Origin of the sequence: uncultured Bacteroides sp., from assembly GCF_949298305.1 — a bacterium.
Classification (GTDB): Bacteria; Bacteroidota; Bacteroidia; order Bacteroidales; family Bacteroidaceae; genus Bacteroides.
Genome location: NZ_CASFWU010000009.1, coordinates 1 through 46264, shown reverse-complemented (window position 1 = coordinate 46264; position 46264 = coordinate 1). Strand labels below are relative to the sequence as shown.

The following is a 46264-nucleotide window of genomic DNA, read 5'->3' as shown; positions in this document are numbered from 1 at the left end:
GTTTACTTTCTCTTTTGCCATAATCATTTTTGTTAAAGGTTACGGCGCAAAGATATGTCGGCTAACAACTTATGTCAAGGCGGAAAATAGAATGGTTACAATTTAGGGGCATGAACTGAATATCCTTATTGAAAAGATGCAAGAGCGCTGACTAATACATTAAGCCATGTATATGATTCTGTTAGATAATATTATGATGTCCTCAGAATATCATTGTTTACATCTTGAATAATTCTTATGCATAAAAAAGCGCGGAGACAGACCTCCGCGCTTTTTCTGTTACTTGCACTTCTTTAGAACGACTGCGGTACGGGCGGGTATGTATAGCTTAAGCCACTCTTTCTTCTCCTTCTTGTAGAGAGGATCGGGAAGGGTAAAGTGCTTGACGGTGTCATCTGTGAATCCGTAGCCTCCGTAAGCTGGATTGTCAGTGTTGAGGATGACCTCGTAGGAGCCCTTTGGTACGAGAAAACCATAGTCGGTGAAGGATTGGCTGGGATTGAAGTTGAAAACAAAAACGAGATCCTTGCGCATATATGCCAGTATCTGGTCACCGTCATTGTGCCAGATTTCCTGTACGGGTGTATCCTGGAAGTTACGTACTGACTTGATAACCTGTAGCATGGCTGCGTCGAAGTCGCCCAAATAATGGTATGTCAGGTTGGGGTTGTCCACGAGGTCCCACTGGCGGCGTGCGTACTTGCAGGACCATCCATTGCCCTCACGTGGGAAGTCTATCCACTCGGGGTGTCCGAACTCGTTACCCATGAAGTTGAGATATCCGCCATTAATGGTGGTGGAGGTGAGCAGACGTATCATCTTGTGGAGGGCGATACCGCGGTGCACAGTATAGTTCTCGTCACCTTTCTGCATGTGCCAGTACATGTCAGCGTCGATGAGACGGAAGATGATGGTTTTATCTCCCACAAGTGCCTGGTCGTGGCTTTCGGCGTAGGAGATGGTTTTTTCGTCGGCGCGTCGATTGGTTACTTCCCAGAACATACTGGATGGTTTCCAATCTTCGTCAATCTTCTCCTTGATGGTCTTAATCCAATAGTCGGGTATGTTCATGGCCATGCGATAGTCGAAACCATATCCTCCGTCTTCAAACTTGGCAGCAAGTCCGGGCATTCCAGAGACTTCTTCGGCAATGGTGATGGCATGTGGGTTGACTTGATGTATAAGTCTGTTGGCCAGTGTAAGGTAGCAGATAGCGTTGTCGTCCTGATGTCCGTTGAAGTAGTCGCCGTAGTTACAGAAGGCTTCGCCTAATCCATGGCTGTAGTAAAGCATGGAGGTTACGCCGTCAAAGCGGAATCCATCAAAGCGGTATTCTTCCATCCAGAACTTGCAGTTGGAGAGAAGAAAGTGAATGACTTCGTTCTTGCCGTAGTCGAAGCAGAGTGAATCCCATGCGGGATGTTCGTGTCGATCGCCGGGATAAAAGTACTGGTTGGGGTCGCCAGCAAAGTTACCCAGCCCCTCGACTTCGTTCTTAACGGCGTGTGAGTGTACAATGTCCATGATGACGGCAATGCCCATAGTGTGAGCGGTGTCAATGAGCTCTTTGAGTTCGTCGGGTGTGCCGAAGCGTGAAGAGGCTGCAAAGAAACTGGATACATGGTATCCGAAACTGCCGTAGTAGGGGTGCTCCTGGATAGCCATAATCTGGATGCAGTTATATCCGTCCTTGGCGATGCGGGGGAGCACTTTCTCCTGGAACTCGCGATAGGTGCCCACCTTCTCCTCGTTCTGCGCCATGCCGATGTGGCATTCGTAGATGAGCAGGGGGCTGATGTTTGGCTTGAAAGCTCGCTTCTTCATTTTGTAGGGTTTGGCGGGGTCCCATACCTGTGCGCTGAAGATTTTTGTCTGGTCATCCTGTACGACTCGTGTTGCCCAAGCGGGTATTCGTTCTCCGCATCCGCCTTCCCAGTACACCATGAGCTTATAGAGGTCTCCGTGCTTCATGGCCGTAGAGGGGAGCTTGATTTCCCAGTTACCGTTAGCTTTGCGCTTGAGGGCGTACTTTTTCTCCTGCTTCCATCCGTTGAAGGTTCCAATAAGGAAGATTTGTGAGGCGTTGGGAGCCCATTCGCGGAATACCCATCCGTCTGCCGTGCGGTGAAGTCCGAAGTAAAGGTAGCCGGAAGCGAAATCCTTAAGGGTTTGTTTACCGTTGTTGGTCAATTCAGCCTCCTTGTCCATGGCGTGTTGGTGACGCCCGGTGATGGCGTCTGCATAGGGTTCGAGCCAAGGGTCGTTTTTGATTAGGTTCAATGTTTCCATACGGGTGAATTTATACGTGTTGTTATATTCAGGCTTTGACTTTAACGATGATTTTCTTCACACCTTCGGGTGAAATGCCCGGTGCGTGTGCGTCCTGTGGAAAGAAAATCGCAAACATGCCGGGCTTGACAGAAAGGTAATTTTCGGCTGCTCCTTCGTAAAAAGATATGTCCTTGTCTTTGTCGTAAGGTGCGTTGGTGGGAAGACAGTCTGTGGCGGGTGTATAGCCCATCACTTCTGTGCCCGATAGAGGAATTTGGATGTCGATAAAGTCTCTGTGTGTTTCGAGCCGAGCTTCTTCACGTGTCTTGGGCTGGGTCTCTGTGACATTGACAAATAAGTCTTTTCCCAGTTCTGTTTTGCCTGTTTGCAGCCCGTTCAGGTCGCGTGATGAAAGAAATTCAATGGCTTGTGCGAACAGGGGGGACAGTGATGCGTATTTCCCAATGTTCTCCAATCTGTCTATTATCATAGCTTTAAATGTTTAAATTGATTATATTATGTCCTGATTATTTATTCAAAATCATCAATTGTATAGTTGATGAAGTCTGAGAAGCGTTTCATCTGCCTGAATACGGCTTCAGCCTGGTCTACGAAGGAAGGGGTGAGAAAGAAATCGTCAGGACGACGGCATGCTACTGTGTAGTCCTTGCATTGCAGGTATTTCAGATAAGGGTAGTTGCGCTTGAAGCCTTTGGGGGCTGTCTTCAGAAAGTCTTCACCCACAATGGGGAAGTATTGGCTGAAGGCGGGGTCTTCGACAATGCTTCTATATTCGTCCATGTTGTCGTAAACGGCCTGCCGGATAGCTTTCAGCAGCGGAGATGGCAGGCAGTAACTTCCTCCGGCCAGCATGCAGTTTCCTGGCTCCAGATGGACATAATAGCCGCAATGGAAGGATTTCTTACCTTTGGCGTTGATGTAGCCTCCCATGTGAGTCTTGTAGGGGGTCTTGTCCTGGCTGAAGCGAGTATCGCGATAGATGCGGTAGGTGCAGTCGGTGGCCTGTAGGTGTCTTATGCTGTCGTCGAACGCCGAAATGCGGGTGATGAGGGCTGTGAGCAATTTTTCAAATTCTGCCCGTGCTGCTTCATATCGTTCACGATTGCTGTTGAACCAGTCGCGGTTATTGTTGGCTGCCAGTTCTTTTAGGAATTGTAATATGATAGATATGTTCATAGGTATGCACATTTATCTTATTGTCTGACAAACTTACAAATAATATTTCTAACAAGCTAAAAAGGAACGAAAAAAAAGCATCGGTTTTGGTAAACCAATGCTTTTTACACATTTATCAATCTTACAGACGCTTCTGTGTGTTGGACATACTTACTTGTCTCAAGCGGGTACATCCCCTTTAATTAATCTTATATCTAATACTATGAAAAACACAAATAGATAACAAACCGGGGGTGGAAATTGTTCGGGAAGGGGGAGGATTTTTTTTATGTGCCTGGGGATGTGTGAATGGTGCTGTGCTGAACGTCGTACGCGCAAATGACGCAGATACAACAGATATCCGGGGAAAAGGGAGGGATAATCTGGGTACCTGCGTCTTCTGCAATTGATGAATATATTATGAAACACGGTGCATTGGCACATCATACCTATCAGTATTTCACTTTCAGTATCTTTACGCCGTATTCGGCTACGAAGGTTTCCGTGGCCTTGTAAGGCAACAGGGAAATCATCTCCTCTTCTCCATTCAACAGGTTAATGGACCTGCATTGTTCAATCTGCGGCAACTCCAGGTAGCTGAAGGCATGGGAGGGGATGTTGATGGCAAGGTCTGCCGGGATGTGGTCAAAGTTGGCTACAATGAGCAGCAGCTCGCGGCCGTGTTTGCGGAAGAAGGCGTACTGTTTGTGCTCGTTGAAGCGCCATCCGTTGAGGTTGGCATACATCAGGTCGAAGAACAGGCCTTGGGAGATGGCCTTCTCCTGGTTGCAGAGGTTGAGTATGCGGCGATAGAGGTCGTACAGTTCCTTCTGGCTTTCGCTGAGGAGGGCACCGTCGAACTTGCCACCGTTGCGCCAGCGCCGGATGGTGTCCACGCTCCAGTAGTCGAAGATGGTGGTGCGCCCGTCTCGTCCGCTGAATCCTTCGCTGTCCATGCCCGGTTCGCCGAACTCCTGCCCGAAGTAAATCATCATGGGGTTGGTGTTCATACAGGCGGATACTGCCAAAGCGGGGATGGCCTTACGGGGATTTCCGGCAAAGAAGTCTGAGGTAATGCGCTGTTCGTCATGGTTCTCCAGGAAGTTCAGCATACGCTTTTCGATGCCGCCCAGACTTTGCCAGGCACGGCTGATGGCAGTGGCCGACTCGTTGTGGCATACGACAGCGCGCAGGGTATCATACAGGCCTACCTTGTCGTAGAGGTAGTCGAACTTGCCGCGGAAGAGGTAGTTCTTGTACTCGGCAGGATTGTAGACTTCGGCGATGAAGAGGATGTCCGGATAGCGCTCTTTTACCTGTGGAACCGCCCACTCCCAGAATTCGACGGGCACCATCTCCGCCATGTCGCAGCGGAAACCGTCGATGTGCTTGGAGGCCCAAAAGAGCAGGATGTCCAGCATCTTGTACCACGTGTCGGGGATGGGCGAGAAGTGGCGTCCTCCTCCGTTCTGGTAGTCCACGCCATAGTTCAGTTTGACGGTTTCGTACCAGTCGTTTGGGCTTGGATAGGCATCGAAACGGTTGTTGCCCGTGGCCTTGGCGGGATATTCGCGGTAGGGTTCGGAAGCCGTTCCCTTCATGTCAAACTGGCCTTGCAGCTCGGCGCGGGGAATGTAATAGAAGTTGTTGTAAGGGCTGAAGGCCTGTTCGGGGTCATCGTTGCCCCCCAGTTGTGAGGTACCGTCAGGCTGTGCGTCGGAGTGGTACTGACGTGCCACGTGGTTGGGGACGAAGTCAATGATAACTTTCAGACCGTTACGATGCGTACGTTGTACCAGGTTCTCGAATTCCTTCATGCGTTCGGGGATGTCCTTGGCTATGTCGGGGTCTACGTCGTAGTAGTCCTTGATAGCGTAGGGCGACCCTGCCTTGCCCTTGACGATGGCCGGATGGTCGGGGCGGATGTTGTATCGGCGGTAGTCTGTCTGTGTGGCGTGCTCGATGATGCCCGTGTACCAGATGTGTGTGGCTCCCAGTTTCTTGATTTCGCTCAGGGCTTTTGACGTGAAGTCGGACATCTTGCCGCATCCGTTCTCGGCGATGCTGCCGTTGGGTATGCAGTCGGTCTTGTTGTTGCCGAACAGGCGTGTAAAAACTTGATAGATGATCAGTTTGTTCTCTTCGCTCATAATTTGTGGTTCAATGGTTATGATGAATGTCCGCGCTATCTCTTATCTCTTGCCGAGGGCTTTCAGTACGGCATAACCGCCCAGCCATTGTATCAGCATACCCGGAACGCCCACGCGGAAGTCCTGGGCGGCCAGCATGAAGTCTTGGCACAGGAGCCATTCGAAGGCGGTGCCAACGACCTGATAGAAGAGGACGATACCCAGCAGGGCAACCAGTGTCACTCGGCGCACACGGTATGCGGCAAAGGCGGCGGCTGCGGCCAGCAGGCCCGACTTGACAAGGATGGCCGGCAGCACGGCGAGGGCCGGCATGCCGAACAGCAGGTGGTTGGCGGCGGGCGACAGCAGGGCCGTCAGCAGGCCCACGCGCAGGCCGTACTTGTAGGCCGCTATCAGGGTGAAGAAGTAGATGGGCAGGAATGCGGGGCCGCCGGAGGGTATCAGGTGGCAGAGTTGGGGCAGGGCGATGTTGCCCGCCACGAACAGCAGGGCGAACAGGTAGGTGCGCACGTTGCTGAAGGGGAGTGAATAGAGTCGGGTCGTTTCCATTGTCTTTATAGTTTAATCAGTTCATAATCCAGGGTTCCCAGGCCGATTTCCTCGGCGTGGCGCAGGCCCGCCAGCCAGTCGGTGTCGGGGTGCATGAGGTGGAACTTGTCGCATCCGCACAGGTCGTCGTGCCCGTGGTTGTGGGAGAGCACGTTGTCGTTGTGCAGGATGGGGGCCTGTATCACCAGGTCGGCGCACGCCTTGTCCAGCGCCACGGGGTCGGCCGAGGCCAGCATGCCCAGGTCGGGCACCACGGCGGCGTCGTTGTGGTTCCAGCAGTCGCACTCGGGCGAGACGTTCATGACGAAGCTGATGTGGAAGTGGGGCTTGTCCTTCACCACCGCCAGCGCGTACTCGGCTATCTTGTAGTTGAGCCGTTCGGACGTGTCCCAGTCGCTGACCACGGCGGCATCGTGCTGGCACAGGGCCACGCACTGCCCGCAGCCCACGCAGCGGGTGTAGTCTATCTCGGCCTTGCGGTCGGCGTTGAGGTGGATGGCGTCGTGGGCGCAGTGCTTCACGCAGATGTTGCAGCCGATGCAGTTCCCGGCCTCCACCTTGGGCTGCGACGAGGCGTGCAGCTCCAGCTTGCCGCCCACGCTGGCGCAGCCCATGCCCAGGTTCTTCAGCGCGCCGCCGAAGCCCGCCTGCTCGTGGCCCTTGAAGTGGTTCATGCTGATGACGGCGTCGGCGTCCGCAATGGCGGTGCCTATCTTCGGCGCGGGGCAGTATTCGCCTCCCAGGGGTATCTCCCGGTAGTCGGTGCCCTTCAGGCCGTCGGCTATGATGACCTGGCAGCGGGCCGAGATGGGGTTGAAGCCGTTCTCCATGGCGCTCTCCAGGTGGTCTACGGCGTTGGAGCGGCGGCCGCTGTACAGCGTGTTGCAGTCCGTCAGGAAGGGTTTCGCCCCCAGCTTGCGCAGCAGGTCGGCCATGCGGGCGGCATAGTTGGGGCGGATGTAGGCCAGGTTGCCCGGCTCGCCGAAGTGTATCTTGATGGCTGTAAAGCAGTCTTTCAGCGGCAGCCGGCCGATGCCGGCGCGTGTCAGCAGCCGCTCCATCTTGTCCAGCAGGTTGGACGACGGGGAGGTGCGCAGGTCTGAATAATATACTTTTGACTTCTCCATACGGGTATCAGTTAATGTTTTTCCCTGCAAATGTAACGGATTTAATTAAAAAAGCGCCATGTTCGGCGGAAAACATTTGCGGGAATATGGGCCCGGCGTCCGGCGCGGCGGCGGTTACGGACCGGCAGCCGGGACTTCACGCCGTCCTGAGGCCGGACCCGCCCGCCCCGGGGAGCGGCCTCGGGAGGGGCGGGCGCAGAGGGGCGCCAGCCTCCCCGTTTTGCGGGAAGGGCCTTCCCGGATTTCAAAAGGTGGCCTTTTGGACAGTGAAAGGTGGCCTTTGGGATAGTGAAAGGTGGCCTTTGGGATAGTGAAAGGTGGCCTTTGGGACAGTGAAAGGTGGCCTTTGGGACAGTGAAAGGTGGCCTTTGGGACGGTGAAAGGTGGCCTTTCGTTTTGCGGGGGGCGGCTCTCCGCCTGCGGGCGGGAAAACGGCCTGCCGGAGGCCGTCAGCCGTCCGACGGGTCGGGGAAGTGCCAGAGGGGTCCGTTGCCGTGGCCGATGCGGAGCAGGCTGCCCGCCTCGATGCAGCGGGCCATGTACTGCTTGGCGCGCTCCACGGCCTCGGGGGGCGTGAGCCGTCGGGCCAGGAAGGTGGCGATGGCGGAGGAGAGGGTGCAGCCGGTGCCGTGCAGGTTGCGGCTGGCGATGCGCGGCTGGCGGTAGAGGCGGATGTCGGCGCCGGAGCAGAGCACGTCGCACATGTCGTCGCCCTCCAGGTGTCCGCCCTTGACGAGGACGGCGGTGCCGAAGCGGGTGGCCAGCTCGCGGGCGGCCTCACGCATCCCGTCCACCGTCCGCACGTCGCGCCCGCAGAGCAGGCGGGTCTCGTCCAGGTTGGGCGTAATCAGGGTGCAGAGGGGGAAGAGGCGGGCAAGCACGGTGGAGACGGCCTCTTCGGACATCAGCCGGCGGCCGCTGGTGGACACCATGACGGGGTCGTAGACCACGGGCGGCAGCGCGGGCCGTGCCTCCAGGCTGGCGGCGATGGCGCGGACGGTGGGCGTGTCGTTCACCATGCCTATCTTCACGGCACGGGGTGCGAGGTCGTCCATCACGGAGTCTATCTGGCGGCCGACGACCTCGGCCGGCAGCGGATAGACGGCCTGCACGCCGAGGGTGTTCTGCGCCGTGACGGCGGTGACGGCCGTGGCGGCATATCCGCCCAGGGCGGAGATGGTCTTCAGGTCGGCCTGGATGCCTGCGCCGCACGAGCTGTCGGAGCCGGCAATGGAGAGGATGACGGGAATGTCTTTCATGTCATATCAGTTTGTCTGCAGTCTGTTTCAGTTTCTCAAAGTGGGACACCAGCTCCTGCGGCTCCCGCTGCCACACGTCGCCCAGCACGGCCGCGCCTCCGAAGCCGAGGGCATGTACCTCGGGCAGCTGCTCCAGGCCGACTCCGCCCAGGGCGTACACCTTATTATATATAAGGCCCTCGGCGCGGGCGCGGCGCAGGACGTCGGGGGTGAAGGCGGCGCCATAGCCCTCCTTGGAGATGCTGTCGTAGACGGGGCTGAGGAAGACGTAGTCGCACAGGGGGGCATGGAGGCGCACCTCGTCGAGCGAGTGGCACGAACGGCTGACGCTGCCCGCGTGGCCCTGCGGCGGCAGCGGGTTGCGGCTGTTCAGGTGGACGCCCTTCAGCCCGTAGGCGGCGCAGAGGGCGAAGTGGTCGTGGAGCACGATGCGGGGCAGGCAGTCGGCGGGCAGGCGGCGCAGCAGGGCTTCCAGCTCGGCGGCCGATGCCTGCGGCTTGCGCAGGTGCAGGGTCTCCAGCCCCGCGCGGAAGAGGGCGGCGATTTCCCGCGCCTCGTCGGGGCGGAAGCGGGGAGGGGTGATGAGGATGAGTTTCATGGCTCGGGTGGGTTCAGAGGTCCAGTATGTACGATTCCATTGTCCGCAGGTCTACGGTCCACAGCCTGCCGTCGAGGGGGGCGCCGTAGCCGGCGGCCAGCTTCAGCACCTCGTTGGCCTCGGCGCAGCCCACGATGCCCGGCGTGACGCCCATCACCGCGTTGTCCGGCGGGGGCATCCGCAGCATCCCCTCCTCGTCGGGGTAGAGGTCGCGGTAGGTGCGTGCCTGCGGCCCGTGGCAGAACACGGCCACCTGCCCCTCGAAGGCCCGGATGGCGCCGTAGACGTAGGGCTTGCCCAGGCGGCGGCAGGTGTCGCTGACCAGGTAGCGCGTGGCGAAGTTGTCGCATCCGTCGGCCACGATGTCATAGCGGGCTATCAGCGCCTCGGCGTTGTCCGCGTCGAGGCGGCAAGGGTGGGGTTCGATGCAGACGTCGCTGTTCAGGGCGCGCAGGCGGCGGGCGGCGCAGTCCACCTTGGGCAGCCCCACTTCGGCCTCGGTGTAGAGTATCTGGCGCTGCAGGTTGCTGACGCTCACCGTGTCGGCGTCCACCAGTCCCAGCGTGCCCACGCCCGCTCCGGCCAGGTAGAGGGCCAGGGGCGAGCCCAGTCCGCCCACGCCCACCACGAGCACGCGCGTCCGGCGCAGCCTGTCCTGTCCCTCCCGGCCCAGCTCGGGCAGGGAGGTCTGCCGGGCATATCGTTCCGCCGCGCTCATTGGGCCTTGGGTTTCATCAGGTCGAAGCTGGCGTCCCAGTCCTTCCAGACGGGCTCGCGTCCCAGGCTCTTCAGGGCGGCGTCCACCTCGGTGGCCTTGCGCTCGTCGCTCACGTGGAACTGCTCCAGCGCCTGCGGGTAGCTGTAGTAGCCTCCGGGCTCGGTCTTGCTCTCGGCGCTCATGGTGGTCACGCCCAGCGTGGCCATGTGGTCGCGGATGTGGGCCGGCTCGCGGGTGGAGTAGGAGATGTCCACGTCGTGGTCGAAGATGCGCATGGCGAAGGTCACCTGCGCCAGTTCGCGGTCGCTCATGATGACGTTTGGCTGGAAGCCCTCGTTCTCCGCGGGGCGCATGCGGGGGAAGTTGACGCTGTACTTCGTCTTCCAGTAGTGCTTCTGGAGGTAGCGCAGGTGGTAGGCCATCAGGGTGATGTCCGTCCGCCACTCCTTCTCCAGGCCGATGAGCACGCCCATGCCGATGGAGTGTACGCCGGCCTGCCCCATGCGGTCGAAGCCGTTGACGCGCCACTCGAACTTGGACTTCATGCCGCGCGGGTGGTAGATGTTGTAGTGGGCCTTGTTGTAGGTCTCCTGGAAGCAGATGACGCCGTTCATGCCGTGCTTCACCAGTTCGGCGTACTCCTCGGTCTTGAGGGGCATCACCTCAATCTTCAGGTTGGAGAAGTAGGGCTTTGCCAGGTCGAGGGCGCGGGCTATGTAGGGCACGCCCGCCTTGGCGGGGTTCTCGCCGGTGACCAGCAGCAGGTTCTCGAAGGGCGCCAGTTTCTTGATGGCCTTGTATTCGTTCACGATTTCCTCCTCCGTCAGGATGGTGCGCTTCATGGGGTTGCTGATGTGGAAGCCGCAGTAGACGCACGAGTTGGTGCACGAGTTGGTGATGTAGAGGGGGATGAACATGGAGACGGTACGTCCGAAGCGTTCCTCGGTGTACTTGCGGCTGAGCCGTGCCATGGTCTCCAGATAAGGCTCGGCGGCCGGCGAGATGAGCGCCATGAAGTCGTCCACGTCGCAATGCTCTTTGCTCAGGGCGCGTCGCACGTCGGCCTCGGTCTTGGCCGCGATGCGTGCGGTGGTTTCGTCCCAGCTTATCTTTTCTAATTCTTCGCTAAACATGTTTTCAGTTAATAGTTAAAAGATAATAGTTAATAGTGTCCGGTGACGGGGTTAATAATGTGAGGCTAAAAGCGGAAAAGGATGTCAGGGGTTAGCCTTGCAGGTCTTGATGATGCTTACCAGCAGTCTGATAAGCTCCTTGCAATCCGATTGGATGGATTGGTAGACTGTCGGGACAATATAGCCTGATTCCGATAACAGCAGCAGCCAATAAGCCGTCTCATTGGCTTCCTTTAGCGCAATGTGCAGCTTGTGGATAAAGTCGTTTCGGCTTTCGGCAAATTCGGCTTCCTTGACCAGGGCGCCAATGGCCGTCCCACTGCGCAGCAACTGCTTGGACAAGACGAACTCGTTCTTTTCTTTCGTCAGGAATTGGTAGGCTTTGATGATGCGTAGCGCAAACTGCACTGCTTTTTGTTCGGTGATGCTGTTGTTCATCTTGCATTCCTTCCCCGTTTTTAACTTTTAATTATTATCTATTCACTTTCTTCAAGTCTCTGCTGAGTTTCATCGCGCAGAAGTTGGGTCCGCACATGGTGCAGTACTCGCCGTCGATGTGGCGTCCGGCACGGAAGTAGCTCTGGGCGCGCTCCGAGTCGAGCGAGAGGTCGAACTGGTCTTTCCAGCGGAACTCGTAGCGGGCCTTGCTCAGGGCATTGTCGCGCACCTGCGCTCCGGGATGTCCCTTGGCCAGGTCGGCGGCATGGGCGGCAATCTTGTAGGTCACCACGCCCACACGCACATCCTCCTTGTCCGGCAGGGCCAGGTGCTCCTTGGGCGTCACGTAGCACAGCATGGCCGTGCCCAGCCAGCCTATCTGCGCGGCGCCGATGGCCGAGGTGATGTGGTCGTAGCCCGGTGCGATGTCGGTGACGATGGGGCCCAGGGTATAGAAAGGCGCGTTGTGGCACTTCTCTATCTGTCGCTCCATGTTCTCCCTGATTTTGTGCATGGGCACGTGGCCGGGGCCTTCGATGAACGCCTGCACGTTCTTCTCCCAGGCACGCACCACCAGCTCGCCCATTGTGTCCAGTTCGGCAAACTGGGCCTCGTCGTTGGCGTCCTGGATGCAGCCGGGGCGCAGGCCGTCGCCCAGCGAGATGGCCACGTCATACTGGGCCAGGATGTCGCAGATGTCGTCGAAGTGCTCGTAGAGGAACGACTCGCGGTCGTGTACCAGGCACCACTTGCTCATGATGCTGCCGCCGCGGCTGACGATGCCGCACAGGCGCTTGTCGGCCAGGTGGACGTTGTGGCGGCGGATGCCCGCATGGATGGTGAAGTAGTCCACGCCCTGCTCGCACTGCTCGATGAGGGTGTCGCGGTAGATTTCCCACGTGAGGTCTTCCACCCGTCCGTCCACCTTCTCCAGCGCCTGGTAGATGGGCACGGTGCCCACGGGCACGGGGCAGTTGCGCACAATCCATTCGCGCGTCTCGTGGATGTTCTCGCCCGTTGAGAGGTCCATCAGCGTGTCGCCTCCCCACTTGCAGCTCCACAGGGCCTTCTCCACTTCCTCGTCGATGCTGGACGTGGTGGCCGAGTTGCCGATGTTGGTGTTGATTTTCACCAGGAAGTTGCGCCCGATAATCATGGGCTCTGCCTCGGGGTGGTTGATGTTGGCAGGCAGCACGGCGCGCCCTTCGGCTATCTCCTGGCGGACGAACTCGGGCGTGATGTAGGTGTCGATGCCCAGCTCGCGGCAGTTCATGTTCTCGCGGATGGCCACGTACTCCATCTCCGGCGTGATGATGCCCTGCTTGGCGTAGTACATCTGCGTGCAGCAGCGGCCGGCTTTGGCCCGGTAAGGCAGGGCGATGTGCTCGAAGCGCAGGTGGTCGAGCGAGCGGTCGTCGCGGCGCATCCGTCCGTATTCGGAGGTCACCTCGGCCAGCTGCTCCACGTCGCCCCGTTTCACAATCCACTCCTCGCGCAGGCGGGGAAGGCCTTTCTTCAGGTCTACCTCAATCTGCGGGTCGCTGAAGGGGCCGCTCGTGTCGTAGACGTAGACGTCGGGGTTGGGGGTAATGACTTTTTCGCCGTTCACGAAGGTGGTGCTGGGCACCTGCTCCACTTTGCGCATGGCAACGCGGATATCGGGGAAGATGGTTCCCGGCATGTAGACTTTCTCTGAGCGGGAGAATTTGATTCGTTGGTTCATAGTTAATGTTTGAGGGGTTATTCATTGAGGAAACTGGTGAGGGGCGAGCTGGCTTCGGCCACCAGGTTGTCGGATTGCGTACCCAGGCCGGCTTCGTAGGCGCGGCGTCCGGCAATGACGGCTTCCTTGAAGGCCACTGCCATCTCCACAGGGTTGCCGGCCACGGCAATGGCAGTATTCACCAGGCAGGCCGATGCGCCCATCTCCATGGCCTCGGCGGCATGGCTGGGGGCTCCGATGCCCGCATCCACCACGACCGGCACGTTGGCCTGCTCGATGATGATGCGCAGGAAGTCGCGCGTCTGCAATCCTTTATTGGTGCCGATGGGGGCGCCCAGCGGCATCACGGTAGCCGCGCCCGCTTCCTCCAGGTGCTTGCACAGCGTTGGGTCGGCCTGGCAGTAGGGCAGGACCACGAAGCCCAGCTTCACCAGCTGCTCCGTAGCCTTCAGGGTCTCTACCGAGTCGGGCAGCAGGTAGCGCGGGTCGGGGTGTATCTCCAGTTTCAGCCAGTTGGTGCCGAAAGCCTCGCGTGCCATCTGTGCGGCAAACACGGCCTCTTCGGCATTGCGCACGCCGCTGGTGTTGGGCAGCAGCTGGATGTTCGGGTGGACAATGTGACGCAGCATGTCGTCTTCCTTGTCTCCCAGTTCGATGCGTTTCATGGCTACGGTCACCATTTCCGTGCCCGATGCCAGGATGGACTGCTCCATCACTTCGTTTGAGTTGAACTTGCCGGTGCCCAAAAAGAGGCGTGAGCTGAACTCGCGTCCGGCAATGACTAATTTCTCCATATTACCTATATTATATATGTGATTGATTCCGTTTAAATGTTTAGCAGCCTTCGGGTCTCTTCCACGGGGTCTTCGGCCCGCAGGATGGTGCCGCTCAAAGCAATGCCGTCCACTCCTGTTTCGAGCAGGGCGGGGATGTCGTCGCGGGTGATGCCTCCGATGGCTACCAGCGGCAGGTCGATGCCTTCTTCCTCCATGCAGCGGATGATGTTGCGGTATCCCTCCAGTCCCAGCACGGGGCTGAGGTTCTTCTTTGTGGTGGTAAAGCGGAATGGGCCGCAGCCGATGTAGTCGGCCCCGGCTTCGTAGTGGGCTCGTACATCGTCTATCGTGTTGGCCGTGCCGCCGATGATGAATCCTTCGCCCAAAAGCTGGCGGGCCTCACGGATAGGCATGTCCAGTTTGCCCAGGTGTACGCCGTCCACTTCCAGCTTGCGGACCAGCTCCACATGGTCGTCCAGCACCAGTATCGCGTCGTGCTGCTTGCACAAAGGCTTCAGTTGCAAAGCTACCTGCTCCACTTCGTCCAGCGGGGCGTCCTTCATGCGCAGCTGAATCCACTTGCATCCACCCTCCAGCGCCATGCAGGCCGATTCGAAGTAGGAGTATTTCTCTGTCTGATGAGTAATGAACTGTAGTTTTAGCATGGCCTTATCCTCCACAAGCAGCTTTGATGATGACCAGGCGGTCGCCCTCCTGGAGAACATGTCCATCCCATTGCGGACGGGGTATCATGCGGTTGTTTACGGCGATGGCCACTCCTTGAGGAGGCAGTTGCAGTTGCTCGGCCAGTTGGAGCAGCGTTCCACCTACGGCCAGTTCAGTCTCTTGGTTGTTTACGGTCAGTTTCATAAGACGTTCGTTTTTGTTGGGATGTAAACCAAAGGAAGGCTTCCCCGAATGGGGCAGGCAGGTGGTCTGTCAACAAATCCCTTCGCCGGAATTATCCGTATCAGGTTCGTAGGGTATGATCTCAGCCCGACGGGTAGGGCACCCCTTTGTTTTACGGTAGCAAAGGTAAGGCAATTCTCTGGAAATAAGAGTTAATTATTAATAAATGAGTCGTCCTTGTCCAGGCAAACACCTTGGATGAACGTAAGGAACGGGGGCGTCGTGTATGGAAACTGTTGCAGACTGTGGCCTCTTATGTTAATTTTGACTAAGGAAATGCGAATGCAAGCCTGAAAAGCCTTACTTTTAGAACCCGTAAAACGCAAAAGAGTTATGATGGAGATAATGAAATTGGGCGGTACAGACGAGCGGCTCTATCCTTTGGTGGGGCCCTTGGTGATGAACCCGAAGGTGTTGAAGCAGAACAACAACTTCCCTTTCCGTACAGCGGAAAATTATGTGTGGTACATTGCTGGAACGGACGGGCATGTCCAGGGATTCGTTCCCCTGGAGAAGAAAAAGAACGAGTATGTCGTCAACAACTATTATATTGAAAATAAGTCTGTGTGTGTGCTGAAGGCTTTGCTGGAGAAAATTTCGGACGATGTAAAAGACGATACTACGCTGGCTGCGGTCGTGTTGCTGGAAGATGTTCCTGCGTTCAAGGAGCTGGAGTTCTCCGTAGAGAAGGAATGGACGCGTTATGTCCGAATGAAGAAAATCAATAAAAAATAGACCCGAATGAAGAACAACAAGAATGTATATGAACTGGCGCAGGAGCGTATAGCAATGATATTTAGAGATTTTGACAATATCTGTGTGTCGTTTTCAGGAGGTAAGGACAGCGGATTGCTGCTGAACCTGTGCATTGATTATATAAGGAGAAACCATTTGAATCGGAAAATCTGTGTGTTCCACATGGACTACGAAATTCAATACAGCCTGACCATTGATTTTGTTGACCGCATTCTGGAAGCCAACAAGGATATTTTGGAAGTGTATCGCATCTGCGTGCCTTTCAGGGTTTCAACCTGTACGTCCATGTATCAGAGTTTCTGGCGTCCGTGGGATGAGAAGATGAAGGACATCTGGGTACGGCAGATGCCTGCGGGCAGTTACACCAAAGACGATTTCCCTTTCTATTATGAAAATATGTGGGATTATGAATTTCAGATGTACTTTGCCAAGTGGTTGCATGAACGTAAAGATGCCGTACGTTCATGTTTTCTGATTGGTATCCGGACTCAGGAGAGTCTGAACCGTTGGCGTTGCATTCATCTGAACCGAAAATTCCAGATGTATCACAATTACCGATGGACTTCGAGGATTGGGAATGATATTTTTAATGTTTATCCACTCTATGACTGGAGGACAACAGATGTGTGGACAGCCAACGGGAAATTCGGTTTTGATTACAATCGCCTTTACGACCTTTATTACAAGGCTGGTGTCAATCTGGAGCGTCAGCGGGTGGCCAGTCCCTTTCTGGGTGAGGCAATTGAGAGCCTCGCGCTATATAAGGCAATAGATCCCAACACTTGGGGTAAGATGATAGGGCGTGTTAACGGAGTCAATTTTACGGGAATCTACGGAGGAACACATGTCATGGGATGGCAAAGCATTCATCTGCCGCAAGGCTATACATGGAAGGAGTTTATGCAGTTTCTGCTTTCTACCCTGCCTGAACAGACAAGACGCAACTATCTGCGGAAACTGACTGTAAGCAAGGAATTCTGGCGAACCCGAGGCGGATGCCTCAGTGACGTGACCATCCAGCGGCTGAGGGATGCCGGGGTCAGCATAGACGTTATGGAGAGCAGCAATTACAAGACGAACAAGAAGCCCGTGAGAATGGAGTATCTGGATGATATCGACATCCCCGAATTTCGTGAAATTCCTACTTACAAGCGCATGTGTATCTGCATCCTGAAGAACGATCATGCCTGCAAGTACATGGGCTTTGCACTGAACAAGGAAGAAGTGCGCAAACGCAATAAAATAATGGAACAATATAAAAATATGATGTTATGAATGAAACTCAAAGTCCGGTATACAATGTGAAGGCCGTACCGATAGAAAAAGTACAGGCTAACGATTATAACCCCAATGTGGTTGCTCCGCCCGAAATGCGGTTGTTGGAACTCTCCATCTGGGAAGACGGTTTCACGATGCCTTGTGTCTGCTATTACGACGCCGAGACCGATACCTACATTCTGGTGGACGGCTACCACCGCTACCAGGTAATGAAAACCTCCAAGCGGGTGTTCGAGCGCGAAAAGGGGCTGCTGCCGGTAGTGGTAATAGAGAAGGATTTGTCCAACCGTATGGCTTCCACCATCCGCCACAACAGAGCACGTGGCACACACAACATTGAATTGATGTGCAACATCGTGGCCGAATTGGATAAGGCCGGTATGTCCGACCAATGGATTATGAAACATATCGGAATGGATCGTGACGAACTGCTTCGGCTGAAACAAGTGTCGGGACTGGCGGATTTGTTTGCCAACAAGGACTTCAGCATACCGGACAAGGGCACCGAATACATGCCGCTGGAAGAAGATATATGAGATAGCCTGTGGCAGAACAGGCGGAGGAGGCAGCGCCAATCCGGCAGGCGGGTCTCGGCGGGAAGCGGCCGTTTTGAAAAGTAAATCGAACGGATATTCCAAACCCCTTCGAATATGTATTCGACAGGCTATCGAATAGCCATTCGAAAGCCTTTCGAATGGCTATTCCAACGACAATGGAATAAAAATGCTTACAAAGGCTGGCCTCCCTGCTGAAACTCGTATTCTGATGTGTTGTCGGATTGGGAGAATAATGCTACTTTTGTCCATACGTATTCTCGTGGGATAAGTGATAATAGTTAAATTCAATCATATAGAAACAGATTTAAAGATGAAAAAGATTTTATTATTAGGTTCGGGTGAATTGGGTAAAGAGTTCGTGATTTCGGCCAAACGCAAGGGCCAATATGTGGTGGCCTGCGATTCGTATGCCGGAGCTCCGGCCATGCAGGTGGCCGACGAGTGCGAAGTGTTCAGTATGTTGGACGGAGACGCTCTGGAGCGCGTGGTGCGCAAGCATAAGCCGGACATCATCGTCCCCGAAATTGAGGCCATTCGTACAGAGCGTTTGTATGACTTCGAGAACGAAGGCATCCAGGTGGTGCCCAGTGCCCGTGCAGTGAACTATACCATGAACCGAAAGGCCATCCGAGACCTGGCTGCCAAGGAACTGGGATTGAAAACCGCCAGATATTTCTATGCCAAATCATTGGACGAACTGAAAGAGGCAGCTGAGAAGATAGGATTTCCCTGTGTAGTAAAGCCACTTATGTCTTCTTCGGGTAAAGGACAGTCGTTGGTGAAGAGTGCCGACGAGCTGGAACATGCCTGGGAATATGGTTGCAATGGCAGCCGTGGAGATATCAAGGAACTGATTATCGAAGAATTTATCCGTTTTGACAGTGAAATTACCCTATTGACTGTTACCCAGAAAGATGGACCTACGTTATTCTGTCCGCCCATTGGCCATGTACAAAAAGGGGGAGACTACCGCGAGAGCTTCCAACCTGTACACATCGACCCCGAACATCTGAAAGAGGCCCAACAGATGGCTGAAAAAGTGACGCGAGCTTTGACTGGTGCCGGCATTTGGGGCGTGGAATTCTTCCTCAGCCACGAAAACGGCGTCTACTTCTCCGAATTGTCTCCACGTCCGCACGATACTGGTATGGTTACTTTGGCAGGCACTCAGAACCTTAATGAGTTTGAGCTCCATTTGAGAGCCGTGCTGGGACTACCTATTCCTGGTATCAAACAAGAGCGTATGGGGGCCAGCGCCGTAATTCTTTCACCGATAGCCAGTCAAGAGTATCCCAACTATCTGGGACTGGAAGAGGTGACTCGTGAGGAAGATACCTTCTTGCGTATTTTCGGCAAGCCAACCACCAGAGTCAACCGCCGTATGGGAGTAGTGTTATGTTATGCTCCGCTCGGTAGCGATTTGGATGCACTGCGTGACAAAGTTAAACGCATAGCTGCTAAAGTGAAAGTATATTGATGTTAACAAATGTTGCAGAATCTGCAATAAATTGTTCTAATTGTATCCTGAATCGTTCAAAAGAGTGTTTTTTGTTCAAAAAAAGCTATTCCGTAGAACAACTGCTGCGAAATTGTTTATAAATTTGCCATACTTATTAAGTGGTAGAAATAAATAAATCATTTTTGTAGGACCCATGTTTAAATAGTATTGGGTCGGCAGAATTAAAATAGTAGGAACGCTTATGTCACAAATTGTTGGACATATCTCACAGGTTATTGGACCTGTTGTAGACGTCTATTTTGACGGTACGGAGGCTGAATTGATGTTGCCAAGCATTCACGATGCTTTGGAAATCAAAAAGCCTCACGGGAAAAGACTTATTGTAGAAGTACAGCAACACATTGGTGAAAATACAGTGCGAACTGTAGCTATGGATAGTACTGACGGTTTACAGCGAGGTATGAAGGCCTATCCGCTCGGAGGACCTATTACCATGCCTGTGGGCGATCAGATTAAGGGACGCCTAATGAATGTTGTCGGCGATTCCATTGACGGGATGAAGGATTTGAATCGTGCCGGAGCTTATCCGATTCATCGTGAGCCGCCAAAATTTGAGGATTTGACAACAGTGCAGGAAGTCTTATATACAGGAATTAAGGTAATAGACTTGTTGGAACCTTATTGCAAGGGTGGAAAGATTGGTCTATTTGGTGGAGCAGGTGTTGGAAAGACTGTGCTTATTCAAGAATTGATTAATAATATAGCTAAAAAACAACATGGTTTCTCAGTGTTTGCAGGAGTTGGAGAACGAACGCGTGAGGGAAATGATTTGTTACGTGAAATGATAGAGTCTGGTGTTATCAGATATGGTGAAGAATTCAAGAAAAGCATGGAGGAAGGTAACTGGGACCTTTCGAAGGTGGATTATAATGAAGTAGCCAAGTCTCAAGTAACACTTATATTTGGTCAAATGAACGAACCGCCTGGGGCTCGTCAATCTGTGGCATTATCCGGCTTGACGGTTGCGGAATCTTTCCGTGACAGAGGTGCCGAGACTGATGGTCCTCGAGACATTCTGTTCTTCATAGACAATATTTTCCGTTTTACACAGGCTGGCTCTGAGGTTTCCGCCTTGTTGGGGCGTATGCCTTCAGCTGTGGGCTACCAGCCAACTCTGGCCACCGAGATGGGAGCCATGCAGGAACGTATCACTTCCACACGCAACGGATCCATTACGTCCGTGCAGGCAGTCTATGTGCCGGCCGATGACTTGACTGACCCTGCGCCTGCTACTACCTTTACTCATTTGGACGCAACGACGGTGCTCAGTCGTAAGATTACGGAGCTGGGTATCTATCCCGCTGTCGACCCGCTGGAATCCACTTCACGCATTCTCGATCCGCATATCGTTGGGCAGGAGCATTACGAAGTAGCCCAACGGGTGAAGCAAATTCTGCAGCGCAACAAGGAGTTGCAGGACATTATCTCAATCTTGGGTATGGAGGAACTTTCGGATGCCGACCGTACACTGGTAAATCGTGCTCGCCGAGTGCAGCGCTTTCTCTCGCAACCGTTTGCTGTTGCCGAGCAATTTACAGGGGTGCCAGGCACTATGGTCTCTATTGAAGATACCATTAAGGGATTTAAGATGATACTTGATGGCGAGGTAGACCACCTGCCCGAGCCGGCTTTCCTGAATGTAGGTACTATTGAGGAGGCTATTGCCAAAGGAGAAAAACTGTTGGCACAGGCCAAAGGGAACTGATGTAGAATAGTAGAAAAACAGGAGATTTCCGATGAAAGACTTGCATTTGGACATTATTTCCCCTGAAAAGGAAATCTACCAGGGAAAAGTAGAGAGTGTTACACTGCCAGGTACATTAGGCTCCTTCACCATTCTGCCTCAGCATGCACCTATTGTTTCTTCATTGAAGGCAGGTGTCTTATCCTATACTGCCGGAGGAGAAGAACATACACTCACAGTACGCGGAGGGTTTGTAGAGCTGAGTAACAACGGGGTGACTGCCTGTGTTGAATTATAGAATAAATGTATTGTTCAACTGTATAAAATTTGTAGTCTAGTCTTTATGCTGTTTGTGTTAAAGCTTGACTTAAATTGAGATAAAGGATTTTTGTTGTTGTGGGCATCAGTATTACCAAACGAAACTATTTGTGGCAAATTACGCTGCTGACCTTCTTGCTGGGAGGGGTAGGCGGTTGTATATACTTCTATAATTTCCCGCATCATTATTTCGGAGGCTATCCACTGATACCATTGTTCTTTTTTGTTTTCGGCATATTTGAAATAAACATGGTCGAAGTATGCCGCAAACATTCGCCACAACGGCTGTTGCAGATTTATATGTTGATGCGCGTCATGAGAATGCTGTTCTCTATTCTGCTGATGGCAGTGTATTGTATTGTGGTGCGTGAAGAGGCGAAGGCTTTTCTGCTGACTTTTGTGGGAAACTATCTGGTTTATCTGATATATGATTCGTGGTTCTTCTTTACGTTTGAGAAGAATCGAAAAATGAAGAAGAAAAATGAAAAAAAAACATAGCATAGGTATTCTACTCCTGTTGGTCGCTTTCCTGTTCAATATCGGCAGTCTGAAAGCTGAAGATTATCTTGGAGTGGAGGTGGATAGCCTAAAAGCAAGCGTGGATAGCCTGCTGAAAGACGAACAACTGACTTCTGCTGAACAGGAGGAAAATACGGTGGATGTAAAGGATATTGTGATGGGGCATATTGGCGATTCTTATGAATGGCACATCACGACGTGGGGCAATCTGCATCTCACTGTTCCCCTGCCCGTCATCATATACAGCGAGGCGACAGGATGGCATGTTTTTTCATCATCTCGGTTGGCTGAAAACAATGGAAGCTACGAAGGACTTTCCATCGCTCCAAAAGGTAGCAGATATGAAGGTAAGTTGGTGGAGTATGATTCTCAAGGTAATGAAGTGCGTCCATGGGATTTTTCGATAACGAAAGTGGCTTGTGCATTATTGATTAACAGCATGTTGCTGATTATAATTGTATTGAGTGTAGCACGCTGGTATAGAAAACATCCCCAAGGAAGTTCTGCGCCAGGTGGTTTTATCGGATTTATGGAGATGTTCATAATGATGGTGAACGATGATGTCATAAAAAGTTGTATAGGTCCTAAGTATCGCAGATTCTCGCCTTATCTGCTTACAGCGTTTTTCTTCATTTTTATCAATAATCTGATGGGATTGATACCTTTCTTTCCTGGTGGAGCCAATGTTACGGGTAATATTGCTGTCACCATGGTATTGGCATTCTGTACATTTTTGGCTGTCAATCTTTTCGGCACTAAAACATATTGGAAAGATATCTTCTGGCCTGATGTACCCTGGTGGCTAAAGGTGCCTATTCCGATGATGCCACTCATTGAGTTCTTTGGGGTGTTCACAAAACCATTTGCGTTGATGATTCGTCTTTTTGCCAACATGTTGGCGGGACACATGGCCATGCTGGTACTGACATGTCTGATTTTCATCTCCGTCAGTATGGGGGCAGCTTTGAACAGTACGCTTACTTTTGCTTCCGTCTTGTTCAACATCTTTATGAATGCTCTCGAACTGTTGGTTGCCTTCATTCAAGCCTATGTATTTACTATGCTTTCAGCGGTATTTATTGGGCTTGCCCAAGAAGACCATCCGCATGAGGAAAAAGAGAAAAGACAGGAAGTGGCCGTGAAGTAAAGTAGAGGTCTTCCTGTTAAGAGAATTTTTAAATAGCTGATTATGAATTGAAATAATAACCATTTAAATTTTAAGAATTATGTTACTATCTGTATTATTGCAAGCTGCTGCGGCAGGAGTAGGAGTAAGTAAACTGGGTGCGGCTTTGGGTGCCGGTATTGCTGTAATTGGTGCGGGTATCGGAATTGGTAAAATTGGTAGTTCGGCTATGGAAGCTATTGCTCGGCAGCCGGAAGCTTCGGGAGACATCCGTATGAATATGATTATTGCCGCCGCTTTGATTGAGGGTGTGGCTCTGCTTGCAGTTGTTGTATGTCTTTTGGTGTTCATTCTGTAAGGAGTTTTTATTGTATGTAATTACTAATATTAAAAGTTTATGTCACTGTTATTGCCCGAAAGTGGTCTTTTGTTTTGGATGCTTCTTTCGTTCGGTATCGTATTTGCGGTATTGGCTAAGTTTGGATTTCCCATAATAACCAATATGGTAGAAGGACGTAAGACTTATATTGACCAGTCTATGGAAGTAGCGCGGGAGGCCAATGCACAACTCGCAAAACTAAAGGAAGAGAGCGAGGCTTTAGTGACTGCTGCCAATAAGGAGCAGGGACGTATTTTGCGTGAGGCAATGCACGAGCGTGACAAGATTATTGTTGAGGCACGCAAGCAGGCTGAAGTTACTGCGCAAAAGGAACTGGCTGAAGTCAGAAGCCAGATTCAGCAGGAAAAAGAAGAGGCCATCCGCGAAATTAGGCGTCAAGTTGCAGAACTGTCTGTAGACATTGCAGAGAAGGTTTTACGTAAGAACCTGGATGGTAAGCAGGAACAAATGCAAATGATAGACCGTATGCTGGATGAACTGCTCAGTAAACCCAAAAAGAACTGACAATTTCTTTTTTCGGGCGTCTTGAGAGGCGGCTACCTGCATTATTTTGATATGAATATGGTTCAACGAACATCTTTTTCAGAGATATGGATATAGGTATTGTTTCTATGCGTTATGCAAAGGCATTGATTGATTACGCCAAGGACACGCAGACGGAGGAGATTCTTTATGAAGAGATACGTATGCTGGAACACAGCCTGCGCAGGCATCCCGACTTACGTCTGGCGTTGGAAAATCCTATTTTGTCAATCCGCGAGAAGTTCACATTGATTTGTACTGCGGCAACGGGTGATCACCCTGCCAACCGTGAATTCTGCCGTTTCATCACTTTGGTATTGAGAAACGGTCGCGGAAGCATGCTGCATTACATCTGCCTTTCCTTTCTCGACTTATACAGAAAGAACAAGCACATCGGTGTAGCCAAGTTGATTACGGCTGTTCCGGTGAGCAAGGAGATGGAAGAACGTATCAGGAAGAGCGCTTCGTCGGTACTGCACGCACGCATGGAATTACAGACGGAGGTCGATTCTTCCATCGGCGGAGGATTCATCTTTGACATCAATGATTTTCGTCTGGATGCCAGCATAGCCACACAACTCAAAAAGGTGAAAGAGCAGTTTATTGACAAGAACCGAAGAATAGTATAATATTGAAAACAGAATTTTTATGTTGTCTGAAAATATAAAAGTGAGCGAAGTTTCCGATGTTCTCCGCAGGCAGTTGGAAGGGATAGATACCCGTGTACAACTTGATGAGATAGGCACGGTGCTGCAGGTGAGCGACGGCGTAGCGCGTATCTATGGCCTTCGCAATGCCGAAGCAAATGAACTTCTGGAGTTTGACAACGGCATCAAGGCTATTGTGATGAACCTGGAGGAGGATAATGTGGGGGCCGTATTGCTGGGCCCCACGGACAAGATTAAGGAAGGTTTTATTGTGAAGCGGACTAAGCGCATCGCCTCCATTATGGTAGGTGAAAATATGTTGGGGCGTGTAATCGATCCGTTGGGTGCTCCGCTGGACGGAAAAGGACTGATTGGAGGCGAACTGTACGAAATGCCGCTGGAAAGAAAGGCTCCCGGCGTCATCTTCCGCCAGCCGGTGAATCAACCATTGCAGACGGGATTGAAAGCTGTGGATGCCATGATTCCTATTGGACGTGGGCAACGTGAATTGATTATCGGTGACCGACAGACTGGTAAGACGGCCATCGCCATTGATACCATTATCAACCAGCGTGCCAACTATGAGGCGGGTGACCCTGTCTACTGTATCTATGTAGCCATTGGTCAAAAGGGTTCTACGGTGGCTTCTATTGTGAACACGTTGCGTGAATACGGCGCCTTGGACTATACCATCGTAGTGGCCGCCACGGCAGGCGATCCGGCAGCCTTACAGTACTATGCGCCGTTTGCGGGAGCTGCTATTGGTGAATATTTTCGCGATACAGGCCGTCATGCACTGGTGGTTTATGATGACCTTTCCAAGCAGGCTGTGGCCTACCGTGAGGTGTCGCTTATCCTGCGTCGTCCTTCAGGGCGTGAGGCTTATCCAGGCGACATTTTCTACTTGCATTCACGTCTGTTGGAACGTGCAGCAAAAATCATCAACCAAGAGGAAGTGGCACGCGAGATGAACGACCTGCCCGAAAGCCTGAGAGGGAAAGTGAAAGGTGGAGGCTCGCTGACGGCACTGCCTATTATTGAGACACAGGCAGGGGATGTATCAGCATACATTCCTACCAATGTCATTTCTATTACTGACGGACAGATATTCTTGGATACCAACCTCTTCAATCAAGGTAACCGACCAGCCATCGATGTGGGCATTTCCGTGAGCCGTGTGGGTGGTAATGCCCAGATTAAGGCTATGAAGAAAGTGGCAGGTACGCTGAAGATAGACCAGGCGCAATATCGCGAATTGGAGGCGTTTTCAAAATTCAGCGGTGACATGGACCCTGTGACAGCGCTTGCCATCGATAAAGGACAGAAGAATACCCGTCTGCTGGTGCAGCCTCAATATAGTCCGATGCCTGTAGAGAAGCAGATCGCCGTTCTCTATTGCGGTACACACGGCTTGCTGAAGGATGTCCCTTTGGATAAGGTCAATGAGTTTGAACGTAGTTTCCTCAATTATCTGGATATCAACCATCGCTCCGATGTACTGGATGTGCTGAAGAAGGGCGTCATTGATGACGACGTATGTCGGCTGATTGAAGAAACGGCAGCTGTCATTGCTAAACAGTTCATGTAATCATTATAATTAAGTAAGGGAAATATGGCTTCACTTAAAGAGGTAAAAAACAGAATCAATTCCGTCAAAAGTACGCGTCAGATTACGTCGGCCATGAAGATGGTAGCATCTGCCAAGTTACACAAGGCGCAGGCGAGGGTGGAAAACATCCTGCCCTACCAACACAAACTGAACGAGATTCTGACCAACTTTCTGGGCACTGATGCCTCTGTCAACTCCCCCTATACCGAGGTGCGGACAGTGAACAGGGTGGCCATTGTTGTGATTTCATCCAACACTTCGTTGTGCGGAGCGTTTAACTCCAATGTGGTGAAGATGTTGGAGCATACATTGGAAGAATATGCCAGGCTGGGCAAAGAGAACATTTTTCTCTATCCTGTGGGACGCAAGGTGGAAGAGGCAGTCCGTAAGTTGGGTTACGAGCCTTGCGGCAGTTTTCAGGCAATGGCGGATAGGCCCAGTTACGCTGCTGCCAACGGTCTTGCCACCACTCTGATGAAGGAGTTTGTGGAGAAGCGGGTGGACAGCGTGCAGCTCATCTATCATCACTTTAAGTCCATGGGGTCACAGGTGCTGACACGTGAAGATTACCTGCCTATCAATCTTGAAAAGGTGGCCCAGGAGGCGGCAGCTGGGCGTGGTGACGAAGAAGAGCGTGGCTTCAACAACGACTATATTGTGGAGCCGTCAGCCGAAGAACTTATTATTGAACTGCTTCCCAAGGTGCTGAGCCAGAAAATATTTACGGTGCTGTTGGATTCCAATACTTCTGAACATGCTGCCCGTATGCTGGCCATGCAGGCAGCTACGGACAATGCCAACGAACTGATACAGGACCTGACCAAACAATACAACAAAAGTCGCCAGCAGGCTATTACCAACGAACTGCAGGACATTATTGGCGGCAGCCTGAAGTAGACAACCGTATGCCGTCATCTAATGTATGGGGACAATACCCCAATTCTCTCCGCGCTTTCCCTATATCTAGTCCGCTGTAGGAAGGGCGCGGTGTTTTTTCGCCCATTTCGTGCGTATTGACGGAAAGAATGAGAGTACTGTCCAGTTCCAGCACTTTTGCCGTCCGGCGTGCTACGTCAGCGATGGTCAGGCATTCATTGCCGCAAATGTGGTAGATGCCGCTGGCATTGTGTGTTGTCAGTCTGCCGATGCCTGTCGATACGTCGCCTACGTAGGTGGGGGTGCGCCATTGGTCGGAAACAACCCGTATCGTTTCCTTGTCTTTCAGCCTTTGGGCTACCAGGTCCACAATGTTGCCATGTTGTCCGGGCAGGGGCTTACCATACACCACCACTATCCGTGCAATGGCGTAGTCGGAGCAGAGGGCCTGTACATACTGTTCGCTTCTCCATTTGCTCATGCCGTAATAGTTCACAGGTGCGGGAAGGTCTTCTTCTGTATAAAGGCGTTGACTGTTTCCGCCGAACACATAGTCGGTGGAGAGGTGAATGAATCTGCTTCCCTGTTGTGCACATAATTCTGCCATGTGCTTGACGGCAAGCGTATTTACAGCATCAGCTTCCTCCCGATGGGTTTCGCAGTAATCGATGGCAGACAGAGCAGCAGTATTAATTACAATGTCGGGATGTGTTTCTTCAAAGATACTTCGTAAGGCCTGTCTGTCCGTGATGTCGATGGTGGCAAATAGGTGCCTGCTGCTTTGGGGACAGAGGTCGTCATGCAGTGAGCATCCAACGACGCTGTACGTATCATCTGCACAGAGGTCGTCCATCACCCTTCGGCCTATGAATCCGTTGGCACCTGTGATTAGAATCTTTTTTTTCATCTGCTGTCTTGTTATGAGCCATTACCTTTTTTCCTTCTGGTGTTGTAGGCGTTCGGAATAATATCAGTAGGGTATCTGCCTTCCTTGCTGAACTTCGATTCTCACGCCAAACGACCCGTTGGCTGATTTCAGTTCGAAGGCTCCGCGGAAGTTGTTGCGTTGCCAAGGCAGGGCCGATGGATTACGTACCTTCCAGCCATCCTTGTCATATTCTCCATAGGTGTGCAGAGTCATACCGTTCTTCAAGTGGAAAGTGCCCATTTGCAGGTTCCCCGTATAATTGTCAAATCCCCAAGAATTCCATCCGTAAACGGAAGAAGACAGGTAAAAGCCGGGGGAACCCTGCGAATAAGTGATATTGGGATTCAGTCTGAAGATGCGGCTGTAATCTTTACTGGCATCGGGTATCTCCAGTTTGAAGTCAGTCAGATTGGGCGTATTTATCTGCATCAGGCTCATGTCCAATAAAAATTCGTCATAATTGTTAGTTCCTGTCCAAGGCAATTCGCCGTGTATGATTTCAACTCCGGCTGTGTGGGCAGGTGAAATGCTATCGTTACCGTCCGTGGTTTGTGAACGTGTAGTAGTGGACAGTAGCAACGCAAGCAAGGTGATGAGTAAAGTATGTTTCATTCTTTATTCTTAGTTTGATTTCAATGCAACAAATATACACTATTTTTTGAATGTCGGCAAATGTCAATTTGTGCATTAGGCGGGTAAAACGTCTTACTCTCATTGTACTTTGCTCGTATTATTTGTTACTGGCAAAATCCACTTTCTTGTATTGCACACCATCGTACAGCGTGTTGATGCGAATAATTAATCCTTTTTTACCTTCCATCTCGCGGGCAATGTTATCCAACTTGAATGATACCAGCCCTTTGCCCGGTGTGCGCTGTTCGTCGTGATAGGCATTATGTCGTAACTCCAGTACCAAATAACCTTCTTCATTGCTCATGTTGTCATTAGCTTCGTTCACTACTAAGTTCAGCATGTGTACCTTCCCCGATTCTTCGTTGTAATAGAACTGGTATTGCATGTTCACATAATTGCCGCTTAACCATGCGTTGTTCAGATTGATGCGGTCGTCGCCTATGCTGTCTTCCTTCTCCGTAGGCATGAAGTAGATGTCTTTTGTCAGGATGTCTTCAATTCGGTACACCAGGGCATTGTAGTCATATCCTGGTACCTTTTCGTCCAACAGGTCGAAGTATAGAATGGCTCTTTGGCCTGTTACGGGGGTGTAGTTATGAATGTTGGTCGTGTCTCCCGGATACATCGTGGAACCGTCGTCCAGGGCAAAGTAGTAGTCGTTGGCCTCTATCACCTTTATGGTGCCTATGGTCAGGCGTGAATAGCTGTCCACTTTTTCATCCAAGCAAGAATGGAATCCCCAGCCGAGCAGGCATATCATTATCGTTGCCATCACTTTAAATTGTAGTTTTTTTATAACGTCCATATCTTTGTGTATTATTACTAATGAATATTATTGTAATAAATGCTTGTAGTTTCCGTTTACTGCATGGTTGACTGTTAAAGATTTGAAAGAGCGAAAAACTTCCGCCTGCGATGCAGTATTTTTGTGCCCGTTGCATTATTTAATCAAAAACACGTGCAAGTAGAGAGAATGGAAGAACAAGAACTAGCAGATCGGTGCAGGCAGGGTGACAACTCAGCCCGTAAGGAGCTGTATGAGCGCTATGCGGGGCGTATGCTGGGACTTTGCATCCGTTATGCAGGCGACCGTGATACAGCCCAGGACCTGATGCACGACGGGTTCTTGAAGATATTTGACTCTTTCGACAAGTTTGTCTATCGGGGTGAAGGTTCGCTGAGGGCATGGATGGATCGGGTGATGGTCAACGTGGTGTTACAGTATCTACGCCGCAACGACGTGCTCAATCAGGCGGCCGAACTTGACAAAGTGCCCGAAGTGTACGATGAACCCGATACCTCTACTGCTTCCGCTGTCCCTTCTGAAGTGCTGATGCGATTCATTGGCGAACTGCCCACGGGCTACCGGACGGTACTTAATTTGTACGTGTTCGAGGAGAAGTCTCATAAAGAAATAGCCCGCTTGCTGGGCATCAATGAAAAGTCGTCCGCTTCGCAACTGACCCGTGCCAAGGCGGCTTTGGCAGTAAAGATAAACGGATGGATGAAAAAAAATGCTTGAATGGATATGAAGAAACACAGGCAAACAGACAACGGACAATGGATGGAAGAGGTGAAACGGAAGCTGGAGAACTACTCCGAACCGCTTCCTGCTTCCGGTTGGGAGAGGCTTGAGAAGGATTTGGCTACCCGCCGTTCCGTCCCGCAGGCCAGTTCTGGACGTATTTTCCATTTGCGCAAGTGGACGATGGCGGCTGCGGCAGCCTTGTTGGCCGGCATTTCGGGCATCAGTCTTTGGTTTCTGCAAAGCCCGCTCAGTGATGAGGTGGGCAATGTCGGAGTTCCCCAACTTGCGCTTCAGCCTTCCGTACAGGAGTCGCATCCCGTGGCCGTAACGTTGCTGAAGCCTACGGAGAAGGAGGATGTTCCGTCCGAACCCCGACAACGTCCCGTAACGGCAAGATTGGTGGCACAGGTCGAGCGGCTTGTGCAGACGGATGAAGCCGGGAAAGTTGGGACGGATCCGGTTGTTGCCGATGTCCGCGATGAAGCCGCCCCCATTGAAGAAGATAGGAAAGAAGGAATTGGACAGGTAGAGACTACCTCAAGGGAAGAAAAAAAGCGGAGTTTGAAGCCGACGAGACCCTCAAGTAGGGACATGCTGCATCTTCCGGCCGGGGAAAGCAAACGCAAGGACGTTTCGCGCTGGTCGGTCGGCCTTTCGGTGGGCAATGCAGGTGGAAGCGGAAACTCTCTGTATGCGGGCAACGCCTATTTGTCCGATTACGCTTATATGGCCGACAACAGCCTCGACCTTTCCTCCACGGCCAACGGTATCCTCGCCATCCCCGGAGATCAGGAACTGGTGTTCAAGGAAGGTTTGCCTTATTTGCTCAGTCGAGGCAGGCAAATTGCTTCTGCCGACCACAAGCTGCCCGTCAGCGTGGGCCTGTCGGTGCGCAAGCATCTGTGGGGACCCTTTTCGGTGGAAACGGGACTTACGTATACTTACCTGGCTTCCGACATCAAGTTCGAGGGCAGTACGGAGAAGGTGGAGCAGAAGTTGCACTACGTCGGTATCCCTTTACGCCTCAACTGGAATTTCATTGACCGTAAGCCTTTTATCATGTATCTGTCCGCCGGTGGAGCGATGGAAAAATGTGTCTATGGCAAGCTGGGTGACGAAGACCAGACGGTGAAACCGTTGCAGTTCTCGCTGGCAGGCGCCGTAGGTGTGCAGGTCAATGCAGGTAAGCACGTGGGCATCTATATGGAACCGGGTCTTTCTTATTTCTTCGATGACGGCTCGTCCGTAGAGACCATCCGAAAAGAGACTCCCTTCAATTTTACCTTGCAGGCAGGCATTCGTCTGATTTATTGATCTAAGCATCCGGACAGTTCCTTTTTTTTGATAATAGAGGAACAATTCGCGCTTCTTACATTCCCTTTCCAGAAAAATGGATTTAAACCCTAAAGGTCCTATGTTTGAAACATAAGGGGGCAATGTTTCAAACATAAGACTTTCGGGTTTCAAACCATCCCCATGCAACCTTAATATCCGTCAAGGAACACCATATTGGAAGTAATAGACAGAAGTGGTAATTTTGCTATACATTTTTCTGATTAATCCGGCTAAAGCATATTAACCAAACTCAAGTTTATAGATAAGAATTTGGGTTATCTTGCATGTAGAATACACAAGATAGAAGTATGGAAAAGAATAGCTGGCGTATTCGGTGATGAACGGAATTTGAACTCAGGCTATTTGCACTACACGATTGTCGTTTTACTCAAAATGTCAAATAATATCCATATCCGGCAGTTTGCCTTGCCTTCTTTGGAGCCGAAGGTTGCCTACTATCAGGGCGAAGGTCGCCTACCTTCGGTGCGAAGGTTGCTTACTATCGATAGTAATCTTATATTGAAAAATGTAAATGATTGATTTGCAGTCATTTAATGATATTTATCCATTCCTTTCAGTTTGTAAGTTCTTTTAACTGTGGAATATCTGTTTAGTGGTAATAATATCAAATACATAAGCCGGGGTGTTTTTACAGTCTAATTGGAGCATTATACTGGGAGGTTGGGAAAGGAAGTAGAAAGAAAAACGGATTGGTTTTCTTCCTACTTTCGTGCCATTTTAATCGGGCGGAAATATTTCTTTACGTCACAATCTTTCCGGCCTCAGTTCGTCACCACCAGCGGGAAGTACTCCTTGAAGATCGCTTCGGCCCGAGCCAGCTGCCCGGGTGTATTCTCCTTTACTTCCTTCAGCTGATAGTCCCACCCCATAGCCTCATATTTGTGTACGCCCAGTCGGTGATAAGGGAGTATTTCTACCCGCTGCACCTGCGAGTAGCTTCCCAGCCGTTCGCCCAAGGCGCGGATGTCTTCCTCGAAGTCGCTGTAGCCGGGTACCAGCACGTAGCGCAGCCAGAAGGGGCGGTTGTTCCGCTCCAGCCACTGGGCGGTACGCAGGGTCTGCGTGTTGTCCCGTCCCGTCAGCCGTCGGTGGCGTTCGGGGTTAAATTCCTTAATGTCCAGCAGCACCAGGTCGGTCAGTTTCAGCAACTCCTCCACATGCCGGTTCCAGATGCCTCCGTTGGTGTCCAGGCAGATGTGTATGCCGTGGGCTTTCAGGTCGGCAAAGAGGGGCAGCAGGGCTTCGGCCTGCAAGGTCGGTTCGCCGCCCGAAAAGGTGATGCCTCCTTTCCGTCCGAAGAAAGCCTTCTGGTCGTCCGCCATGCGCAAGATTTCATGGGCCTGTGTCGGAGTCCCTCCTTCGGCTGCTATCGTGTCGGGGTTGGCGCAATAGAGGCAGCGGAAGGGACAGCCTTGCAGAAAGACAACGAGCCGGAGACCCGGCCCGTCGAAGGTTCCCATACTTTCGTAGGAATGAACTTTTATCGTCATGCTGGTCACATTCTTTCGTGGAACGAGCGGCTGATGACCTCCAACTGATGCTCACGGCTCAGCTTGGTGAAGTTCACGGCGTAGCCCGATACGCGGATGGTGAGCTGCGGATATTTTTCGGGGTGCTCCATGGCGTCCTCCAGCATTTCGCGGTTCAGCACATTCACGTTCAGATGGTGGGCACCCTTGGTGAAATAACCGTCCATCATGGTCACCAGGTTTTCCACCCGCTCTTCGGGAGTGGGCCCCAGCGATTTGGGTACGATGGAGAAGGTGTTGCTGATGCCGTCCTGCGAGTCGCGGTAGCGCAATTTGGCCACAGAACTCAGCGATGCGATGGCCCCGTTCTTGTCCCGTCCGTGCATGGGGTTGGCACCCGGTGCAAAGGCCACACCCTTGGCGCGTCCGTCCGGTGTGGCGCCAGTTTTCTTGCCGTACATCACATTGGAAGTAATGGTGAGCAGCGACAGGGTGGGGCGGGCGTTCTTGTAGACAGGCAGTTTCTTCAGTTCCTCACTGAAATAATATACCAGGTCCACGCCCAAGTGGTCCACCCGGTCGTCGTTGTTGCCGAAGCAGGGGAAGGAACCTTCGATGTCGAAACCTTCAGTCAGCCCTATCTCGTTGCGGCGTGCCGTTACTTTGGCATATTTGATGGCCGACAGTGAATCCAGAGCGATGGAGAGTCCTGCCACGCCGTAGGCCAGGTTGATGCGCGGGTTGGTGTCTACGAAGGCCATCTGTGCTTTTTCGTAGTAATACTTGTCGTGCATGTAGTGGATAATGTTCATGGCTTCGTTGTAGACGCGAGCCACTTCGGTCAGCACCTTCTTGTAGTTGTTCATCACTTCTTCAAACTTCAGCGTATCGCTGGTCAGTACAGGTATTCCCTTGACCATTACCGTGCCGGTATTTTCGCAACGTCCGCCGTTGATGGCCAGCAGCAGGGCCTTGGCCAGGTTGGCACGTGCGCCGAAGAACTGTATCTGCTTGCCAATGGCTTGATAAGACACGCAGCAGGCAATGCCGTAGTCGTCACAACCGCGCACTTCGCGCATCAGGTCATCGTTCTCATACTGGATGGAGCTGGTGTCTACCGATACCTTGGCGCAGAAGTCCTTGAATCCTTCGGGCAGGTCGGGGCTCCACAATACGGTGAGGTTGGGCTCAGGCGAGGGTCCCAAGTTGTAGAGCGTCTGCAGGAAGCGGAAAGAGGTCTTTGTCACCTTTGTGCGTCCGTCGTTGAAGCGTCCGCCGATGGCTTCGGTCACCCACGTGGGGTCGCCTGCGAAGATGTCGTTGTATGACTGCATACGCAGATGGCGTACCATGCGCAGCTTGATGACAAACTGGTCAATCAGCTCCTGGGCGAAGGTTTCGTTGATGCGTCCGTGAGCCAGGTCATACTCAATGAAAATGTCCAGGAACGACGACACGTTGCCCAACGACATAGCTGCTCCGTCCTGTTCCTTCACGGCAGCCAGATAGGCCATGTACACCCATTGAACAGCCTCCTGTGCCGAGGTGGCGGCTCTACTCAAGTCCAATCCATAGTATTCGCCCATGACCTTTATTTCATTCAAGGCCTTGATTTGTTCGGCTACCTCTTCGCGCAGCCGGATGCGTGCATCCGTCATGGGGCCTGTCAGGTTACGCAGATCTTCCTGCTTGGCTTCCACCAGTCGGTCGATGCCGTAGAGGGCCAGCCGGCGGTAGTCGCCGATGATTCGTCCGCGGGCATAGTTGTCGGGAAGTCCCGTAAGGAAGCCCAACGAACGGAAGGAACGTATCTCTTCCGTATAAGCGTCGAACACACCGTCGTTGTGTGTTTTACGGTAGTGCTGGAAAATGTCCTTTACCCGTTCGTCCACTTCCACGCCGTTCTCCTTGCAGGCCTTCATCACCACGTTGATACCTCCGAAGGGCTTGATGGCGCGCTTCAGCAGTTCATCCGTCTGCAGGCCTACAATCAGTTCGTTTTCCTTGTCAATGTATCCGGCTTTGTGTGAAGTGATGGTGGACACGGTGGTATAGTCCAGCGCTCTCACTCCGTTGTTGGCACGTTCCTCTTCCAATGCCTTCAGGCAGAGGTTCCAGATATGCCTGGTGCGTTCAGTAGGGCCTTGTAGGAAAGAAGCGTCTCCCGTATAAGGGGCAATGTTTCTGCTAACAAAGTCGCTCACGTTGATTTCTTTGTTCCACACTCCGTCGATAAAGCATTTGTTTAATTCCATAAGAAGTCTGTCATTAAATGTTTAAAGGATTAAAAGCCGCACCACCGGTACTCCTTGTGACAGAGACGATGGAAAATGCGACAGCCCGAAAGGGCGCTACAAAAATACCTCTTTTCCTGCACTGTCTATCTTCTTATGATATATATTTAGCATTTAACGGATCAAAATACCTATTGTTAGGTAGGTAAAATCAGAATTACTACATACTCTTCTATCTTGCGTTGAATCATTCGTATAACAAGTACATAAAATAATGTTTTGTCTGGAGTCTGTTACAATATTCTGTTTTGGGTTTGATGGCGTTGCTTGCTTTCTTTTCTTTGATTTTACTTAACTCAGTTGAAACTTTCTATTCAAATGGTGCGATAATTCATTTTTTCAATTTGTATAATCTTATATTCTCTTTACAGATTACAGACTTCTCTTTCGGTAAGGTATCAGCAGCACGAGCAAGGCGCAGCCCATGCAGGCATAGAGCGTCCAGCCGGACATCTCCTTGACGGAGGCCAGCGTGGCCTGCACCTGCACCTTGCCTTTGGCGGAGAGGGCGGCCATCTGCTCGGCCTCCTGGCGGCTCTTGCCTTGCAGCATCATGCCCCGGACGGTGCCCGTATAGCTGGCGGCGGCTTCGGGCGACGTCAGGTCGGTATCGTGGGCCATGCGGGTGAGGTGGTGCTGCTGGCGCTGTTGCATCACGTTGGTGTAGAGGGCGGTGCCTGCGGCGGGCCCCAGCATCATGCGCACGGTCAGCATGATGCAGATCCAGGTGGACAGATATTTGTAGGGCATGCGCTGGTTGGCTAGTACGGCGGTCAGCGAGTAGAGCAGCATCATGCCCGTGGCACGGATGATGACGGGATACTTCATGCGCTCGTACAGTCCGGCCGTCTGCACCTCGAAGTACATGAACAGGGCCGACAGTCCGATGAACACGAAGCCCAGGGCAAAGAGATACTTCAGGTGTACGCCCCGCTTGCCCAGCGCGATGGCCACCACGGCACCGATGAAGTAGCCCAGGATGGCCCAGTTGTTCAGGGCGGCGTTCTGCCAGTTGTCTATCTTCATGCCCACGCCGGTGAAGACGTTGACGAACAGGGCGCTGGAGTTCAGCACTATCAGCAGCAGGAAGAGCACGACGCCCAGGCGGATGGTGCGCAGACGGAACACGCCCGTCAGGAAGTAGGGCGAGCGGTGCGTGGCCTCCATATAGATGAACAGGCCGGTGAACACGATGGCGGCAACGGTGGCCCAGCGGATGGTCGGGTCGTCGTACCAGTCGAGCACCTTGCCATAGACCAGCACATAGACCACCGACGTACACATGGCGCAGAAGATGACCACGCTGCCGAACTTGCGGAAGTTGATGGGGAAGCGCCGGCCGGGATAGCGGTGGTAGGGCATGGTGACGAAGATGACGAGGATGGCCAGCAGCGTCATGCCCATCATGCAGTAGTAGACGTACTGCCACTCGTACTCGTAGGCCAGCCAGGCGGTGAGCGAGGTGCCCACCTGTCCCAGTATCATGAAGAACAGGTAGATGGTGGGCATGCTGACGCTCTTCTCGCTGTCCAGTCGGTCCCACCCTTCGGCATCGCGGGGCTCGTTGCCGGGCGTGATGTTGCGCGTGGCTTCCATGCCGAAGGCGTACTTGATGAGGGTGAAGAGGTTGACCATCATCAGCACCATGCGCAGGAAGCCCATGACGAGGCTGCACAGCGCCAGGAGGAAGATGCTGTCGGTCTTGGCACACACGTAGCTCAGGGCGTACATCAGGACGAAGCCCGTGAGGCACATCATCTTTTCGCGGCGGATGCACACCAGCTCGTAGAAGAAGGGCGAGAAGGCGGCCATGCCGATGGAGGTGAGGAAGCCGACAAACTGGATGTGCTCCGACTGGATGCCCAGTCCGCTCATCATCTCGCCGCTGTTGGCGGTATAGACGCCGCCCACGGTGAGGATGGGGATGAAGAGCAACACCAGTATCAGGATGCCCAGCGGTTTGGGCACCCAGTTGTAGAAGGGGTAGTTTCGGGGATAGGAAGACATAGGGGGAATGAAGAATTAAGAATTAAGAATTAAGAATTTTTGGAAATGAAGAATTTTTGGAAATGAAGAATGAGGAATGAAGAATGAAGAATTTCCATGCGGAACGTAATATGCCTCATTTAGAAAAAATTCTTCATTCTTCATTCTTCGTTCTTCATTTAACCGTCTTTACCACCGCCATCATCCCCGCAGCCAGTCGCTCGTTGTCCTCGCGGCTCAGGTGGTCGAAGTCGATGCGGACGGGGATGCGCTGCTGTATCTTCACGAAGTTGCCGGCCGAGTTGTCCGTGGGCACCAGCGAGTACTTGGAGCCGGTGGCGCCGGAGATGGCGGTGATGCGTCCGGTGAACTCCCTGCCGCTGATGGCGTCTACGCTGATGCGCACCTGCTGCCCGATGGCCAGGTTCTCCACCTGCGTTTCCTTGTAGTTGGCTACAATCCACTTCTGCGTGTCGGGCACGATGTAGGTGACGGTCTGTCCGGCGCCGATGAACTGCCCCTCCTCCAGGGCGCGGCGTCCCAGCTTGCCGTCGCAGGGAGCGGTCACCACGCAGTACGACAGGTTGAGGCGGGCCATGTCGAGAGCAGCCTGTGCGCGCTGTATGGAGGCCTCGATGTTCTGCCGGCGGTGCGACACCTCGTTCACGCCCGAGCGGGCAGCCTGCTGCTGGCGCTTCACGGCTTCGAGTTTCTTGCGGGTGGCTTCGTATTCGGTCTCAATCTGTTCCAGCTGGATGGGCGTGGCGGCGTTTCGCTTCAGCAGGTTGGCGTAGCGTTGGCGGTCTTTCTCCAGCTTGGCCAGGCGGATTTCGATTTCGGCAATGGAGGCATCAAACACCGAGGCGTTGTTTTGGGTGGTTTGCAGGGTGGCGTCCATGACGGTGGCTCCGGCCAGCGCGTCCTTCAGGGTGGCTTCGGCCTCCATCACGCGGATGCGGTATTCGCGGTCGTCCAGTACCAGCAGGGTGTCGCCCTTGCGTACGTCCTGGTGTTCGGTGAAGCAGATTTTCTGGATGTAGCCCGAGGCGCGCAGGTTGACGGGCGAGATGTATTGTTCCACTTGGGCGTCGTTGCTGGTCTCGGTGCTCTTGTAGTCCAGGAAGAGGATGGCTGCCTGCACCACGCCCCAGGCGAGGACGGCGATGCCCAGCAGGCTGGCTATACGTTGGCGACGGCGCATTTTGCGCAGTTTCTTGGCTTGTTCTTGTAAAGTGTGATTCGTTTTCATGACTGTTTATATGATTTTGATTGAATGTTTTTAAATTAGTTGACGAGGGGACGAGGCTTCAGACAACGAGGGGTTTGGGGTTAGTTGACGAGTTGACGAGGCTTCAGTCCACGAGGGGGTTGGTTAGTTGACAAGTTGACGAGGCTTCAGGCAACAAGGACACTCCTTATTCCCTTGTCCCCTTGTCAACTTGTTCCCTTGTTAACTCGTCAACTTGTTCCCTTGTTAACTCGTCAACTTGTTCCCTTGTCAACTCGTCAACTCGTCCCCTTGTCAACTCGTCAACTCGTCCCCTTGTCCCCTCCTATTTCAGCAGGCTGTCCGTCTGTCCCGTTAGCTTCAGCAGGGTCAGGTTGGTGACGCGGTAGTTGTAGTGGGCACTGATGTAGTTGTTCTGTGCCTCGCTCATGCGCATCTCGTCCTGCAGGACTTCGGTCATCGAGGCGATGCCTTCGCGGTAGCGGTCGGTGGTCACTTCGTAGACGTCTTCGGCCAGCTGGTAGTTATCCTTCTGCTTCAGGAAGTTGCGTCGGTTGTTCATCAGGTCGTTCGTGGCGTTCAGGTACTGCGTCTCCAGGTTCTTCTGCATGTTCTCCTGGTTCAGGCGGATGTTCTCAATGTCAATCTTCGCCTGGCGCAGCTTGGCGCGTTTGTCCAGTCCGTCGAAGAGGGGGATGCGCAGCGTCAGGCCGATGCCGTTCGAGTCGTACCAGCGGTTGGACGGGCCTGAGTGGAACCAGTTCCGGGCCTTGTCCGTGTAGGCCGAGTACATCCAGTTGGCGGTCAGGCTGAGCGAGGGCAGGTAGCCCTGGGCAATCATCCGCTTCTGTCGCTCGGCCAGTTCGCCTTGCGAGCGGAGCAGTTGCAGTTCGTACTGGTTGGTGTCCAGTCCGGTCAGGCTGGCGGTCCGGATGTTTTCGGTGTCCACAGGCTCCAGGGCGATGTCGGCGGGATAGTCCATGACGTACTTCAGCAGGTTGAGCTGCTGGGTCAGCATGGCCCGGGCGTTGTCGTACTGCACCTGCAGGTTCTCCAGGTTGATGTTGACGCGCTTCAGGTCCACCTCCATCGCCATGCCGTTGTCGTAGAAGGCCTGGGTGATGTCGCGCAGTTCGCGCAGGCGGCCTATGTTGCCTTCGATGATGGCTATCTGTTCGGCGGTACTCTGTCCCAGATAGTACATCCTGGCTATCTGCAGGATGAGGTCTTCGCGGGCCTTCTGGTAAGTGAGGCGGTTGATGTTGTCCAGGGTGCGGGCGATGTCTACTGCCGTATAAGCCGTCTGGTTGTAGAGCGGCATCTGCAGTTGCAGGCCTGCGCTGGCGTTGTATTGCAGGGTCTTCGTCACGTTGTACGGATTGCCATAGGCCGAACCGTCGGTCACCGACACGGGCGGGTTGAAGTTGTCGTTGAAGGCGGCTACGGCGTTGATTTGCGGCAGCAGCCTGGCGCGGTTCTCGCTGATGGCGTGACGGCCTTTGCGTACGTCGTTCTGCTTGGTTTGCAGGGTCAGGTTGTTTTCGATGCCTATCCGGAGGCATCGGCTCAATGAGAGAACTTCTTGTGCTCCGGCACTTCCCGTTAGCAGGCAGGCAAATGCGAATGTGAACAATTTCTTTATCATATATTTCTTTTGTTATTTGCCGCAAAGATAGATGGTTATGCCGGAATGAAGGCGTCTATATTTCTTCTATGACTATTCATATTTTCGCTTTCGTTCATATTTTCCCCAATTCCATACCTGTTCTTTCCTTTTACGACCGCAGATTCCGGCCGTTCTGTTCTTTTTGGAAGAACCCCGAAGGGTGTAGCTGTTCGGAACAGACTATCCAAAAGTGTACACTGTGTCCGATTTCGGACACTTGATATTTCTTTGTTTTTACTGTTAATCAAGATATTATGGTTTTGGCACGTATTTCGCAGGAAAAAAGTGTAAATCTTTTCGGATTGTCCGTTTCCATCGGTAGGAAGAGAAAATCTGACAGAAGAATAAAGGTAAAGAAAATAAGAACAATATAATATAAAGGTATGGATAGAGAAATTCCGAAAGAAGTGCGCCGCAAGGAGCGCAACAAGAAACTGATACGCTACGGCATAGCAGGTGCCGCAGGTGTGGTGGTCATCAGTGTACTCATCTCGCTGATGCGGACGGGCGTCAAGGAGAAGGACCTCGTCTTCTCACAAGTAGACCAGGGAACCATCGAGGTCAGCGTCAGTGCCTCGGGCAAGGTGGTGCCGGCCTTCGAGGAAATCATCAACTCGCCCATCAATACCCGCATCCTCGAAGTCTACAGGAAAGGCGGCGACAGCGTGGACGTGGGCACGCCCATCCTGAAGCTGGACCTGCAAAGCGCCGAGACCGAATACAAGAAACAGCTGGACGAGGAGCAGATGCGCACCTACAAGCTGCAGCAGTTGCGGGTGAACAACGAGACTAAACTGAAAGACCTGGCCATGCAGATCAAGGTGTCCGAGATGAAGCTGAACCGCATGAAGGTGGAGCTGCGCAACGAGCAGTATCTGGACAGTCTCGGTTCGGGCACCACCGACAAGGTGCGCCAGGCTGAGTTGAGCGTCAACGTGGCCCAGCTGGAACTGGAACAGCTTCGCCAGCAGTACGAAAACGAACAGGAGGTGCTGGCCGCCGAATACAAGGTGCAGGAACTGGACCTGAGCATCTTCCGCAAGAGCCTGGCCGAGACCAAGCGCACGCTGGACGACGCGCAGGTGCGTTCGCCCCGCAAGGCCATCCTTACCTATATCAATAACCAGATTGGTGCGCAGGTGGGCGAGGGCACGCAGATTGCTGTCATCTCCGACCTGAGCCACTTCAAGGTGGAGGGCGAGATAGCCGATACCTACGGCGACCGCGTGGCAGCCGGCGGCCGGGCCATCGTGAAGATAGGCAGCGAGAAGCTGGAAGGGCAGGTGAGCAGCGTCACCCCGCTCTCGAAGAACGGTGTCATCTCCTTTACCGTGCAGCTGGAGGACGACAGCAACCGCCGCCTGCGTTCGGGCCTGAAGACCGATGTCTACGTGATGAACGCCGTGAAGGAAGACGTGATGCGCGTGGCCAATGCCTCGTACTATGTGGGCCGTGGCGAGTACGACCTCTTTGTACGCGACGGTGAAGGTCAGCTTGTGAAGCGTAAGGTGCAGCTGGGCGACTCCAATTTCGAGTATGTCGAAGTGGTTTCGGGGCTCCAACCGGGCGACCAGGTGGTGGTGAGCGACATGAGCCAGTATAAGAACAAGAACAAGCTGAAGCTGAAAAAGTAATATGATTAAGGAGTTAGAAGGAGTTAAAGGGAGTTATTGCCCGCCTGGGGCGGGCTTGGGAGTAAAAAGCTGATACTTCGACTTGTCCGCTCTCTTTTCTATTGGCCTTTAACTCCTTGAACGGAGCAGAGCGGAGTGGTAACTCCTTTTAACTCCCGTTAACTACTAAAATAGTGATTATGCTGAAAAACTACTTCAAACAAGCCTGGACCCTGATGCGGCAGAACCGCCTCTTTACAGGCATCTACGTGGTGGGCACGGGCCTGTCCATTGCGCTGGTGATGACGCTGTTCATCATCTTCTATGTCAAGTTCGGCCCCGTCTATCCCGAGTATAACCGCGACCGCACGCTGGTGCTGAAGCCGATAAAGCGCTACCCGAAGGGAAAGCCCGAGAACTGGACCATCAACGGCGGCGTGGCCTATTATGTGGTGGACCAGATGCTGCCGGGACTGCCTCATGTGGAGCAGGTGGCGGGCAGTATAATTGATTTTTGGGGAGATTATCAGGTGTCTGCCGCAGACGTAAAGCCCTTCAAGGTTACCCCCCGTTTTGCCAACGGCGCTTTCTGGAAAGTCTTTTCCTTCCGCTTTGTCGACGGCCAGCCTTTCACGCAGGAAGATGTGGAGGCCAAGGCGCAAGTGGCTGTCATCGGTGAGTCGCTGGCCAAGCGACTGTTTGCCGCCGTCGAAGGAGTGGAGGGTCGGCACTTCACCTTCAACGGACGCGACTACCGCGTGTGTGGCGTGGTGCGGGATGTTTCCAATGCTACGCCCGAGACGGCAGGCGACGTGTGGCTGCCTTTGCTCAATGCGCAGTACATTTCCAAGGAGCTGGACCGGTTCGGTTTGCTGGGCAATGTGTATGTATCGCTGCTGGTGGACGATGCGGAGAACCTCGAAGCGGTACGCAGCGAGGTGCAGGATGCGTTCCGGCGCTATACCCAGCAGGACAAGGATTATGAATACGACCTGATGGGTCAGCCCGATCCTTACTGGCTCAGCACTTTCCGCCAGGATGTGGAGAAGGCACCCGACACGATGGAGCTTGTCAAGGACTTCCTCTACATCCTGCTGGCCCTGCTCTTCATCCCTGCCTTGAATCTGAGCGGCATGATTTCCTCGCGCATGGACAGCCGCATTGCCGAGCTGGGCATCCGTAAGGCCTACGGAGCTACACGCCGCCGCCTGCTGGAGCAAGTGCTCTGCGAGAACCTGCTGCTCACGCTGCTGGGCGGTCTGGCAGGCCTGTTGTTTTCTTATCTGATTGTGTTGACGGCCAGCGACTGGATTCTGACGCTGTTCGACAAGAACATCTACAACACTTCGCTCTCCACGTCGCTCACGCCCGAGATGCTGTTCAATCCCGCCGTGTTCGGCAGCGCACTGGCCGTGTGCGTGGTGCTCAATGTGGTGTCGGCCCTTGTGCCTGCGCTTGGGGCGATGCGGCATCCGATCATGGAATCGTTGAATACGAAGAGATAATTATTGTAAAGGAGTAAAATGGAGTTATAAGGAGTTATAGCCCGTTTGCGGGCTTGGAAGTTAAAGGCTGATACCTGTGCTGGAACCAGCGTCGTCAGAACGGCTGGATATTCCTGGAACTGCTGGTCGTCAGTTTCTTCCTTTGGACCGTCATCGACCCTATCTATGTATTGACCGCCAACCGTTCCATCGACCGAGGGTATAACCCCGAAAGGCTTTACGTGGTGAACATCGGCATGTACGACGGGACGAACGGCAACTTCGACCCCGACATGGCTTCCGACTCGATGAATCTGGTGGCCTACACACGCCTTGCCCGCATCGTACGCGAGCAGCCCGAGGTGGAGTGCTGGGCCATTGCCGGCAATCAAAGTTTCCCTTGTAGCAGCTCGTGGAGCGGTACGCAAATCTATGCCGATACCGCTTCCCTGCATAAAAGGGAAGGCTTCGTACATGCCCAGTCTTATAGTTTTGTGGCAACCGATGGCAGCAATATGCTTCATACCTATGGCATGAAGGATGCCCGTACGGGCGGTGACATCCGACTGCCTGAGCAGGTGGAGGACAAGGCATTCATCTCCGAACGGCTGGCCTGGCGCCTTTTCGGTACGGCCGATGCCGTGGGCAAGAAAGTCTATCAGGACGAGGATGCCTTGGAGGTGGCAGGCGTATTCCGCGACTTCAAGCACCGCGACTACGAGCAACCTTATCCGCTCTTTGTCACCATGTACAGCGAAATGTATGGAAGTCCGTATATGCCGTGGTGGTACAATTTTGTCATCCGTTTGAAGCCGGGTGTGGACGTATCGGCTTTCAAGCAGCGTTTCCAGCAGGAAGTGGCGCCGCAGCTCTCCGTAGGCAACTTCTACTTCGACAGCCTGAAGGAGTTTTCGGAGCTGAGCGAGGCCTATGCCATGAAGAGCGGCGTCACCAACAAGCTCCGCCTGCAATACGCCCTGACGGGTTTCGCCCTGCTCTGCATCTTCCTGGGTATGGTGGGCACCTTCTGGATACGCAGCAATGCCCGTCGCGGCGAGATTGGGGTGATGCGCAGCATGGGCGCTTCGCAAGGGTGCATCGTGCGGCAGTTCCTCATCGAAGCTTGGCTGTTGCTGACGGTGGCCTTTGTGCTGATTATCCCTTTCCTGTATTATCATGCCCATGTCAACGGCCTGTACGCGGTAGAGATGAATGACAAGTTCGTGCCCAATCCCGCCTACGGGCAAAACCGTTTCGGCTTCCACTTCACCGTGGTGCTGGCACTCAGCTACCTGGTTCTGGTGCTGATAGCGCTGGTCGGGACGTATATCCCTGTACGGCGTGCGGCACGTGCGTTGCCGGTGGAGGCGTTGAGGGAGGAGTAGAAGCCTCACCCCTAACCCCTCTCCCAAAGAGAGGGGGATTAAGGGTGATGATTCATAGATACCTGTTGGCGCGTGTATTTTCAGAAGGTATCAAATGGAAACAAGCAGAATGGAAAAAAGTTTCAACGGTTGTCATGACAATGAAACCAGTAGTTTCAGATTTGTTTCATTCCTTGAAACTATCGGTTTCATTCTTTGAAACCATCGGTTTCATTGCTTGAAACTACTGGTTTCATTGCTTGAAACTACTGGTTTCATTGCTTGAAACCATTTTGAAAAGCATGGGAAAGAAAAAGAAGGAAGCCCCCTCCAACTCCCCCCGAAGGGGGAGAGGTTCCACCAGGGTGGGCTTAGGAGTTAAAGCCGATAGACAAGAAAATGAAAAATGAAGAATTAATTAACCATTCATCATTAACCATTTTACCATTCATAGAAAAGGTATTGGCTTAACTCCTTAACTTCTTAACTTCTTAACTACAACCCGTTAATAAACTTGCGAAACATAAATATGTATATATAATAAGAATAAGAGAAAACTAAATAACCGCCATATCCTTCCTCCCCTCTCCTTGGGAGAGGAGTCGGGGGTGAGGCTTTTGATTATCATGCTGAAAACCTATTTCAAACAAGCCCTTGCGTTGTTCAGGCAGAACCGCCTGTTCAGTACGCTCTACGTTGCCGGCACGGGGCTGGCCATTGCCATGACGGTTGTGATGGCGGTGGTTTATTACGTGAAGCTGGCGCCTGTATATCCCGAGGTGAACCGGGGGAATACGTTGTATCTCACCAGTGCCAGCTTCCACTCGGACAAGGAAAGAATGACTACCCAGTTCAGGTTGTCCTTTCAGGCTGTGCAGGAGTGGATGTATCCGTTGAAGAACGTAGAGGAAGTTTCTGCCATTGTGGATTATGGCATGGAAAACTCCACTTACATACAGCCGGCCGATTTGAGCGGCGACTTTAATGTGGCTGTGAAGTTGGTAGATCCTGCCTTTTTCCGTATTTATTCTTTCCGCTTTCTGGAGGGAAATCCTTTTACCGATTCTGATTTGGAGAGCGGCATCCATACGGCTGTGATTTCCGATGACCTGGCGCGTCGCCTTTTCGGTACGACGAAGGATGTTGTCGGGCGTTCCTTTTCATTGGATTATGTGAACTATCGGGTGTGTGGCGTAGTGCGCGGTGCCAGCTACCTCACCTCTCAGTCGTATGCGCAGGTCTATTTGCCCTATTCGGTAGACGAAAATTATAAGGAACCGAGTACAGCTCAGTTTCCCTATTGTGGCAAATTCTCCGTCACTTTTCTTGTAAGGGACGAAGCGCAGGCCGATGCCTTGCGGGCAGAAATCAAAGACCTGACGAGGCGGGTGAACCTGCAGTACAAGGATCAGTGGCAGATGGAACTGTGGAAGCAACCCACTTCACATTGGCTGAGCGTCTTCCAGAGCTATCCGTCGGATGCCGGCTTCAACCCCTGGAAAACGGCGGGTTATCTGATAGTCGTGGTGCTGGTGCTCCTGCTGGTGCCCGCGCTCAATCTGAGCGGACTTATTGCCAGCCGCATGGAGAGCCGTCTGGCCGAGATGGGAGTACGTAAATCGTTTGGCGCAGGACGCAATATACTGCTTTCGCAAGTGATGTGGGAAAACTTCTTCCTGACGCTGGCGGGCGGTCTGTTGGGATTGGTGCTGGCGTGGATTGTTGTCTACCTGGGGCGTGAGTGGATTTTCACGCTGCTCGACCGGTGGTCCGAAGCTGTGCCGCAGGGTGTCGATGCCTACGTGTCGGGCGAGATGCTTTTCGCGCCTGCCGTCTTTGGCATCGCCTTCCTGCTCTGTCTGGTGTTGAACCTGCTGTCGGCCCTCCTGCCGGCGTGGATGTCGCTCCGCAAACCGATTGTGTATTCGCTTTATGAGAAAAGATAATTATTAATAAGTTGACGAGTTGACAAGTAAACGAGTTGACAAGGCAGGTCCTCGTGTCCTGAAGCCTCGTCCCCTTGTCAACTGCATAAAACAAGAAATTTATGTTCAGACTTATCCTCAAAACCCTATGG

Annotated in this window: 42 protein-coding genes and 1 riboswitch; of the genes, 19 read left to right on the top strand and 23 right to left on the bottom strand. The window is 52.8% G+C overall.

The features are described 5' to 3' along the window. Positions 1-279 precede the first annotated feature (279 nt). The 15 genes from Q1Y74_RS02280 to thiS form a co-directional block, all read right to left on the bottom strand. Entirely contained in the window at positions 280-2289 is a 2010-nt protein-coding gene (locus Q1Y74_RS02280; protein ID WP_300812091.1) for an alpha amylase C-terminal domain-containing protein, read from the bottom strand. Between the two features lie 28 nt (positions 2290-2317). Next, positions 2318-2761 carry a YhcH/YjgK/YiaL family protein gene (locus Q1Y74_RS02275; protein WP_300812090.1) on the bottom strand — a complete coding sequence of 148 codons (444 nt, stop codon included), beginning with the start codon at positions 2759-2761 and terminating at the stop codon, positions 2318-2320. Between the two features lie 41 nt (positions 2762-2802). Next, entirely contained in the window at positions 2803-3468 is a 666-nt protein-coding gene (locus tag Q1Y74_RS02270; protein WP_300812089.1) for a DUF2461 domain-containing protein, read from the bottom strand. Positions 3469-3899: 431 nt separating this feature from the next. Beyond that, positions 3900-5597, bottom strand: coding sequence for an alpha-amylase family glycosyl hydrolase (locus Q1Y74_RS02265; protein WP_300812088.1), 1698 nt, complete (start codon positions 5595-5597; stop codon positions 3900-3902). A 42-nt stretch (positions 5598-5639) separates the two neighbouring features. Beyond that, complete coding sequence (locus tag Q1Y74_RS02260) at positions 5640-6146, bottom strand: ECF transporter S component (protein WP_300812087.1); 507 nt, start codon at positions 6144-6146, stop codon at positions 5640-5642. A gap of 5 nt (positions 6147-6151) precedes the next feature. Then, positions 6152-7273: a DUF362 domain-containing protein gene (locus Q1Y74_RS02255; RefSeq protein WP_300812086.1), complete on the bottom strand. Its 1122-nt coding sequence runs from the start codon at positions 7271-7273 to the stop codon at positions 6152-6154. 449 nt (positions 7274-7722) lie between these two features. Next, positions 7723-8532, bottom strand: coding sequence for a bifunctional hydroxymethylpyrimidine kinase/phosphomethylpyrimidine kinase (gene thiD / locus Q1Y74_RS02250; RefSeq protein ID WP_300812085.1), 810 nt, complete (start codon positions 8530-8532; stop codon positions 7723-7725). Between the two features lies 1 nt (position 8533). Beyond that, positions 8534-9130: a thiamine phosphate synthase gene (locus Q1Y74_RS02245; RefSeq protein ID WP_300812084.1), complete on the bottom strand. Its 597-nt coding sequence runs from the start codon at positions 9128-9130 to the stop codon at positions 8534-8536. Positions 9131-9143: 13 nt separating this feature from the next. Beyond that, positions 9144-9848 carry a HesA/MoeB/ThiF family protein gene (locus Q1Y74_RS02240; protein ID WP_300812083.1) on the bottom strand — a complete coding sequence of 235 codons (705 nt, stop codon included), beginning with the start codon at positions 9846-9848 and terminating at the stop codon, positions 9144-9146. Continuing rightward, positions 9845-10981: a 2-iminoacetate synthase ThiH gene (gene thiH, locus Q1Y74_RS02235; RefSeq protein ID WP_300812082.1), complete on the bottom strand. Its 1137-nt coding sequence runs from the start codon at positions 10979-10981 to the stop codon at positions 9845-9847. Before thiH ends, Q1Y74_RS02240 begins: the two co-directional genes overlap by 4 nt. A gap of 84 nt (positions 10982-11065) precedes the next feature. Further along, entirely contained in the window at positions 11066-11419 is a 354-nt protein-coding gene (locus Q1Y74_RS02230) for a four helix bundle protein (protein ID WP_300812081.1), read from the bottom strand. 34 nt (positions 11420-11453) lie between these two features. Beyond that, positions 11454-13142, bottom strand: a complete 1689-nt coding sequence (thiC, locus tag Q1Y74_RS02225) for a phosphomethylpyrimidine synthase ThiC (protein ID WP_300812080.1) — start codon at positions 13140-13142, stop codon at positions 11454-11456. Positions 13143-13159: 17 nt separating this feature from the next. Next, entirely contained in the window at positions 13160-13936 is a 777-nt protein-coding gene (locus Q1Y74_RS02220; protein WP_300812079.1) for a thiazole synthase, read from the bottom strand. A 32-nt stretch (positions 13937-13968) separates the two neighbouring features. Then, entirely contained in the window at positions 13969-14583 is a 615-nt protein-coding gene (locus Q1Y74_RS02215) for a thiamine phosphate synthase (RefSeq protein WP_300812078.1), read from the bottom strand. 4 nt (positions 14584-14587) lie between these two features. Then, positions 14588-14788, bottom strand: coding sequence for a sulfur carrier protein ThiS (thiS, locus tag Q1Y74_RS02210; protein ID WP_300812077.1), 201 nt, complete (start codon positions 14786-14788; stop codon positions 14588-14590). A gap of 59 nt (positions 14789-14847) precedes the next feature. Beyond that, a riboswitch (TPP riboswitch) is annotated at positions 14848-14944 on the bottom strand. A 216-nt stretch (positions 14945-15160) separates the two neighbouring features. Here thiS and Q1Y74_RS02205 point away from each other — a divergent pair. The 13 genes from Q1Y74_RS02205 to Q1Y74_RS02145 all read left to right on the top strand — a co-directional run bounded on the left by Q1Y74_RS02205 (position 15161) and on the right by Q1Y74_RS02145 (position 26659). Next, on the top strand, positions 15161-15562 hold the full coding sequence (locus tag Q1Y74_RS02205; RefSeq protein ID WP_300812076.1) for a hypothetical protein: 402 nt from the start codon (positions 15161-15163) through the stop codon (positions 15560-15562). Positions 15563-15568: 6 nt separating this feature from the next. Continuing rightward, complete coding sequence (locus Q1Y74_RS02200; protein WP_300812075.1) at positions 15569-16858, top strand: DUF3440 domain-containing protein; 1290 nt, start codon at positions 15569-15571, stop codon at positions 16856-16858. Further along, entirely contained in the window at positions 16855-17397 is a 543-nt protein-coding gene (locus tag Q1Y74_RS02195; RefSeq protein WP_300812074.1) for a ParB/RepB/Spo0J family partition protein, read from the top strand. The genes Q1Y74_RS02200 and Q1Y74_RS02195 overlap by 4 nt, the downstream gene beginning before the upstream one ends. Before the next feature lie 331 nt (positions 17398-17728). Next, positions 17729-18895 (top strand): formate-dependent phosphoribosylglycinamide formyltransferase, encoded by a 1167-nt coding sequence (gene purT, locus Q1Y74_RS02190; RefSeq protein ID WP_300812072.1) that lies wholly within the window; start codon positions 17729-17731, stop codon positions 18893-18895. Positions 18896-19118: 223 nt separating this feature from the next. Then, entirely contained in the window at positions 19119-20642 is a 1524-nt protein-coding gene (gene atpD / locus Q1Y74_RS02185; RefSeq protein WP_300812070.1) for a F0F1 ATP synthase subunit beta, read from the top strand. A gap of 31 nt (positions 20643-20673) precedes the next feature. Beyond that, positions 20674-20919 (top strand): ATP synthase F1 subunit epsilon, encoded by a 246-nt coding sequence (gene atpC, locus Q1Y74_RS02180; protein ID WP_300812069.1) that lies wholly within the window; start codon positions 20674-20676, stop codon positions 20917-20919. 104 nt (positions 20920-21023) lie between these two features. Next, positions 21024-21437, top strand: coding sequence for a hypothetical protein (locus Q1Y74_RS02175; protein ID WP_300812096.1), 414 nt, complete (start codon positions 21024-21026; stop codon positions 21435-21437). Continuing rightward, the gene (gene atpB / locus Q1Y74_RS02170) at positions 21421-22605 is read left to right on the top strand and encodes a F0F1 ATP synthase subunit A (RefSeq protein WP_300812068.1); all 1185 of its coding nucleotides are present in this window, start codon (positions 21421-21423) and stop codon (positions 22603-22605) included. Before Q1Y74_RS02175 ends, atpB begins: the two co-directional genes overlap by 17 nt. 79 nt (positions 22606-22684) lie before the next feature. Next, positions 22685-22942 (top strand): ATP synthase F0 subunit C, encoded by a 258-nt coding sequence (atpE, locus tag Q1Y74_RS02165; protein WP_300812067.1) that lies wholly within the window; start codon positions 22685-22687, stop codon positions 22940-22942. Between the two features lie 39 nt (positions 22943-22981). Then, on the top strand, positions 22982-23488 hold the full coding sequence (atpF, locus tag Q1Y74_RS02160; RefSeq protein ID WP_300812066.1) for a F0F1 ATP synthase subunit B: 507 nt from the start codon (positions 22982-22984) through the stop codon (positions 23486-23488). An 86-nt stretch (positions 23489-23574) separates the two neighbouring features. Further along, positions 23575-24135 carry a F0F1 ATP synthase subunit delta gene (locus tag Q1Y74_RS02155; RefSeq protein WP_300812065.1) on the top strand — a complete coding sequence of 187 codons (561 nt, stop codon included), beginning with the start codon at positions 23575-23577 and terminating at the stop codon, positions 24133-24135. A 22-nt stretch (positions 24136-24157) separates the two neighbouring features. Next, complete coding sequence (gene atpA, locus Q1Y74_RS02150) at positions 24158-25741, top strand: F0F1 ATP synthase subunit alpha (protein WP_300812095.1); 1584 nt, start codon at positions 24158-24160, stop codon at positions 25739-25741. Positions 25742-25765: 24 nt separating this feature from the next. Continuing rightward, positions 25766-26659, top strand: coding sequence for a F0F1 ATP synthase subunit gamma (locus Q1Y74_RS02145; protein ID WP_300812064.1), 894 nt, complete (start codon positions 25766-25768; stop codon positions 26657-26659). Here the strand turns inward: Q1Y74_RS02145 and Q1Y74_RS02140 are convergent. The 3 genes from Q1Y74_RS02140 to Q1Y74_RS02130 form a co-directional block, all read right to left on the bottom strand. Further along, positions 26637-27545, bottom strand: coding sequence for an SDR family oxidoreductase (locus tag Q1Y74_RS02140; protein ID WP_300812063.1), 909 nt, complete (start codon positions 27543-27545; stop codon positions 26637-26639). The two genes, Q1Y74_RS02145 and Q1Y74_RS02140, sit on opposite strands and share 23 nt — an antisense overlap. Positions 27546-27608: 63 nt before the next feature. Next, positions 27609-28178, bottom strand: a complete 570-nt coding sequence (locus Q1Y74_RS02135; protein WP_300812062.1) for an occludin — start codon at positions 28176-28178, stop codon at positions 27609-27611. A gap of 118 nt (positions 28179-28296) precedes the next feature. Further along, positions 28297-28971, bottom strand: a complete 675-nt coding sequence (locus Q1Y74_RS02130) for a NigD-like protein (protein ID WP_300812094.1) — start codon at positions 28969-28971, stop codon at positions 28297-28299. A gap of 201 nt (positions 28972-29172) precedes the next feature. Here Q1Y74_RS02130 and Q1Y74_RS02125 point away from each other — a divergent pair, with 201 nt between their 5' ends. Both Q1Y74_RS02125 and Q1Y74_RS02120 read left to right on the top strand, forming a co-directional pair. Beyond that, positions 29173-29721 (top strand): sigma-70 family RNA polymerase sigma factor, encoded by a 549-nt coding sequence (locus Q1Y74_RS02125; protein WP_300812061.1) that lies wholly within the window; start codon positions 29173-29175, stop codon positions 29719-29721. Between the two features lie 6 nt (positions 29722-29727). Beyond that, complete coding sequence (locus Q1Y74_RS02120; protein ID WP_300812093.1) at positions 29728-31041, top strand: outer membrane beta-barrel protein; 1314 nt, start codon at positions 29728-29730, stop codon at positions 31039-31041. A gap of 803 nt (positions 31042-31844) precedes the next feature. Here the strand turns inward: Q1Y74_RS02120 and pflA are convergent. From pflA to Q1Y74_RS02095, 5 genes are all read right to left on the bottom strand, one after another. Continuing rightward, on the bottom strand, positions 31845-32573 hold the full coding sequence (pflA, locus tag Q1Y74_RS02115; RefSeq protein ID WP_300812060.1) for a pyruvate formate-lyase-activating protein: 729 nt from the start codon (positions 32571-32573) through the stop codon (positions 31845-31847). Between the two features lie 5 nt (positions 32574-32578). Then, entirely contained in the window at positions 32579-34807 is a 2229-nt protein-coding gene (gene pflB, locus Q1Y74_RS02110) for a formate C-acetyltransferase (RefSeq protein WP_300812059.1), read from the bottom strand. Between the two features lie 411 nt (positions 34808-35218). After that, positions 35219-36853: an MFS transporter gene (locus Q1Y74_RS02105; RefSeq protein WP_300812058.1), complete on the bottom strand. Its 1635-nt coding sequence runs from the start codon at positions 36851-36853 to the stop codon at positions 35219-35221. Positions 36854-37007: 154 nt separating this feature from the next. Next, on the bottom strand, positions 37008-38081 hold the full coding sequence (locus tag Q1Y74_RS02100; RefSeq protein WP_300812057.1) for an HlyD family secretion protein: 1074 nt from the start codon (positions 38079-38081) through the stop codon (positions 37008-37010). 304 nt (positions 38082-38385) lie between these two features. Continuing rightward, a complete protein-coding gene (locus tag Q1Y74_RS02095; protein WP_300812056.1) occupies positions 38386-39705 on the bottom strand; it encodes a TolC family protein in 1320 nt (439 codons plus the stop codon). 404 nt (positions 39706-40109) lie between these two features. Here Q1Y74_RS02095 and Q1Y74_RS02090 point away from each other — a divergent pair, with 404 nt between their 5' ends. The 4 genes from Q1Y74_RS02090 to Q1Y74_RS02075 all read left to right on the top strand — a co-directional run bounded on the left by Q1Y74_RS02090 (position 40110) and on the right by Q1Y74_RS02075 (position 46133). Beyond that, positions 40110-41360 (top strand): HlyD family efflux transporter periplasmic adaptor subunit, encoded by a 1251-nt coding sequence (locus tag Q1Y74_RS02090; RefSeq protein ID WP_300812055.1) that lies wholly within the window; start codon positions 40110-40112, stop codon positions 41358-41360. Between the two features lie 179 nt (positions 41361-41539). Continuing rightward, a complete protein-coding gene (locus Q1Y74_RS02085) occupies positions 41540-42844 on the top strand; it encodes an ABC transporter permease (RefSeq protein ID WP_300812054.1) in 1305 nt (434 codons plus the stop codon). Between the two features lie 170 nt (positions 42845-43014). Next, positions 43015-44208: an FtsX-like permease family protein gene (locus Q1Y74_RS02080; protein ID WP_366914067.1), complete on the top strand. Its 1194-nt coding sequence runs from the start codon at positions 43015-43017 to the stop codon at positions 44206-44208. 605 nt (positions 44209-44813) lie between these two features. Continuing rightward, positions 44814-46133 (top strand): ABC transporter permease, encoded by a 1320-nt coding sequence (locus Q1Y74_RS02075; RefSeq protein WP_300812053.1) that lies wholly within the window; start codon positions 44814-44816, stop codon positions 46131-46133. The last annotated feature ends 131 nt before the right edge of the window (positions 46134-46264 follow it).

Bases quoted from the DNA above. Each gene is read 5' to 3' on its own strand.
- Q1Y74_RS02280 (WP_300812091.1), bottom strand. From the start codon at position 2,289: ATGGAAACATTGAACCTAATCAAAAACGACCCTTGGCTCGAACCCTAT.
- Q1Y74_RS02275 (WP_300812090.1), bottom strand. From the start codon at position 2,761: ATGATAATAGACAGATTGGAGAACATTGGGAAATACGCATCACTGTCC.
- Q1Y74_RS02270 (WP_300812089.1), bottom strand. From the start codon at position 3,468: ATGAACATATCTATCATATTACAATTCCTAAAAGAACTGGCAGCCAAC.
- Q1Y74_RS02265 (WP_300812088.1), bottom strand. From the start codon at position 5,597: ATGAGCGAAGAGAACAAACTGATCATCTATCAAGTTTTTACACGCCTG.
- Q1Y74_RS02260 (WP_300812087.1), bottom strand. From the start codon at position 6,146: ATGGAAACGACCCGACTCTATTCACTCCCCTTCAGCAACGTGCGCACC.
- Q1Y74_RS02255 (WP_300812086.1), bottom strand. From the start codon at position 7,273: ATGGAGAAGTCAAAAGTATATTATTCAGACCTGCGCACCTCCCCGTCG.
- thiD (WP_300812085.1), bottom strand. From the start codon at position 8,532: ATGAAAGACATTCCCGTCATCCTCTCCATTGCCGGCTCCGACAGCTCG.
- Q1Y74_RS02245 (WP_300812084.1), bottom strand. From the start codon at position 9,130: ATGAAACTCATCCTCATCACCCCTCCCCGCTTCCGCCCCGACGAGGCG.
- Q1Y74_RS02240 (WP_300812083.1), bottom strand. From the start codon at position 9,848: ATGAGCGCGGCGGAACGATATGCCCGGCAGACCTCCCTGCCCGAGCTG.
- thiH (WP_300812082.1), bottom strand. From the start codon at position 10,981: ATGTTTAGCGAAGAATTAGAAAAGATAAGCTGGGACGAAACCACCGCA.
- Q1Y74_RS02230 (WP_300812081.1), bottom strand. From the start codon at position 11,419: ATGAACAACAGCATCACCGAACAAAAAGCAGTGCAGTTTGCGCTACGC.
- thiC (WP_300812080.1), bottom strand. From the start codon at position 13,142: ATGAACCAACGAATCAAATTCTCCCGCTCAGAGAAAGTCTACATGCCG.
- Q1Y74_RS02220 (WP_300812079.1), bottom strand. From the start codon at position 13,936: ATGGAGAAATTAGTCATTGCCGGACGCGAGTTCAGCTCACGCCTCTTT.
- Q1Y74_RS02215 (WP_300812078.1), bottom strand. From the start codon at position 14,583: ATGCTAAAACTACAGTTCATTACTCATCAGACAGAGAAATACTCCTAC.
- thiS (WP_300812077.1), bottom strand. From the start codon at position 14,788: ATGAAACTGACCGTAAACAACCAAGAGACTGAACTGGCCGTAGGTGGA.
- Q1Y74_RS02205 (WP_300812076.1), top strand. From the start codon at position 15,161: ATGATGGAGATAATGAAATTGGGCGGTACAGACGAGCGGCTCTATCCT.
- Q1Y74_RS02200 (WP_300812075.1), top strand. From the start codon at position 15,569: ATGAAGAACAACAAGAATGTATATGAACTGGCGCAGGAGCGTATAGCA.
- Q1Y74_RS02195 (WP_300812074.1), top strand. From the start codon at position 16,855: ATGAATGAAACTCAAAGTCCGGTATACAATGTGAAGGCCGTACCGATA.
- purT (WP_300812072.1), top strand. From the start codon at position 17,729: ATGAAAAAGATTTTATTATTAGGTTCGGGTGAATTGGGTAAAGAGTTC.
- atpD (WP_300812070.1), top strand. From the start codon at position 19,119: ATGTCACAAATTGTTGGACATATCTCACAGGTTATTGGACCTGTTGTA.
- atpC (WP_300812069.1), top strand. From the start codon at position 20,674: ATGAAAGACTTGCATTTGGACATTATTTCCCCTGAAAAGGAAATCTAC.
- atpB (WP_300812068.1), top strand. From the start codon at position 21,421: ATGAAAAAAAAACATAGCATAGGTATTCTACTCCTGTTGGTCGCTTTC.
- atpE (WP_300812067.1), top strand. From the start codon at position 22,685: ATGTTACTATCTGTATTATTGCAAGCTGCTGCGGCAGGAGTAGGAGTA.
- atpF (WP_300812066.1), top strand. From the start codon at position 22,982: ATGTCACTGTTATTGCCCGAAAGTGGTCTTTTGTTTTGGATGCTTCTT.
- Q1Y74_RS02155 (WP_300812065.1), top strand. From the start codon at position 23,575: ATGGATATAGGTATTGTTTCTATGCGTTATGCAAAGGCATTGATTGAT.
- Q1Y74_RS02145 (WP_300812064.1), top strand. From the start codon at position 25,766: ATGGCTTCACTTAAAGAGGTAAAAAACAGAATCAATTCCGTCAAAAGT.
- Q1Y74_RS02140 (WP_300812063.1), bottom strand. From the start codon at position 27,545: ATGAAAAAAAAGATTCTAATCACAGGTGCCAACGGATTCATAGGCCGA.
- Q1Y74_RS02135 (WP_300812062.1), bottom strand. From the start codon at position 28,178: ATGAAACATACTTTACTCATCACCTTGCTTGCGTTGCTACTGTCCACT.
- Q1Y74_RS02130 (WP_300812094.1), bottom strand. From the start codon at position 28,971: ATGGCAACGATAATGATATGCCTGCTCGGCTGGGGATTCCATTCTTGC.
- Q1Y74_RS02125 (WP_300812061.1), top strand. From the start codon at position 29,173: ATGGAAGAACAAGAACTAGCAGATCGGTGCAGGCAGGGTGACAACTCA.
- Q1Y74_RS02120 (WP_300812093.1), top strand. From the start codon at position 29,728: ATGAAGAAACACAGGCAAACAGACAACGGACAATGGATGGAAGAGGTG.
- pflA (WP_300812060.1), bottom strand. From the start codon at position 32,573: ATGACGATAAAAGTTCATTCCTACGAAAGTATGGGAACCTTCGACGGG.
- pflB (WP_300812059.1), bottom strand. From the start codon at position 34,807: ATGGAATTAAACAAATGCTTTATCGACGGAGTGTGGAACAAAGAAATC.
- Q1Y74_RS02105 (WP_300812058.1), bottom strand. From the start codon at position 36,853: ATGTCTTCCTATCCCCGAAACTACCCCTTCTACAACTGGGTGCCCAAA.
- Q1Y74_RS02100 (WP_300812057.1), bottom strand. From the start codon at position 38,081: ATGAAAACGAATCACACTTTACAAGAACAAGCCAAGAAACTGCGCAAA.
- Q1Y74_RS02095 (WP_300812056.1), bottom strand. From the start codon at position 39,705: ATGATAAAGAAATTGTTCACATTCGCATTTGCCTGCCTGCTAACGGGA.
- Q1Y74_RS02090 (WP_300812055.1), top strand. From the start codon at position 40,110: ATGGATAGAGAAATTCCGAAAGAAGTGCGCCGCAAGGAGCGCAACAAG.
- Q1Y74_RS02085 (WP_300812054.1), top strand. From the start codon at position 41,540: ATGCTGAAAAACTACTTCAAACAAGCCTGGACCCTGATGCGGCAGAAC.
- Q1Y74_RS02075 (WP_300812053.1), top strand. From the start codon at position 44,814: ATGCTGAAAACCTATTTCAAACAAGCCCTTGCGTTGTTCAGGCAGAAC.